This is a genomic window from Curvibacter sp. PAE-UM (assembly GCF_001432305.1).
GTDB lineage: Bacteria > Pseudomonadota > Gammaproteobacteria > Burkholderiales > Burkholderiaceae_C > Hylemonella.
The window spans coordinates 2,525,434-2,579,231 of record NZ_KQ483358.1; the positions used below are offsets into that span (position 1 = coordinate 2,525,434).

Sequence of the window (53,798 nt, forward strand, 5' to 3'; positions counted from 1 at the left end):
GCTGGAGCAGCGCCCCGAACTGGCCCGCGCCTCCAGCGGCAAGACCACCTTCAGCTTCACGCCCGACCCGGACCAGAACTTCAACCGCGAATTCACCGACTACTTCGTGCAAGGTCGCAAGGAGGACATCGGCGCCTTCGACACGCCCAAGAACCCGGGCCGCCACCTGGGCTACGTCAGCAAGGTCGGTCCCGACTTCGTCGAGCTCACCGTTTCCGAACCCGGCACCGTGCTGCACAACGGTGACGGCCTGTGCTACTACGACCTGCAGAAGGAACTGGTGGGTCTGGCCATCAACCGGGCCGAGCCGGCCGGTCCCATGAGCGTGGACCAGTGGCGCGTGTACCCCAAGGACCCGATGGCCGGCTTCAAGGACCTGCGCAAGGGGACGGAGCTGAACCGCAACCGCGACATGAACTGGGTGCGGCTGATGGAGAAGAAGTCCAGCGAGCGCCGCATCGGTGTCTGGGCCAAGCTGCAGGAAACCGCCACGGGCTTTGACCTGGAGCTGATGGACGAGGACGGCCATACGGGCCACGCCAGCGTGGCCGCCGTCCAGGAGCCGGCCAGGAACGCCGCGCAGGCCGAGGCCACGCTACGCGAACAGCTGGGGCGCTTTGGCGCCACGATCTTCGAGCCGATCGCCATCTCGCTGGACCTGGCCCAAGCCTGGTTCATCCCCGCCTCCACGCTCAACGCCCTGCGCCGCGACGCGGTGGCCGCGCTGGAGACCGCCCGCGCCGCCGCCTACGTGCGCCCGCCGCGTGCCAGGCCCGTGGAGCCGCCGGCGCCCTATCCGGAAGACACGCTCACCTACCTGGCCAATGTGTTCAACGAGAAGGCGCGCGACTTCTATGCGAAACACGGCGTGAAGGTCATCGCCGCCGCCTACGAGAGCCATGAAGAAGAAGGCGAAGTCAGCCTGATGATCACCAAGCACTGCGTGCGCTTCTCGCTCAGCCTGTGCCCCAAGCAGGCCAAGGGCGTGACCGGCGTGCAGGGCACGGTGCGCGCCGAGCCGCTGACCCTGGTCAACGGCAAGGAAAAGCTCACGCTGCGCTTCGACTGCAAGCCCTGCGAGATGCACGTGGTGGGCAGGATGAAAAAATCGGTACTGAACCAGGCCGCACGCGAGGCCGAGGTCGTGCCCCTGAAGTTCTACCGCACGCGTCCGGCGATGGCGATGGACTGAGGCCGTCCGGCCGTAGGCCTCAGAGCTCGCGCTGCGTTCCGGTGCCGTCGAGCGGCGCCATGTCGGTCTGGTATTCCCAGTCGCCGACGTGCAGCACGGGCGATTCGTTGCCCTGGCGGATGGCCTCCATCAGCGCCTGTTTTTCCTCTTCCGACACCAGTTGGTAGTACCGATGTGCCGGTCCGGCTACGGCCACAGCGGTCGACCGGGAGGGCGCCAAGGCGTCACCGGTACGCCAGTAGATGGCCTCAAGCAGCAAGCCGAAGCGTTCGTAGGCACACTTGCGGATCCAGCTTTCGGTCTCGGGATCATCCCAGGCGCGGCCTGCACGTCGGGGCTGGAAATGCCGGCCCACATCGATCATGGCAACGAAGCGGTGATGGCGCGCATCCAGCGGCATGGTGCGCAGACGGTACATCCCGCTCGCCACTTCCAGGGCCAGCAGGCTCTCCCGGATCACCCGGTCCAGCAGTTCACGCCGGAAAGCCTTGCGCTCCTCCAGATCCATGCGGTGCGGCAGCATGGAATGGTGGCTGATGGTTTCCGGGCTGGCGCCCGGGGTCTTGCGGAAGAAGGAAAACATGGTCCGCGCCATTCTGCAGCGCCATGCGCTGCGCCGGCGCCGACTTGGTGTGGATTTGTAAGCAGCGCAAATTCGTCAGACAAAAAAATCGCCGCCAGATCCTGGCGGCGACCGGGCACAGAAGCTGTAGCAGCTCAGTTGCGCACGTAGACGATCTTCTTGCTGCCTCCCTCGCAACTGCCCACCACCTTGCGGTCGCCGACCTGATCGGTGGCCACGATCTCCAGCGTGTAGTTCTTGACGCCGTTGGCGTCCATCTTGGCCGCGATTTCGGCCTTCAGTTCGTCGCAGGGCTTGAGCTGGGCCCAGGCACTCGGCAAAACAAAGGCCAGGGCGATGACGAGGGACAGACGTTTCATGGGGACTCCTTGTGTGTGATTTAAATCAGGCCGGCAGAATACCTTTTCCAATATATACCGCAAGCGCCGCACGACGCCGGGCCGGATGCGGATTGTTGCAATTGCATACAGTTCATAGCGCCTGTTCATGGTCTCGCAGGGGGCCCTGCGAGACCGTGAACAGGCTCTTAGAGCAGCGGGCGCACTTCCCGCGCCGCTTCCCAGAGCATGGGCAGCAGTTCGCGCTGCATGGTGGCCCCGGACATTCGCGCCGTCGAGGCCACCACATTGAGGGCTGCCACGGTGCGGCCCTGCAGGTTGCGCAGGGGGACCGCCAGGGCATGCACGCCCAGCTCATGCTCTTCGCTGCTCAGGCAAAAATCGTCGCGCCGCACCTGCTCGATCAGGGCACGGAACTGTCGCGCCTCGGTCACAGTGTGCAAGGTCAGGCGTTCCAGCAGGCGCCCCTTCATCCAGGCCTGGAACTCCGCGCGGGGCAAGGCCGCCAGCAGCACGCGCCCGGTCGAGGTGGCATGGGTCGGCAGGCGCGCGCCCAAGTGCAGGCCGTAGGCCATGAGCTGCGGCAAGCCATCGGCGGCGCTGCGCCGCACGTCGCTGCTGCGCGCCACGATCACCACCTCGTCGCCGTTGGACACCACGGCCGAATAGGCCTGGCCGGTCTGCGCCGCCAGGCGCTCCAGCGCGGGCTGGAACACGCGCGGCAGGCGCGAAGATGCCAGGTAGCTGCCGGAAAAGCGCAGCACCTTGCTGGACAGCCAGAAATAACTGCCGTCGGTCTCCAGATAGCCCAGGTGGGCCAGCGTCAGCAGATGACGGCGCGCCGCCGCCCGCGTGATGCCGGCACGCTGCGCGGCCAGCGTGGCGTTCAGGCGCTGGCGCTCGGTGTCGAAGCTCTCCAGCACCGCCATGCCCTTGGCCATGCCTTCGATCAGGTCGGATTTGGCAATCATGGGAATTCCATCGTTTGCGCGATGATCGCACATTTGTGGCGATCATCGCGCAATGATCCAGATCAAGGCTGGCATGTGGGCGGCTTTTGCCTAAGCTTGGGGCATCGAATCACACGCCAGGAGACTCCTCATGCGCACTCAAGTTGCCATCATCGGCGCCGGCCCCTCGGGCCTGCTGCTCGGCCAGTTGCTGCACAAGGCCGGCATCGCCGCCATCGTCCTCGAGCGCCAGACCGGCGACTACGTGCTCACGCGCATCCGCGCCGGTATCCTGGAGCAGGTCTGCATCGACCTGATGGACGAAGCCGGTGTCGGCGCGCGCATGCACAAGGAAGGCCTGGTGCACGGTGGTTTCGACATGCTGTTCAAGGGCCAGCGCCATCGCATCGACATGAACAAGCTGACCGGCGGCAAGAACGTCATGGTCTACGGCCAGACCGAATTGACCAAAGACCTGATGGACGCGCGCACCGCCGCCGGCCTGACCACCGTCTACGAAGCCAACAACGTGCAGGTGCATGACTTCGACAGCAAGAACCCGCGCGTCACCTACGAAAAGGATGGCAAGACGCACGAGATCCAGTGCGACTTCATCGCCGGCTGCGACGGCTTCCACGGCGTCTGCCGCGCCAGCGCTCCGAGCAGCGCCATCCGCGAATATGAGAAGGTCTACCCCTTCGGCTGGCTGGGCCTGTTGTCGGACACCCCGCCCGTGCACGAGGAACTGATCTATGCCAACAGCCCGCGCGGCTTCGCCCTGTGCTCCATGCGCAGCGAGACCCGCAGCCGCTACTACCTGCAGGTGCCGCTGACCGACAAGGTGGAGGACTGGTCTGATGAAGCCTTCTGGCAGGAACTGCGCCTGCGCCTGGACCCCGAGGCCCGCGCCCAGCTGGTCACCGGCCCCAGCATCGAGAAGAGCATCGCCCCGCTGCGCAGCTTCGTGACCGAGCCGCTGCGCTTCGGCCGCATGTTCCTGGCCGGCGATGCCGGCCATATCGTGCCGCCCACCGGCGCCAAGGGCCTGAACCTGGCGGCCACGGACGTGAAATACCTCTTCAACGGCCTGGTGGAGTTCTACCAGGACAAGTCCGAGGCCGGCATCGACCGCTACTCTGAACTCGCCCTCAAGCGCATCTGGCGCGCCGAGCGCTTCTCCTGGTGGTTCACCAGCCTGATGCACCGCTTCCCGAACGAAGGCGAGATCGCCCAGAAGTTCCAGGAAGCCGAACTCGACTACCTGATCCACAGCGAAGCCGGTTCGCGCAGCATTGCCGAGAACTACGTGGGCCTGCCGCTGGACTTCGGCCACTGAGTAAACTGGGGCGCATGCCGTCCCCATCCAAACCCCTGAAGGGCATACGCGTCCTCAGCCTGGCCCTGAACCTGCCGGGCCCTGCCGCTCTCATGCGCCTGCGCGCCATGGGCGCGACCTGTCTCAAGCTCGAACCGCCGGCCGGCGATCCCATGCAGGCCTACCAGCCGAACGCCTATGCCGAGCTGCATGCCGGCGTGCGCGTGCGGCAGGCCGACCTCAAGAGTGAGGCGGGCCGCAAGGTCCTGCAGAGCGAGCTCGCCCGCACCGATGTGCTGCTGACTTCCTTCCGCCCTTCGGCGCTCAAGCGCCTGGGCCTGGACTGGCCGGCCCTGCACCGGCAGTACCCGTCCCTGAGCTTGGTCGCCATCGTCGGTGGGCCGGGCACCCAGGCGGAAATCCCGGGACACGACCTGACTTACATGGCCGAGCAGGACCTGGTCAGCGGCTTGGCCCTGCCCCCCACCCTGTTTGCCGACATGGGCGGTGCCTTGCTGGCCTGCGAAGCCGTGCTGCAGGCGCTGTTACTGCGCCAGAAAAACGGGCGCGGCACGCGGCATGAAGTTCCTTTGTCAGAGGCCGCGGCCTGGCTGGCCCAGCCGCGCCGCTGGGGTCTCACCGTGCCCGCAGGCGCCGTGGGCGGTGCCCATGCCGGCTACCGCGTCTATGCCTGCAAGGATGGCCGCGTGGCCGTGGCCGCGCTGGAGCCGCATTTCGCCCAGGCCCTGTGCACAGCAGCCGGACTGAAAACGTCCAACATGCTGGCACCGGCCACCCGCAAGGCGCTGGAAGCCTGGTTTGCCTTGCAGACGCGGCGCACGCTCGATGCCCTGGCACAGCGGCTGGACCTGCCGCTGCACACCCTGCCGAAAGGCTGAAGGTTCAGCGTTCAGCGCGGCTTGCGCGCGGGTTTGGCCTTGGCGCTGCCGGTCTCGCGCGGCGGCAGGCCGGTGTGCTGGGTGAGCAAACGACCCTTCACGGGTGTTTTCGCCGCGGGTTTGGCCGCGGAAGGCGTGGAGTTCTTGCGCCGCGCACTCTGGTAGCCGCCGTCGGTCAGTGGCTGGAAGGTCGGGATCAGGTGCTGCTTGCCATTGCCGATCAGGTCGGCACGGCCCATGGCTTTCAATGCTTCCCGCAGCAGCGGCCAGTTGTTGGGGTCGTGGTAACGCAGGAAGGCCTTGTGCAGGCGGCGGCGTTTCTCGCCACGCACGATGTCCACCTTCTCACCGCGCTCGTCGCGGTGGATGCCCTTGAGCGGGTTCAGGCCGCTGTGGTACATGGTCGTGGCCGTGGCCATGGGGCTGGGGTAGAAGGTCTGCACCTGGTCGGCCCGGAAACCGTTCTTCTTGAGCCACAGCGCCAAGTTCATCATGTCCTCGTCGCTGGTGCCCGGGTGGGCGGCGATGAAGTAGGGAATCAGGTACTGCTTCTTGCCCGCCTCCGCGCTGAACTTCTCGAACATCTGCTTGAACTTGTCATAGCTGCCGATGCCGGGTTTCATCATCTTCGAGAGCGGGCCGCCTTCGGTGTGCTCGGGGGCGATCTTCAGGTACCCGCCCACGTGGTGCTGCACCAGCTCCTTCACGTACTCGGGCGATTTCACCGCCAGGTCGTAACGCAGGCCGGAACCGATCAGGATCTTCTTCACGCCCTTGAGCGCGCGGGCGCGCCGGTACATGTGGATCAGCGCGCTGTGGTCGGTATTGAGGTTCTGGCAGATACCGGGGTAGACACAGCTGGGCTTGCGGCAGGCGGCCTCGATCTCGGGCGACTTGCAGCCGATGCGGTACATGTTGGCCGTGGGGCCGCCCAGGTCGGAGATAACGCCGGTGAAACCCGTGACCTTGTCACGGATGTCCTCGATCTCCTGGATCACCGAGTCTTCCGAGCGGCTCTGGATGATGCGGCCCTCGTGCTCGGTGATGGAACAGAAGGTGCAGCCGCCAAAGCAGCCGCGCATGATGTTCACGCTGAAGCGGATCATCTCCCAGGCGGGGATCTTGGTGGCACCGTCGTGGCTGCCGTTTTCATCGGCGTAGGCCGGGTGCGGGCTGCGCGCGTACGGCAGGCCGAAGACGACATCCATCTCGGCCGTGGTCAGCGGGATGGGCGGCGGGTTGATCCAGACGTCACGCGCGGTCGTGCCTTCGCCGTGCGCCTGCACCAGGGCGCGCGCATTGCCGGGGTTGGTCTCCAGGTGCAGCACGCGGTTGGCGTGCGCGTAGAGCACCGCGTCGGACTTGACCTGCTCATAGCTGGGCAGGCGGATCACGCAGCGATCGCGCGGCAGGCGCTTGATATTGCCCTTGCCCATCAGCGCCGGGTTGGCCATGAAGGTCAGCGGCTGGATGGCCGGCAGCACCGGCGCGGCACCGCCCTCCTCCTTGCTGCAGGACTGCCCCTGGGCAGCGGCCTGCTCGGACGTGGTCTGGTAGGGGTTGATGTGCTCTTCGATGTGGCCGGGCGTGTCAACCTCGGTCGAGTCGATCTCGAACCAACCCTCGGGGCTGTGGCGCTGGACAAACGCCGTGCCACGCACGTCGGTGATGCTCTGCACCGGCTCGCGCGCCGCGATGCGGTGCGCCACCTCGACCAGGGCGCGCTCGGCATTGCCGTAGAGCAGCAGGTCGCACTTGCTGTCCACCACGATGGAACGGCGCACCTTGTCGCTCCAGTAGTCGTAGTGGGCGATGCGGCGCAGCGAGCCTTCGATGCCGCCCAGCACGATGGGCACCTCGGGGTAGGCTTCGCGGCAGCGCTGGCTGTAGACGATGGCCGCACGGTCCGGCCGTTTGCCGCCCACGTCGCCCGGGGTGTAGGCGTCGTCGCTGCGGATCTTGCGGTCCGCCGTGTAGCGGTTGATCATGGAATCCATGTTCCCGGCCGTCACACCCCAGAACAGGTTGGGCTTGCCCAGCACCTTGAAGGGATCGGCACTCTGCCAGTCGGGCTGGGCGATGATGCCCACGCGGAAACCCTGGGCCTCCAGCACCCGCCCGATCACCGCCATGCCGAAGCTCGGGTGGTCCACATAGGCATCGCCCGTGACGAGGATGATGTCGCAGCTGTCCCAGCCCAGCTGCTCCATCTCGGCGCGGCTCATGGGCAGGAAGGGGGCCGTGCCAAAGCGCGCGGCCCAGTACTTGCGGTAGCTGGTCAGCGGTTTGGCGGCGCGCGGAAAGAGGGAGACGTCGAGAGGGGCGTTCATGGGCGGGGCAGGCAACCCTGAAGTGTACGTTTTTGGCAATACCAGCGGGGCGCCCGGGTCATCAAGGGCTTGGCAGTGCCAGTCTGCAGTCGCACAATGGTCCATCGGCTTGCCGTCACGGACTCCAGGATCACCATGCCCACCTTCGACACCCTCGCCGGCTTCTGGACCACCCCGATGATCATGGCCAATGTGCTGGTCTTCTTCAACCTGCTGGGCGCGCTGCTGCTGGGCCTGCTGGTCGGCTACGAGCGCTCCTACCACGGTCGAGCGGCGGGCATGCGCACCTATGGCCTGGTCTGCATGGCCTCGGCCGCGCTCACCGTCATCGGCGGTTACTCCTCGGCCTGGTTTGGGGGAGATCACCAGGCCGCCATGACCGGCGACACCACAAGGGTGATCCAGGGCATCGTGACCGGCATCGGTTTCCTCTGTGCCGGCGTCATCATGCGCGAGGGCTTCAACATCAGCGGCCTGACCACGGCGGCCTCGCTCTGGGCGGCCTCGGTCATCGGCATCCTGGTCGGCGTCGGCTTTTATGCCGCGGCCATCGCCCTGGCCGCGCTGTCGGCCTTCTCCATGATGTGGATCTCACGGCTGGAGACCTGGCTGCCCTCGCGCCAGGCCGTGGCCATCACGCTGCGCTTTCGCCCCGGCTTCCTGCCCAGCGAACCGGCCCTGCGCCAGATGGCCGAGACCCGCGGCTACGACATCGCCTCGGGCACCATCGCCATCGAGCTCGATGACGGTGTCCTCCAGTGGTCCTTCGTGGCCGTGGCCCGCAACCGGCAGCGGATGATGCCCATCTCCGAACTCTCGCACGAAATGACGCGCTTCGACGGCGTCACCGGCTTCCAGCTCAACTACGCCCGCAACTAGGGCCGCCCTGCGCCCGCCACCTCGACCGGCATCGCATGGATGGTCCCGGTGCGCATCTCGCACGACTGCTCCGGCGTCACCATCACCTTGCCCGAGAGGATGTACAGCGTGCGCCGCTGCGCCCCACCCAGCATGCAGGCCACAGGCTGCCCGGGCATGGGTACGCGGTGCGTGACCTCCCCACCCTCGCGCACGCGCAGCACCTCGCGGCTGGCCGGCGAGGCCAGCCAGACGGCGTTCTCGGCGTCCAGGCAGATGCCGTCCGGGCTGCTGCCGGGCAGGGCCGCCCAGGTGCGACGACCGCGCAGGGAGCCGTCGTCCGTGATGTCAAAGGCGGTCAGCCGCGCCGCGTAGCTCTCGGCCACGATCAGCGTGCCCCCGTCCGGGGTGATGATGCAGCCATTGGGAAACATCAGCTCATCGGCCACCACGCTGGGGCGCCCATCGGGCGTCACCAGGATCAGCGTCGTCGCCCGCGGTTCGGCCCGCGCCAGGAAATCGAAGCCGAAGTTGCCGATATAGGCCCGCCCCTTTGCATCGACCACCATGTCATTGCAATGGAAGGGCGCCAGCGATGAGAGATCCGCCACCTCGCTCAGCGTGGCGCCGTCCAGCCGCAAGAGCCGGCGGTCCTTCATCGACACCACCAGCAGCCGACCGTCGGGCAGCCAGCCCAGGCCCGAAGGCTGGCCCGGCACGGTCGTCACCGTCTCGCAAGACCCGTCCGGCCCCAGGCGCTGCACCTGCTGCGTGTAGAAATCGGAGAACCACAGCGCGCCGTTGTGCCAGCGCGGCGATTCGGGGAAGGCCAGCTGGCCGACGATCAACTGGGGGACGGCTTTGGACATGGTGCTGATCTTGGGCAGGACTGGCCGGCCCGTCAAGCAGGCCTGGGACACAGGCCCGATAATCAACGCATGGATGACACTTCCCGCAGCGTCGAACGCACGCAACCCAAGTCCCTGACCGATCTTTTCGTCTCCTTCACCGTGCTGGCCCTGCAGGGCTTTGGTGGGGTGCTGGCCGTCGCCCAGCGCGAGCTGGTGGAGCGCAAACGCTGGTTCACGAACGAGGAGTTCGTCGAGGAATGGGCCGTGGCGCAGATCATGCCCGGCCCCAACATCGTCAACCTGGCCATCATGATCGGCGGGCGCTACTTCGGCGTGCCGGGGGTGCTGGCGGCGCTGGCCGGCATGTTCACGGCCCCCCTGATCGTGCTGCTGTCGATCGCCCTGCTCTACGCCCAGTACGCCAGCCATCCGGGTGTCATCGGCGCGCTGCGCGGCATGGGCGCGGTGGCGGCGGGCCTGGTCGTGGCCACCGGGCTGCGGCTGGCGTCCTCGCTCAAGAACAGCGCCATGGGCATGGCCCTCAACGGCGCCCTGGGCCTGCTGGGCTTCGTGGCCGTGGCCCTGCTGCGCTGGCCGCTGGTGTATGTGCTGCTGGGCCTGGGCAGCGTGGCCTGCGTGCTGGCCTACCGCAAGCTGGACAAGGGAGCCACCGCATGAACCCCGTGCTGGAACTGGGCTGGAACGACTGGCTCCATCTCTTCACGCACTTCATGACGCTCTCGCTGCTGTCGGTGGGCGGCGGCATCACCACGGCGCCCGACATGCACCGCTACCTGGTGGACCAGCAGGGCTGGCTGACCGACGCCCAGTACACCGCGTCCATCGCCATCGCCCAGTCCGCGCCCGGGCCGAACATCCTGTTCGTGGCGCTGCTGGGCTGGCATGTCGGCCTCAACGCCGGCGGCACCTGGCTGGGCCTGTTCGGCGTGCTGGTCTGCATGCTGGGCATCATCCTGCCCAGCTCGATCCTGGTCTACGTCACCGCGCGCTGGAGCCATCAGAACCGCGAGCTGCGCGCCGTGCGGGCCTTCAAGCTGGGCATGGCCCCCATCGTGATCGCCCTGCTGATCGCCACCGGCTGGATCCTGGCCAGCGTGAACGGCGACCCGGCGCGCCACTGGCCGCTGTGGCTGATCACCGTGGTCACCGCCCTGATCGTCTGGCGCACCCGCCTGCACCTGCTGTGGCTGCTGGGCATCGGCGGCCCGCTAGGCTGGTTCGGCCTCGTTTGAACCCCGGCATGTCCGCCTTGCCCAAGCTCAACCTGCTCGGCGGCGGGCGTGTCGGCAAGACACTCGGCCATCTATGGCACACGCTGGGCGTGCTGCAGGTGCAGGACGTACTGACCACCTCGCTCGCCAGCGCGCAGGCCGCGGTGGATTTCATCGGTGCCGGCCGCCCGCTCGCCGCCCTGGACGACATGCGACCCGCCGATGTCTGGCTGATCGCCGTGCCCGACCGGCAGATCGCGGCCAGCGCACAGGCCCTGGCCGCTGCGGGCCTGCCGCCGGCGACCGCCTTCCACGCCAGCGGTGCGCTGGCCGCCGCCGAACTCGCGCCCCTGCAGGCCGCGGGCTGGCAGGTCGCCAGCGCGCACTGCATCCTCAGCTTTGCCACACCGGCCACGGCCGTGTTGCAGTTTGCCGGCACACCCTGCGCGCTCGAAGGCCAGGCCGCCACCACCGCAGCACTGGAGCCGCTGTTCCAGCGCATCGGGGCGCGCTGTTTCACCCTGTCCTCGGCCGACAAGCTGCTTTACCACGCGGCCGCCGTCTTCGCCACCAACTTCCTGCCCGTGCTGCAGGCCACGGCCGAAGCGCTGTGGCTGGACAGCGGCGTGCCGCCCGAACTGCTGCCGCAACTGCGCGCCACCCTGCTGCGCAACGCCGTGGACAACCTGCTGGCCCTGGGGCCGGCCGGCGCACTGACCGGCCCGGCCGCGCGCGGCGACACGGCCCTGGTACAACGCCAGGGCGAGTCCGTCGCCCGCTGGGATGCACAGGCCGGCGCCGCCTACGCCGCGCTCAGCGAACTGGCCACCCGGCTGGCGCGCGACGGCAGGCTTTGAGTACAGACACCCAGGACTTGCTGCGTTATCCTGTAACGCACAGCCCAAGCCCTGAGATCCCGCCATGAACAAGCCCCTCAAAGTCATCTTCATCGCCCTTGCCGCCATCGTCGTGCTGCTGGTGGCCGCGGTGGCCTTCATCGTCGCCACCTTCAACCCCAACGACCACAAGCCCGAGCTCATCAAGCTGGTCAAGGAGCAGACCGGCCGTACCCTCTCCATCCCCGGCGAGATCCGGCTCACCCTCTTCCCCCGCATCGGCGCCGACCTGGGCCAGCTCTCGCTGTCCGAGCCACGCAGCGAGCAGGTCTTCGCAGCCGCCCAGCAGGTCAAGGTCTCGGTGGCGCTGCTGCCGCTGCTTTCCAGAAAGGTGGAGGTGGACCGCGTGCTGGTCGACGGCCTGAACGTGAAAGTGCAACGCGACCGCCAGGGCCGATTCAACTTCAACGACCTGCTGTCCCAGGGCGACAAGGCGACGGCCCCGCCTGACACCGGCAAGTCTGAAACCCCGGCCGCCATGCCCCTGCTCCAGGTCGGCGGCATCGCCATCACCAACGCCAGCCTGGACTACCGCGACAACGCCAGCGGCCAGCACCTGAGCATCTCCAAGCTGAACTTCAGCACCGGCCCCATCGCCGAGGGCAAGAAGAGCACGCTCGACTTCAGCGCCAACGTGCAGGGCACGAACCCGCCACTGGCCCTGCAACTGGGCGTCAAGAGCGACTTCACGCCCCAGCTCGCGCAGCAAAAGCTCCAACTCGACAACGTCAAGGCCAGCCTGGGCGGCACCGCAGCCGGCCAACGCGACCTGCAGGTCAAGCTGGGCCTGGCCAGTCTCGAAGCATCGCCCCAAGCGCTCAAGCTGACGGCGCTCACGCTCGATGTAGCGGCCCCCAATCCGGCCGGCGGCACGCTGGCGCTCAAGCTGCAAGGCCAGGCCTCGGTCGACCTCGCGCGCGAAGTCGTGCAACTGGCGCTCAATGGCCAGCTCGACAGCACCACCCTGGCCCTCAAGGCCGGGCTCAAGCGCTTTGCGCAGCCGGCCATCGACTTCGACCTCGACCTGGGCGAGCTCGACGCCGACCGCTACCTGCCCAAAAGTGAAAAACCGGCGGCAGCCGCCAGCAGCGGCCCGGCGGGCCCTGAAGCCGTCATCGACCTCGCAGCGCTGCGCACGCTGGATGCACGCGGCACGCTCAAGATCGCATCCCTCAAGATCATGAACCTGCGCGCCGCCAGCATCCGCCTGCAGCTCAAGGCCCAGGGTGGCAAGGCCGAACTCAACCCGCTGACGGCCACGCTCTACGGCGGCGGCGTAAACGGCACGCTCTCGGCCAGTGCCCAGGGCGCCCAAAGCCTGGCGGCCAAGCTGGACCTGCGCGGCATCAACATCGGCCCCCTGATGAAAGACGCGCTGGACCAGCAGCCCATCGACGGACGCGGCAACGTGGCGATGGATGTCAGCACCAGCGGCAACACCGTGAGCCTGTTCAAGAAGAACCTCAACGGCACAGCCGGCCTGCAGCTCAAGGATGGTGCCATCAATGGCCTGGACATCGCCGGCGCCTTGCGCAACTTCAAGGTCAAACTCGGCGGCGGCGCCCAGGAAGGCAAGGCCGGCGCCCAGGAGAAGACCGACTTCACCGAATTCGGCGCCAGCTTCAAGATCAGCCAGGGCGTGGCGCACAACGACGACCTGTCTGCCAAGACGCCGCTGCTGCGCCTGGGCGGTGCGGGTGACATCTTCATCGCCGAGGATCGCCTGGACTACACGGTCAAGGCCACCGTGGTCCCCACCCTGCAGGGCCAGGGCGGCCCCGAGATGGAACAGCTCAAGGGCCTGACCGTGCCGGTGCGCCTCTCCGGCCCCTACAAGGCCATCACCTGGAAGATCGACTTCGGCAATGCGGCCGGCAACCGCGCCAGGGAGATGGTCGACCAGCGCAAGGCGCAGCTGCAGCAGGAAGCGCAGCAGCGGCTGGACGAGGAAAAAGCCAAGGCCGGGCAACGCCTCAAGGAACAGGCCGAGGACCGGCTCAAGAACCTGCTGCGGCGCTGATTGCTGGTTTGCTGATTCAATCCCCGGGCTGCCCGAACTTCAGCACGCGCGTGGCCATCAGCGTCTCGGCGAAGAAACAGCACAGCGCGGCCATGAAGCAACTCACGCCGGCCAGGAAGGCATAGATCGCCAGCCGCTCGATCTGGAACACCGTGGTCTCGCCCAGGAAGAGCACCACGATGGTCAGGCCGATCATGAAGGCGCACAGGGTCAGCAGGCCGATGGTGCTGTTGGCCAGCAGGCCGCGGCGGCGCAGCATGGCGAGCTCGGCCCCCCACTGCGGCACCAGCAGCGGCTCGGCATTCAAGCGCAGCTTCTCTTCCAGCACACGGCCGCGGTCGATGATGCGAGAGAGGCGCCCGGCCACGGCGCCGATCATGCCGGAGACGGCGGTCAGCAGGAACACCGGCGCCACGGCCAGCTGGATGCCATGGGTGACAGTCCCGGAATCGACAAAAAGGGCCATGTGCGTACTCGTGTGGGGTCGGGTGGGAATGCGCGCCGATTATCACCCCATAAACAGGGGAAGACAGGCGCCGCATTTGTGCCTATAAAGGCACACATCCACAAGCAGCTGTCAGGGGGTTCCATGAGCATCCGCATCCTGTGCATCCACGGCGTCAACACCAACGAGAACGGCGACTGGCTGGCCAAATGGCAGCAGTCCATCCGCAGCGCGGCGGCCAGTGCCGGCGTGGCCGCCAACGCCTTCGAATTCCATGAACTGCGCTACAACGCGCACTTCGAGGCCGCCAAGGCCGACGGCGCGGTCTACGCCGAGGCCGTCAAGCGCCTGTGGAACAGCTACTGGGCGCACCGTCGCGCGCTGGGCCGCGCCACGGAAAAGGGCCTGGGCACGCTGATCGACAACACCATCGGCATGGTCGCCAAATGGACCGCCCTGCCCCAGCTGCGCCAGCAGCTCGCCACCGAGCTGGCGCAAAGCATCAAGAGCGTCAACCCGCACGTCATCTGCGCGCACAGCCTGGGTTCGCTCATCACCTACGACACCCTGGCCGCCCAGCAGGCCCTGGCCCAGGACCGCCTCTTCGTCACCCTGGGCTCGCAGATCGGCCATCCGGCCCTGGCCGAAAGCTTCGGCGGTTACCTCAAGCCCCTGAGCACCGTGCGCCACTGGTACCACCTCTTCAACTCCGAAGACGCGGTGCTGACCTGTGAACTGGATTTCCCCGAGGCCCCCTACACCCAGCTCGACACCTATTTCGACGAATGGGGCCCGCTGGACCACAGCGCCGAGCAGTACCTGGCGCACGAGGTCACGGCCAGCAACGTCTGGGCCGGCCTGGCCAAAGCCCTGCCGCGCAGCATTGAGCCGGCCAAGCCCAAGCCGGCACCGGCCGTGGGCGGCCCCTGGTTCAAGGCGCCCACCCTCCAGCGCCGCAGCCCGCGCAAACGCCGCGCCCTGCTGATCGGCATCAACGAGTACCCGCAGCCGGAGAACCGCCTCAGCGGCTGCGTCAACGACGTGTTCCAGATGAGCGCCATGCTGCAGGAGCGCGGCTACCAGCCCGAGGAAATCCGCGTGGTACTCGACGCGCGGGCCACCACCCGCGGTGTCGACGAGCGCCTGAAGTGGCTGCTCGAAGACGTGCGCGCCGGAGACGAACGCGTGCTTTTCTACTCGGGCCACGGCGCCCAGGTGGCCGCCCTGGACACCGACGGCGAGCCCGACCACAAGGACGAGGCCCTGGTCACCTACGACTTCGACTGGAGCGGCAACACCGGCATCACCGACGACACGCTGGCCCGGTACTACGCCAACCTGCCCTATGAAGCGCGCCTCTCCATCATCCTGGATTGCTGCCACTCGGGCGGCATCGCGCGCGCCGGTGGCGTGGCCGTGCGCGGCATCAACCCGCCCGACGATGTACGCCACCGCGGCATCGAATGGGACGCGGCCAAAGAGATGTGGTTCCCGCGCAAGAAGCTGGATCTGCGCAGCCGCATGAACAAGGCACCTGCCGAGGTCGTGCGCCGTTACCTGGGGGCGGATGGCGCCACCCAGAAGATGGGCCGTGCCGTCAGCCGCTGGAGCGACGACCCGACCGCCTTCAAGGCCGCCACCAGGCGCCTGGGCCACCACGGCCCCTACAACCCGGTGCTGCTGGCCGCCTGCCGCGAAGACCAGTACGCCTACGAGTACACGCACGGCTCCGTGCCCTACGGCGCCATGACCTTCATGCTGATCCAGCAACTGCGCGCGACGGCCGGGCGCAAGACGCTGGAAGACGTGGTGACGCAATGCAACAGCGTGCTCAAGAGCAAGCTGGGCTACGAGCAGGAGGTGCAGCTCTACCGCCCACGCGAGCACCAGCAGACGCGTTTCCCCGGCAAGGCGCCGGTGGCGAAGAAGAAAAAGGCCTAGGTCTTTTTCAGCTGGCGGCGCAGCGGCACCAGCAGGCCGGACAGGCCGTTGTGGTCGATCTCGTGCATCAGCGCCAGCAGGCGGCCCAGGTCCCCGCTGGGAAAACCCTCGCGCGCAAACCAGTTGAGGTAGTTGCCCGGCAGGTCGGCAATCAGGCAACCCTTGTGCTTGCCATAGGGCATTTCCACCGTCAGCAGGCGCTGCAATTGCTCGGCATCCGGAATCATCCGCCCGCCCTCTTGGCCGCGTAGCCCTGGGCCTGCAGCAGCGTCACCAGCTTGTCGGCATGGTCACCCTGGATCTCGATCACGCCGTCCTTCACGGTGCCGCCGGTGCCGCAAGCCGCCTTGAGCTGCTTGCCCAGCTGGGTCAGTGCCGTCGCATCGAGCGGCAGGCCGCGCACCACCGTCACGGCCTTGCCGCCGCGTCCGCTGGTTTCGCGCGAGACCCGCACCTTGCCGTCACCCAGGGGCAAGGCGGCCTGCTGCGACTTGCAGACGCACTGCGCCAAGGGATGACGGCAGACCGGGCACATGCGCCCGCCCTCGGTGGAATAGACCAGGCCCCCGCTGTTCTTCACGGCTCGAATTTCGCGTTGAAGGTGGCCATGTCGGCCTCGTTCTCGAAGCTCACCAGCTGGCCCTGTTTGCGATCGGCCTCCCGGCTGGCCGCAAACAGGCTGTAACGGCCCTTGAGGCCCATAGCCGGCAGGTCGATCAGCGCATAGGGATAGGGCACGAAGACCTGGTGCTCGAACAGGATGCGGTGCGCGTTGCGCGGCGAGGGGTAGAGCTGGTAGTCACCGCTCGTGAAGGACTTGCTGATTGACATGGGGGGCGTAACGTGGAACGCCCGATTATCCCCGGCGCTCAGCTTTCGAAGTTGGCGCGCGGCGCGCGGCGGCGCTCCATCTGGGCCTGCCAGCGCTCCTCGGTCTCGATGGCATCCATCTGCAGCCGGGCCCGGTGCAGGATTTCATTGAGCTCACGCGCCTTGTCGTAGGATCGGCCATGCGACTCGTTGGCGAGCTTGCGTGCCACATCCTGCATCACCGACAACAGTTTGGACAACTGGTCGATGCGGTCCTGTCGTTCCTCGAATTCCAAATGCATGTTCCACCCCCTGTGTACCTTGAACGTCGCGAGCCTTCTGGCCGTCTGCCCTCTGCTGTGGCAGTTTTCGCAAGCATACCCAATTCGTAACTCTTTGTCACACATTTATATCGCATTGTGAAATAAAACATGCCCACCCACACCCACCAGCCCACCCCCAGCAAGGACGAGATCAACCTGCTCGATCCCTTCGAACGCCTGGATCTGGACCGCATCCGGCTCGTCAGCAGCGCCAAAGAAGCTGAAAAAGCCTGCGCCGAGCTGGCCGCCGTGCCCTGGCTGGGCTTCGACACCGAGTCCAAACCCACCTTCCGCGTGGGCGAGCTGTCCGACGGGCCGCACATCGTGCAGCTGGCCACGCCCGAGCAGGCCTGGGTCTTCCAGCTGCATGAGCCCGCCAGCCGCGCGCCGGTGGCCGAGTTGCTGGCCCTGCACGGCGTCACCAAGGCCGGTTTCGGCCTGGGCGACGACCGCAAGCGCATCACGGCCAAGCTGGGCGTGGAGCCGGCCGGCGTGCTGGAACTCAACGCCGTGTTCCGCGAGCGCGGCTACCGCAAGGACATGGGGGTGAAGGCCGCCGTGGCCATCCTCTTCAACCGTCGTTACCTCAAGTCCAAGAAGGCTGCCACCTCCAACTGGGCCAATCCGCGGCTGACGGAAGCGCAACTGGTCTATGCGGCCAACGACGCCTGGGCCGCCATCCGCGTGTTCCATGCACTCGGTTTGGGTGTTACGCCGGCTTGAGTTCGTACATGCCGTCGCCCATATTGCGCAGCGGGCCAAAGACGGCGGTGATGGCTGCCGTCTCGGCCGCCTGCCATTGTTCGACGATCTCGCGCTCGGCGTCGGTCAGGGCCGCGGTGTCGGGCTGTTCGCCATACACACCGGCGATGCGCTGGTAGGCCAGGTACACCGGCAGCACCAGGCTGGCGTCGCCCAGGGTGTCTTCCAGCGCGCGGCGAAAACGCAGAACGGCCTCGCGGTGCTGGGCCTCGGACACGCCTTCGGCGTCGTACAGTTTGACGGTGTAATGCATCGACAGGGGCTGTTCGCACTGATTTCTCAAGTGCGAACGTGATTAAAACCGCGCCAATCTAGGCGCGCGACGACGCCCAGGCTAACCGCCTGGGCTAGGAGTGCAACAACGAGTGGCGCGGTTTTAACCACGTTCCCTTCGGGTTGCGGCCAAAAAAGCCATGCCGGGTGTTGCGTAGCCTTGCCGGAGATCACTCCGGCTGCGACTACGCGCCTACCGCATGACTTTTTTGATCCGCAACGCATCTTGAGAAATCAGTGCGAACAGCCCCAAGCTTAACTTGGTACAGTGCGGTCTCAGGACGAAGACAGACATATGGCAAAACAAAGTGAATGGCCGGGCAAGGTGCTCACGCTGATCAAGGGTGGCAACGCGGCAGCGGCCATTGCCCAGATCAAGGTGGCGCCCACCGTGAAAGACCTGCAGCAGCTGCAGGCCGCCATGGACAAGGCCCAGCTCAAGGGCCGCTGGCGCAACGTGGACCTCGCCATCGAGGAAAACCTGGCCCTGCTGGCCGCGCCGCGCCTGCACCGCTCACCCTGAACACCGCTTATAGGAGAACACCATGAGCAACATTCCCGGCACGCCCGAAAAACGCAGCCTCTGGGTGCGTTTGCTGCTCATGATCCTGATGGCCATGGCCTTCTATCTGGCCGCCACGCTGCTGGGGGCGCTGGCCCTCGTCCAGTTCGTGCTGGCCATCGTCGCCGGCGGCCCCAACGAGCGTCTGCAGCAGCTGGGCCGCGGCCTCGGTCGTTATTTCCGCCAGCTCACCGACTTCCTGAGCTTCGCCAGCGAAGAAGCGCCCTTCCCCTTCAGCGACTGGCCTTCGGGCGACTGAAGAACCGGCGCAGGGTTCAGCGGGCTGTCTGCATGCGCAGCAGCCGCGCGGCTTCCTCGGCCCGCGCGTCGTCGATCACGCGGGTCAGGTCTGCAACATCCACCGCACCCACGGGCTTCTCGAAGCGCCCGCTCAGCGGCGTCTCGGTGTTCAGCACCCCGCGCTGGTACAGCGCCCAGATCTCCGGGCCGTAATCGGTCAACAGCAGCTCGGGCGCGAACTGCCCGAAAAAATCGCGCAGGTTGGCCACGTCACGCAGCAGCATGCGCGCGGCGTGGTTGTTGCCCGCCGCGTCCACCGCCTGCGGCAGGTCGATGATCACCGGGCCGTCCGCCGCCAGCAGGATGTTGAATTCCGACAGGTCGCCGTGCACGATGCCCGCGCACAGCATGCGCACCACCTCGGTCAGCAGCGTGGCGTGGTGCTGGCGTGCTTCTTCCGGCGTGAAGACCACGTCGTTCAGGCGCGGTGCCGCGTCGCCGTGCTCGTCCGTCACCAGTTCCATCAGCAACACACCCTCGTGGAAGTTCCAGGGCTTGGGCACGCGCACGCCGGCCGCGGCCAGGCGGTACAGCGCATCGACCTCGGCACTCTGCCAGGCCGCCTCGATGGCCTGGCGGCCATAACGCGAGCCCTTGGCCATGGCGCGGGCCTGGCGTGTGTTCTTCACCTTGCGGTTCTCGGTGTAGTCCACTGCCTGGCGGAAGCTGCGCTGCGTGGCGTCCTTGTAGATCTTGGCGCAGCGCGTCTCCTCGCCGCTGCGCACCACGAAGACCTGCGCCTCCTTGCCGCTCATGAGCTGGCGCACCACCGTGTCGATCAGGCCTTCTTCGACCAGGGACTGGAGTCTTTCGGGTACTTTCATGCCCCCATTTTGCGCCCAGCGCTTTTGACAAGCACGCCGCCGGGTCTCTGGCACGCCGGGCGCAGCACTTGCCTGCCGGCCCGTCTTGCTGCCAGAATGGTCTGCTCCGCCCACGCGAGAGCGAGATCCAACGCGAGGAGACCTGGACATGACGCAGCATTCGTTCGCGCAACCCAAGCCATCGCCCAGCCCGCACGGGCTCCAGCGCCGCACCGCCCTGCTGGCCTTGCCCGGCCTGGCACTCGGCGTGACCGGCACGGCAGCCGCGCAATCCCTGGGCAGCCGCCTGCAATCCTGGCCGCTGAACACACCGCGTGCCACCGGCATCCACGACCTGGCCCCCGCACCCGATGGCGGCGTGTGGTTCTCCGCGCAGCGCAGCGGCCACCTGGGCTGGTTCGACCCGCGCACGGGCAAGACGGAACTCATCGCCCTGGGCAGCGGCTCCTCGCCGCATGGTGTCATTGCCGGCCCCGACGGCGCCGCCTGGCTCACCGACAGCGGGCTCAACGCCATCGTGCGTGTGAGCTGGCCCGCACGCGAGGTGCGCGCCTATCCGCTGCCGGCGGGCACCCCTTATGCCAACCTCAACACCTGCGCCTTCGACGGCCAGGGCGACCTCTGGTTCACCGGGCAAAGCGGCTACGTGGGCAAGGTGGCCCTGCGCAGCGGCGCGGTCAGCGTGCAGGCCTCGCCGCGCGGGCGTGGGCCCTACGGCATCTGCGCCACGCCCAGGGGCGACATCTGGTGGTGTTCGCTGGCCGGCTCCTACATCGCGCAGATCGACCTGAAGACCGGCACCTCGCGCATCGTGGAGCCGCCCACGCCCGACCAAGGCGCACGCCGCGTCTGGTCCGACAGCCGCGGCCGCATCTGGGTGGCCGAGTGGCGCAGCGGCAATCTCTCCATGCACGACCCCGCCGCAAACAGCTGGCGCACCTGGAAGGCGCCCGGCGACAGCCCGCGCGTGTATGCGGTCTACGTGGACGACAAGGACATCGTCTGGGCCGCCGAGTGGAACCACAACGCCATGCTGCGATTCGACCCGCGCACGGAAAGGTTCGACGTGCTGGCCATGCCGCGCGCCGGCGCCTCCATCCGCCAGATCCTGGGCCGGCCCGGCGAAGTCTGGTTGCCCGAGAGCGGCAACGAGTTCATCTCGGTGATCCGTACCGGCTGAACCAGCCTACAGGCGTGCCGCCAGCCGCGCGGCCTGGTCGATGGCGCGCTTGGCGTCCAGCTCGCCGGCTTCCAGCGCCCCGCCGATCAGGTGGGCTTTTTTGCCCAGCGCCTGCAATTCATCGGCCAGCGTGCGCAGCGGCAACTGGCCCGCGCACAGCACCACCGTGTCGCACGGTATCCAGGTGGGGTTCTCGCGCTGCTCGCCATAAGAGACCAGCAAGCCCCAACCTTGAATTGTCCCTTCGGTGAACGCGCCGATGCGCTCGTAGTTCACGCCGCCAATCATCTTCACCTGCTTCATCTTGAGCGCCGCGCGGTGGATCCAGCCCGTGGTCTTGCCCAGGCCGTCACCCAGCTTGCCGGCCTTGCGCTGCAGCAGCGTCACCTGCCGTTCGGGCGGGCCCACCTGCGGCCCTTCAGCGCTCAGGCCGCCGCGCTGCTGCGCCGGGTCCGTCACGCCCCACTCGGCCAGCCAGGCCGGCAGGTCCACCGTGGTGGAGTGGCCCTCGCTCACCAGGAACTCCGCCACGTCGAAACCGATGCCGCCCGCGCCCACGATGGCCACGCGCTGGCCCACGGGCTTCTTGTGGCGCAGCACGTCGATGTAACTCAGCACCTTGGCGTGGTCCTGCCCTTCGATCTTCGGGTCGCGCGGCGTCACACCGGTGGCCACGATCACCTCGTCGAAGCCCTGCAGGTCGACCGCCAGCACGGCGCGGTTCAGATGCAGCTGTACACCCGTGGTCTGCACACGCCGCGCCAGGTAGCGCAGCATCTCGTGGAACTCTTCCTTGCCCGGCACCACCTTGGCCATGTTCAGCTGGCCGCCGATCTCGCTCGCCGCGTCGTACAGGTGCACCTCGTGCCCGCGCTCGGCGGCGAGGGTGGCTGCCGTCAGGCCGGCCGGGCCGGCCCCCACCACGGCGATGCGCTTGGCGTCAGCCGTGGGGCGGTAGACCAGCTCGGTCTCGTGGCAGGCGCGCGGGTTCACCAGGCAGCTGGTCAGCTTGTTCTTGAAGATGTGGTCCAGGCAGGCCTGGTTGCAGGCGATGCAGGTGTTGATGTCTGCGGCCCGGCCCTGCGCTGCCTTCTTCACGAAGTCCGCGTCGGCCAGCAGCGGGCGCGCCATGGACACCATGTCGGCATTCCCATCGGCCAGCAATTGCTCGGCGACCTCGGGGGTGTTGATGCGGTTGGAGGTCACCAGCGGTGTCGTGAGGCCCGCGGCCGCGAATTCGGCCTTCATCTTCTTGGTCACCCAGGCAAAGGCCGCGCGCGGCACGCTGGTGGCAATGGTGGGCACCCGGGCCTCGTGCCAGCCGATGCCGGTGTTGATGATGCTCGCGCCGCCCTGCGCCACCGCCTTGCCCAGCGTGACCACCTCGTCCCAGGAGCTGCCGCCGGGCACCAGGTCGATCATCGAGAGGCGGTAGATGATGATGAAGTCGCGGCCCACCGCCTCGCGCGTGCGCGCCACGATCTCCAGCGGCAGGCGCATGCGCTGGCTGTAGTCGCCGCCCCAGGCGTCGTCGCGGTGGTTGGTGTGTTTGGCCAGGAACTGGTTGATGAAATAACCCTCGCTGCCCATGATCTCCACGCCGTCGTAGCCGGCCTCGCGCGCCTTCACGGCACAGTTCACGAAGGCGCGGATCTGCCGCTCCACGCCGCGCGCCGAGAGTTCGAAGGGTTTGAACGGGGAAATCGGCGACTTGATGGCCGACGGGGCCACCGCCAGCGGGTGGTAGGCGTAACGCCCCGTGTGCAGGATCTGCAGCGCGATCTTGCCGCCGGCCTCGTGCACCGCGCGGGTCACCACCTGGTGCCGCCGCGCCGCGCCCGAGGTGGAGAGCGTGCCGGCAAAAGGCTTGGCCCAGCCCACGATATTCGGCGCAAAACCGCCGGTCACCATCAGTCCCACATCGCCCTCGGCGCGCTCGCGGAAATAGGCCGCCAGCTTGCTGAGGTCGCGCCCGTCTTCCAGGCCGGTGTGCATGGAGCCCATGAGCACGCGGTTCTTGAGCTGGGTGTGCCCCAGGTCCAGCGGGGCCAGCAGATGGGGATAAAGCGTCTGGCCGGGAAGCGTGGCGCTGGCAGGTGTGGGCATGGCGGCGTTTCGTGAGGGTGACGGTGTGGGTTTGATCATAGGCTGCCGGAGCCGGCAGGCCAGATGGGCTAACATTACGGTTTTATCGTTTGTCAGAAGGAGCCCCAGATGGGCAACAAGATCGTTACCGAAGCAGACCGCAAGGCCACCCCCCGTCCGCAGCCGCTCAACGGCTATACCCTGCCCACCGGCGGCCGCGGCCAGAAGGTCAGCCTGGAGCGTGGCGTGTCCACCCGCAGCAAGAAGAACCCGGGCAAGCGTCCCTCCAAGGGCGGCTGATCCCGCGCTGGTTCACACCAGCGTCAGCCCCGAACAAAGGCCCTCATCGAGGGCCTTTTGTTTTGCCGGGGTGACAATGCACCGGTGTCCCACCCCACCCGCCGCATGATCTTTCTGCAAGCCATCACCGCCGGCCTGCTCGGGCTGGCCATGGCCCTGCCCGCCGGTGGCGAAACCCTCACGGTCGGCTCCAAGCGTTTCACCGAGGCCTACATCCTGGCCGAGATCGTCAAACAGACGGCCCAGACGACCGGCGAGGCCGAGGTGACACACCGGCAGGGCCTGGGCAACACGGCCATCCTGCTCAGTGCCCTGCAGGCCGGCAGCATCGACGTGTATCCCGAGTACACCGGCACCATCGCGCGCGAAATCCTGCGGCTGGACCACGTGCCGCCCCTGCCCGAACTCAATGCGCGGCTCGCCCCGCTCGGCCTGCGCGCCTCGGTGCCGCTGGGTTTCAACAACAGCTACGCCCTGGCCATGCGCGCCTCACAGGCCAGCGCGCTCAGGATCAGCCGCCTGTCCGACCTGAAAAACCATGCCGGGCTGCGCCTGGGCCTGTCGCAGGAATTCATCGGCCGGGCTGACGGCTGGCCGGGCCTGCAGTCGGCCTATGCTCTGCCGCAGGCCAGCCCGCGCGGCCTGGACCACGGCCTGGCCTATGAAGCCCTCGCGCAGCAGCAGGTCGACGCCATCGACATCTACACCACCGACGCCAAGATCGGCCCCTACCAGTTGCAGGTGCTGGTGGACGATGCGGGCTACTTCCCCCGCTACGACGCCGTGCTGCTGCACCGGGCCGGCCTGCCCGCGCGCCTGCCGCGGAGCTGGGCGGCCCTGGCCCGTCTGGAAGGCCGTATCGACGAGACGGCCATGCGCCAGATGAACGCCGGCGCGGAACTGCAGGGCCAAAGCTTCGAACGCGTGGCCCAGGCCTTTCTGGCGGGCGAGCTGGCCGCGCCGGCCAGGACGGCCGATGCACGCCCCGCGGCCCCGGGCTGGCTGGCCAAGCTTTTCGCCCCCGACCTGCTGCGCCTCACGCTGGAACACCTGGCCCTGGTCTTCCTCTCGCTGGGCGCGAGCATCGTGGTGGGCATCCCGCTGGGCATGCTGGCGGCGCGTCACGCGCTGGCCCGGGCCCTCATCATCAACACCACCAACGTGCTGCAGACCATCCCCTCGCTGGCCCTGCTCGCCATCCTGATCCCGCTCACCGGCAGCATCGGCCTGCTGCCGGCTTTCATCGCCCTCACCGTGTATGCCCTGCTGCCCATCGTGCGCAATACGCACGCCGGGCTCAGCCAGGTTCCCGTCGGTTTGAAACAGGCGGCCATGGCCCTGGGCCTGAGCCCCGGCGCGACCTTGCGCCTGATCGAACTGCCGCTGGCACGCACCACCATCCTGGCGGGCATCAAGACCTCGGCCGTCATCAATGTCGGCACCGCCACCATCGCGGCCTTCATCGGCGCCGGCGGTTTCGGCGAACGCATCGTCACCGGCCTGGCCCTGAACGACAACGCCACCCTGCTGGCCGGCGCCATCCCCGTGGCGCTGCTGGCCCTGTTGATCGAAGCCGCTTTCACGCTGGCCGAGCGTGGCTTCTTTCCCGAAACCTGGCGCAGGAACCGCTAAGCCAGAGTCGACCCAAAAACAAAAGGCCCTCGATGAGGGCCTTTGTTCTCAGAGTACGGAAGTGCCTCATGGCTGGGCAGACCGCTCCTGGATCAGTTCAATCTGTACCCTGACCTGATGCAGGAGTTCAATTACGTCATGCGCCAGATCGTAGAGCTCGCCATGCGATTTGTTGGCCAGTCGTCGCCCCGTCTCCTGGGCGAGATGGACCAGTTCAGCCAGCTCGATCACAGCCTCTTGCCGGTCCTGTTCGTCCGCGTCGTTCGATCCCATAAGCAGGCCCTCCTCTGATCCGGTCCTCGCGCCGCGCCAGAGATGTCACACCTGGGGCGCAAGTACAGTCTGCATCCTAGGCGCTTTATCGTGTGTCTGCCAGCGCACATTGGATGGGGCGGCTCAACAAAAAGGGACACCTCCCGGGCGCCCCTTTTTTTCAGCGTCACGGACGCCAGCCGCAAGGCCCAGGCCTTGCAGTCTCTCGCCCAACTCGTCGGCGTTCAGGCAGCAGCGGCCTGCATCTGCCGCCATCGCAGCACCAACATGCCGAACAGCGAGGCCGTGAGGTACATGCTGACCGAATAGATCGCCGCCGGCAGCGCGAGCTGGAAGTTCTGCAGCACCGACAGCGCCACGAAGATGGCCAGCGTGGAGTTGTGGATACCGATCTCGAAACTCACGGCCGTGGCCATGGGCTTGTCCAGCCCGGCCCAGCGCGAGAGGTAATAGCCCGAGAGCAGGCTCAGCAGGTTGAAGGCCAGTACCACCGGCCCCAGGCTGCTGAAGGACTGCGTCAGCGCCGTCCACTCCTTGGCAATCGCGATGACGGCAAAGGCCGCCAGCACCAGGGCACTGAAAGCCTTCATGGGCTTTTCCATGCGCGCGGCAAAGGCCGGGCGCCGGTTGCTCACCACCATGCCGATCAGCACCGGCACCAGGATCACCCCCACCACCTCGAACACCTTGCCGAACTGCAGCGGCACCACCTGGCCCGTCTGCGCAAACGTGGCGATGGCCCAGTTGGTGATGAGCGGCAGGCTCACGATGGACAGCACCGTGTTGATGGCCGTGAGCGAGATGTTCATCGCCACATTGCCGCCGAACAGGTGGCTGAAAAGGTTGGCCGACACCCCGCCCGGCGAAGCTGCCAGCAGCATCAGCCCCACGGCATACACAGGAGCCACGCCCAGGCCCACGATGAGCCCCCAGGCCACCGCGGGCAGCAGCAGCATCTGGATGCCCAGGGCCAGCAGCACGGCCCTGGGGTGCTGGCGCAGGCGCACGAAATCACCCACGCTGAGCGACAGGCCCAGGCCGAACATCACCAGGGCCAGGGCCCCCAGCAGCAGGGCGGGCAAAGCGGCAGTAAACGTCATGCCGCGGCCACCCGGCGGGCGCCGTGCGCGCCCTCACCCAGGCGGCGCTCCATCTCGGCCTGCACATCGGTGCGCAGGCGCAGGGCAAAGGCCACCTCGGCCGTCAGGAACAGCGGGCCGACCAGCAGGCCCACCAGGTCATCCACGAAGGCCGGCTTGCGGCCCTCCCAGTAATGCCCCAGGAACTGGATGGCCCAGCCCACGACAAACAGGCCGATGCCCCAGCCCAGCCACTCTGCAGTGGGCTGCGCGGCAAACCACTGGCTGGCCCACAGGCACAAGGCCAGCTGCAGCGCCATGGCCAGGCCGAAGCGCAGGTCCAGCCGCAGGTAGAACAGCGAGGACAGGACGGACACCAGCAGCGCCGGCGTGAGCGGCAGGCCGCCCACGTCCCAGGCCGGGCGCGAGAGCAGGATGGTCACGGCCAGCACGATCATGGGGATGCCCACGAAATGCGTGGCCACGTTGCGCGCGTCCTGGTGGTAGGCCGCGTACTGGGTGAGATGGTCGGTGAGTGTTTTCATGGACGACGTCTCTTTCTAATAATTGACAGACGTCAATGATCGACCTACCCTCGGCACCAGTCTGTCAGGTACCCGACACAAGCCTTCGCCCCCGTACAAACCCCATGAACGACGCGCAACACTACCTGCCCGTGCTCCAGGCCGGCCGCTGGTACGCCCAGCTACCGCCCGAGTTCGCCCAGGCCCTGCTCAAGATGGCCAAGGTGCGCCAATTGCAGACGGGCGAGGTGCTGTTCCTGCGCGACAGCCCACCCTGCGGCCTCTACGCCGTGGTGTCGGGTTCCATCCGCATCTCGGGCCAGAGCGGCCGCGGCGACGACGCACGCGAGGCCCTGCTGGTGGTGCTGCCGCCACCCCAGTGGTTCGGCGAGATCACCGTCTTCGACGGCGCCACCCGCACCCACCACGCGCATGCGGCCGAACCCAGCACCCTGCTACAGGTGCCGCAGGCCGAGCTGCTGGCCTGGCTGCACGAGCACCCGCAGCACTGGCGCGATCTGGCTGTGCTCATGGCCGACAAGCTGCGTCTGGCCTTCCTGACCATGGAGGAACAGACCGTGCTCAGCGCCCCGCTGCGCCTGGCGCGGCGCCTGGTGGGCATGGCGGAGGGTTACGGGGTACAGACGGGCCGCGGCGGCACACGGCGCGTGCTGGCCGTGACCCAGCAGGAACTGGCGCTGATGATCGGCGTGTCACGCCAGACGACCAACCAGATCCTCAAGGAGCTGGAGGCGCAGGGGATTTTGCGGGTGCAGAGAGGTGGAATCGAGATATTAGAGCTGAAGGATCTTCGATCGCTAGGTCAATAAAGTATCGCCAATACTTTCATGATGACCGACCTGCTCGCTTCGTGCTATTGAATTTGAGGCTTCTGACCAAGCGCTCTAATCTGCCTTAAGCCTTCATCACATTTTTTCACCAACAAATCTAATTCGGCTTGTTTGGCTTTCATAGCAGAAGCAAGCCTCTCAAAAGCGTACGGGGTACCTTCTGATTTTGTAGATTGCTCAAGATAAATAATGCTTTCGGTTGGCAAATCTTTAGTAGATAGGAGGTTCCCAATGTTAGAAAGTATCCACTGCACATTGCCACCAAGTGCTACCCCTTGTCGATAGGCGAAGAGTGCTCGATCGTATAGCCTCAATGCATAACATGCATTTCCGAAATAACCCCAATAGTCAGAGTTCTTCGGAAAATCACGAGTTAGCTTCTCTAGCAGAAAGCTAGATATCTCATTTTTTTCCATAGCTAGGGCCAAACGAGAGAATCGATAGCGAATACTCTCATTTACCGAATCTTCTATATATGCTTTGTGAATTGCCACAAATGCGGCATCCTTTTTCCCTTGTTCCTCCAGAATTTCAGAAAGTTTCACGGCCACATCTGAACTTTCATAGTTTTCAGATTGGTCTAAAGCTCTCTCTGCTAATGAAGGCTCGCCCACTTTCATATAACAATCAGCTAACGCGATTCGAATTTCTGGTTTCTTTTGAACAATTTCATCCGCCTCGTATATGAGCTGAATTGCAGTATCAGCATGCCCCTCTGCGAGGAGGAGAATGGCGGACATTTCAATTAGGTCAACGTTACTTTTTTGATCGCGACAAAATGCACTTATCGCAGCAAGTGCATCTGACTTACCCATCTTCAAGTTATTGAAATGAAGCCAGAGTTCTGTCTTTAGACGATCAACCCCAGATTGCTTCTGCAGCTTCAGCTCAAGCAGTTGCTGAGCCTCTGCATGATTTCCTGACAGGAATGCTTCAAACCATTTCCCATCTGCATCGGGCTTAGAAACATCCTCAGCAACACTCGGCGTAGCTAATCGACCAGGAGTCACTCCGATTTTTTTGATCTGGTTACGAATTTGATTGCAAACAGGACCAGTCGCGGCTTGGAGATTCGTATCGCTTCGAGACCCTTCATACTTTCCAGGTGTTATCCCAAGCAAGTCGGTCGGCAGATGCAAGTCTGTAATGTTATCGGGGATCAGAAAAAAAGCTCTATCCCGCCCAAGCTTTCCAAGAAAGAGACCCAGCTCAAAAAGAACGTTGTCTCGCACAACTGGAGTTGATGCTTTCCGAATGGTTGCGATGTCGTCAGGCGTAAAAATGAAAATCCCAAAATCACTTGTATTCAAAATATCGATAAGCGAGTCTACGGCTCCTGCCGTAAGCTGAAAAACTCCTTGACTCCAAACCGTGATTTCAGCGTCATACAACAGGTTTTGCTGTACCGCATACGCAATATTTAAGCCCTCTACGGAGGATCCAATAAATGCTCGAGGCTTCATATAGTTCCCCTAATTAATTCAACGCAAAAGCAACTCTTTTATGTCGCGCAAGGTTGCTAATAAACTCAAGGGCTACGCCTAAAAACTCTCAACTATCTTTTGCGTCTTGCTCTACTAGTGCAAAGTTTAGCCCCAGCGAGGATATGTCAGAGTTGCAGAAAAAAAGGCGCACCCCGCATTAGAGCTACGCCTTTTCTTCAGCATGTCTTGCCAACAACCGGTGTGGATGTTGCGATACCAGTCACTGTTGAGGCGCTCGGTCTTGAGGGGCACCACCATATTGCGTGTAGCCTCTACCACCGAGTCCAGGCGCGAGATGCTGACCACGATGGTGATGAGTGCCAGCAGCAGCAGCACCAACGAAAACCCAGGGCCCAGCCGCTTGGCGACCGAGAGGTTCGAAATAAAGGTTGGCATGGACGGTTCTGTAAAAGCAAGTGGGCCTGCAGGATAAAGATGGGACTAGACAGCTGAGCCGAGGCGCCCCACGCCTTCGACGATCTTGTCCTCCCCTACCGTCGCAAAACTCAGGCGCAGGGTCGAGGCATCGGGGTTGGTCGCATAAAACGGCGCGCCCGGCACAAAGGCCACACCCTTCTCGATCGCACGTTTGGCCAGTTCACCCGCATCCTTGAGCTTGCCGTTCGCACCCGTGAGCCGGGCCCAGAAGAACAGGCCGCCGCCGGGCTGGGTGAACTCGATGGCGTCGCCCAGTTCCTTCTTCAAACATTCGCCCATGGTCCTGGCGCGGCCGGCGTAGACCTCACGCACATGGGCCAGGGTGGCGGGCATACGGCCGGCCTTGAGGTATTGGGCGGCGGTGGCCTGGGCAAAGGTGCTGGTGTGGGCGTCGCTGAACTGCTTGCACATCGTCGCTTTCGCCAGCAGCTCGGGCGGGGCGATCATCCAGCCCACGCGCAGGCCGGGGGACAGCACTTTGCTGAGTGAACCGCAGTGCACCAGCCAGTCGCGACTGCCGGGCACCTGGGCCGTGAGGGCCATGAGGCTCGCAGGCGGGGCCTTGCCGAAATAGAGGTCGCCATAGGGATCGTCCTCGATCACCACGGTTTTCGTCTTCACGGCCAGCTCCAGGATGCGCTTGCGGCGCTCCAGGCTCAGGGTGGCGCCGCTGGGGTTGCCGAAGGTGGGGATGAGGTAGACGAAGCGCGGCTGGTGCTCGGCGATCAGCTGTTCCAGCTTATCGACCTGCACGCCGTCGGCATCGATGGGCGCGCCGATGACCTGGGCGCCGTAGAGGCGGAAGCACTGGATGGTGGCGAGGAAGGTGGGCGCCTCGACGATGACCTTGGCGCCGGGGTCCACCAGGGTCTTGCCGATCAGGTCCAACGCCTGCTGGCTGCCGGTGGTGACGATCAGCCCGTCTGCGGCGACCTGCACGCCCTTGGCTTGCATGAAGGCGGCCAGCTGTTCGCGCAGGGGGTTGTAGCCTTCAGTGGCGCCGTACTGCAGGGCGGCGCCGGGTTCTTCGCTCAGCGCTTTCTGCGAGGCATCACGGATGCCGTCCACGTCGAACATGGCGCTGTCGGGGAAACCACCGGCAAAGGAGATGATGCCGGGCTTGCCCAGCAGCTTGAAGAGTTCGCGGATGGCGGAGGTTTCGACGTTGTTGAGGCGGTCGGCGAATTGCATGGGGTTCTCGGGGGTAAGAAACGACTCCCCCGATTCTCCGTCAAACCGCCCCGCCCTCGCCGGCTATCCGTTCGCCCTGAGCTCAGTCGAAGGGCTGCAGGGCTTCGACAGGCTCAGCCCGAACGGAATTTGGGCTCAACGCGAGCGGAAATCCCCTACTTCGTCGGCAGCGGCAGCGGCTTGCCTTCGGAGGTGGCGGGCGGCGCCACGCCCAGCCAGTTGGCCGCGGTGGGGGCGATGTCCACCACCTCCACGCGCTCGTCCACGCGGCCGGGTTTCACCCAGCGCGGACCCCAGGCCAGGATGGGCACGTTGGTGTCGTACGGGTACGGCGAGCCATGCGTGGCGATGCTGGTGCTGGACTGGAACATCCAGTAGGGCTTGAGGACGTACTGCACGTCGCCCGACACGTCGACGTGCCAGGCCCGCTGCATGGCGCCGAAGAAGGGGCCGTCGATGCGGCTGCCCGCGGCCAGTTCGCGCCGGGTGTAGGCGGCGGCGATGCCGGGCTCTTCCATCAGCAGGGCGCGCGCTTCCTCGGCCACTTCGTCCGGGTCCACGCGCTGCTGGGTGATGAGCTGCTTGTTGAGCAGCAGGGCCGAGCCCGAAAAGCTCACCCACTTGCCGGCGCCGAACTCTTCTTCCAGCCCGCTGTTGACACGCGTGAGCAGCTGGTTGCCGACGATGCGGCCTGAGCGCAGGCCCTGCTGGGCGGTGAACTCGGGCGCGGGCATGAAACCGTGGTCGGCGGTGAGCGTGGCGATGTAGTTGTCGCGGCCCACGGTGGCGTCCAGGTGCTTGAAGAAATCCTGCAGCATGCGGTCGAGCTGCAGCAGGTGGTCGTGCGAGAAACGCGACTCGGCACTGAAGCGGTGGTTGATGTAGTCGTGCGCCGAGAGGCTGATGGCCAGGATGTCGGGCACGTTGTCCTTGCCCAGGCCCTCGCCGGCGATGGCGGCGCGCGCGAAGTCCAGGGTGAGCTGGTCGGCATAGGGGCTGCGCAGCAGCTGGCTGTAATAGGCCGGGCCCGGGGCTTCGTCGCTCGGTGCGCCCATCAGCATGGGCAGCGCGGCGGCCTTCTGGCCGTACCAGGGCTGGCGGTCGGGCAGCGAACGGGCGTAGGCCTCGTCGGGCAGCAGGGCTTTCCACTCCTTCTTGAACCAGCGGTCGGCCGGCTTGGCGGCGTTGAAGGAGGTGACCCAGGCCGGGTGCTGCGGCATGTAGAAGGTGCTGCTGGCGAACTGGCCGGTCTGCGTCATGTACATGTAGGCGGTGCCGGTCTTGCCCGCGGGCAGGATGGCGCCGCGGTCCTTGCCCGAGATGCCGATGACCTTGGCGCGCGGGTCGGTGCGCCTGAGCACGTCGCCCACCGTTTCCACCTTGAGGTTCTTGGGGCTGGTGCCGTCCAGCGGCTGGGTCTTGTGGCCGATGTAGGTGGCGCCGGTGTCGCCGGTGCAGTACTCGGGCGCGCCGGTGATGGCGTCGCGCCATTCGTTGGCGATGATGCCGTGGCGGTGCGGGTAGGTGCCGCTGAGCACGGTGGCGTGGCCGGCGCCGGTGACGGTGAAGGCGTGGCCATAGTGCGCGTCGGCGTACCAGGCGCCGCGCTCCAGGAAACGGGCCAGCCCATCCGGGGCCAGCTGGTCGCGGTAGGCCAGCATCTGGCGTTGCGGCAGGCCGTCCACCACCAGGAAGACCAGCAGGCGCGGGCGGTTCGTGGCCGTGGCCGGCGGCGCCACCGGCAGGGCCGCCGGCGCGGCCACGGCGGGCACGGGCGCGGACGCCGCAGGTGCAGCAGCAAGGGGCGGATCGGAGGGGGCAACGCTCTGGCAAGCGGCCAGCACGGCCGCCAGCCCGCCGGCGAGGCACAGGCGCAAGGCGCGCGAGAGGACACGTGGCTTCATGGTCGGGCGTGAGGGTGGACAGCAGGGAGAAGGATCATCCCATGAAATTTGCGGACCGTGCCGGGTGGGCGCATGGACCTGATGGACAATGCTGTAACGGGAGATTTCCGCCCTTGCCGCGCGCCTGCGCTACCGCCACACTGGCGGGACTGTCACACGAGGATGTTTCATGTCCGACCTTTCTGCCTTTTTCCAGTCCGTCAAGCTGCCGGTGATGCCGGAAGTGGCGCACGCCCTCATCCGCACCCTGCACGACGAAGACGTGTCCATCACCCAGGTGCGCGACCTGGTCGCCAAGGACCCGGTGCTCACCGCCAAGCTGCTGCGCACGGCCAACAGCGCGGCCATGGGCATGCGCCGCGAGGTGGGCACGCTGGACGCGGCCATCTCCATGGTGGGCCTGTCGCAGGTGCGCACGCTGGCGCTGACGGCCTGCATGAACGTGGCCTTTCCCGTGGTGCCCGGCCTGGACCGCACCGAGTTCTGGCGCAACAGCATGGCCTGCGCCGGCTACGCGCAGTGGCTGGCCGGCGGCATCGGCCTGGACGCCCAGCAGGCCTGGCTGAGCGGCATGATGCTGCGCCTGGGCGAGCTGCTGATCGTGCAGGCCAAACCCGACAGCCTGGCCGTGCTGGAGCGCCAGCCGCAGATCCCCGGCGACCGCTGGGCACGCGAACAGCAGCTGCTGGGTTTCACCGAGGCCCAGGTCACGGCCGAGCTGGCGCACCGCTGGCACTTCCCGGCCGACATCGTGCGCGGGCTCAACACCGCCTCGGCCCCGCTGGCCTCGCAGCCCTTCTCTCAACTGGGTGGCGTGGTGCACCTGGCCAGCCGCCTGGCCGACATGGCCTTCAGTGACCCGGAGATCGTGGACGCGCTGCCGCAGGAGGTGGTGTCTGCCCTGGACCTGAACCTGGACTGGATGCGCAGCAAGCTGCCGTCACGCGACAGCTTCTTCGACATCTCCACGCTCTGAACGCCCCCTCCCGCTGAGACATGACGCCAGCCGCCATTCGCTCGTTTTTCGCCACCCTCCAGGCCGCCAACCCCCAACCCGTCACCGAGCTCGAATACACCTCGGTCTTCGAACTGCTGGCCGCCGTGCTGCTCTCGGCCCAGGCCACCGACGTGGGCGTGAACAAGGCCACGCGCAAGCTCTTCCCCGTCGCCCACACGCCGCAGCAGATCCTGGACCTGGGGCTCGAAGGGCTGGAGGGCTACATCAAGACCATCGGCCTGTACCGCAGCAAGGCGAAACACCTGATGGAGACCTGCCGCATCCTGGTGGAACGCCACGGCGGCCAGGTGCCGCGCAGCCGCGATGCGCTGGAGGCCCTGCCAGGCGTGGGCCGCAAGACGGCCAACGTGGTGCTGAATTCCGCCTTCGGCGAGCCGACCATGGCGGTCGACACGCACATCTTCCGCGTGGGCAACCGCACCGGCCTGGCGCCGGGCAAGAACCCGTACGAGGTGGAGATGCAGCTCTTGAAGCGCGTACCGCCCGAGTATCTGGTGGACGCGCACCACTGGCTGATCCTGCACGGGCGTTATGTGTGCCAGGCGCGCAAGCCGCAGTGCTGGGTGTGCAGCGTGTCGGCGTATTGCGACTTCAAGCCCAAGACGCCTGCGCCTTGAGTGACTACGCCGGCCTGGACCGCTAGGCTGAGCGAAAGAACTGCAAGAACTCTTGCAGCACCTCGTCCGGGGCTTCTTCCGGCAGGTAGTGGCCGCATGACAAGGCGCGTCCCTGCACAAGACCGTTCATGGACTTTTCCCGCCACGTCTCCAGGACGTCGTAGGTGTTCCCTACAACGCCCTGTTTTCCCCAGAGAACGAGCAAGGGAGACTGAATCCTGCGCTCGCTGTCGGCGGCATCGTGCGCCAGGTCGATGGTTGCAGCAGCCCGGTAGTCTTCGCAGACCGCATGCAAGGTTTCTTCCGTGTAGCAACGACGGTACTCTGCATAGGCCTGCGCCGTGATGGCACCGGGTGTCTTGTTCTGCTTGTCGATGTGGTGACGCAGGTAGAACTCAAGATTGGCGCCTATCAATTTTTCCGGCAGCGGGGCCGCCTGGGCCAGGAAAAACCACCAGACGTAACGCATCGCAAATTCCATATTGGCAGATGCGTACATGGTCGCCGTCGGCGCAATGTCCAGGACGGCGGCCCGCTCCACAGCATCCGGATGATCCAGCAGCATGCGGTGGACGACGCGTCCACCCCGGTCATGCCCTGCAACCTGAAAGCGGGGAAAGCCCAGGTGGCGCATGACCTCCACCTGGTCTTGCGCCATCAGGCGCTTGGAGTAGCCGATGTGGTTTTCACCACCGTCCGGCTTGCCGGAGTCGCCGTAGCCCCGCAAGTCCGTCAACACGACCGTGAAATGTTGCGCCAGGGCCGGCGCAACCTTGTGCCAGCAAGCCCTGGTCTGGGGATGGCCATGCAGCAGCAGCAGGGCCGGACCTTGACCGCCCACCAGGGTGTCGATGGTGGTGCCAGCGGTAGCAATCGCTGAGTGTCGAAATCCGGGGAACAGCATGGCGGTCTATGCCGATCAGTTGGCCGGCCCGTCGCCCACCGGGATTTGACGTTTCATGCGAGCGGCGACGTCCTGGGTCCAGGGCTGCTGCTTCCAATGGGCCTGGGCAAACGCCATGATCTCGTTCATGTAGCTCAGGGACATGCCGACGACGTCCACGCCCTTGAGGAACATCTCCTGGTGACGCCTGGAGATTTCGAATTTCATGGCGGGCAGGCCTGCACAACGCACCTCCAGGTTTTCCACGTCGATGGAGATCTCCGGCGCATCGGCGCGTTCGCAGAGTGCCATGAGCTGCTCGACCTGCTCGACGGGCAGCGCAACCAGCAGCAGTTGATTGCCCATGGCGTTGGAATAGAAGATCTCGGCGAAGCTGGGGGCGATGATGGCCTTGAAGCCGTAGTCCAGCAGGCCCCAGACCGCGTGCTCGCGGCTGGAGCCGCAGCCGAAGTTGGAACCGCCCAGCAGCAACTTCGATTTTGCGTATTGGGGGCGATTGAGCACGAAATCCGGCTTGATCGCGCCCTGGGTGTCAAAGCGCAGGTCGTAAAGCAGTCCTTCGGCCAGGCCGGACTTGTCGATCCTGCGCAGGAACTGCTTGGGCATGATCTGGTCCGTGTCGAGGTTGTCGATGCGGATGGCAGCCGCTTTGCCCTGGATGGCCTTGATGGTGCTGGACATGTCAGTTCCCCAGTTTGCGGACGTCGGTGATCTTGCCGGTGACGGCGGCGGCGGCGGCCATGGCCGGACTCATGAGATGGGTGATCGCACCGCGCCCCTGACGACCTTCAAAGTTCCGGTTGGTGGTCGAGGCGCAGCGGGTGCCCTCGCTCAGTACGTCGTCGTTCATGGCCAGACACATGGAGCAGCCGGGCTTGCGCCACTCGAAGCCGGCCGTGATGAAGACCTGGTCCAGCCCTTCCCGCTCGGCCTGCTGCTTCACCGCGCCTGAGCCGGGCACCACCATGGCGCGCACCCCGGTCGCGACCTTGCGGCCCGCGACGACTTTGGCGGCGTTGCGCAGATCCTCGATCCGGGCGTTGGTGCAGGAGCCGATGAAAACGTGCTGGATGGGTGTGCCTGCTATCGGCTGCCCCCCCTGGAGCCTGGTGTAGGCCAGCGCCTGTTCGGTGCTGCGTTTTTGCTCAGCCAGGACCTGCGTGGCGCTGGGAACCTTGCCCGAGATGGAGACGACCTGGTCCGGGCTGGTGCCCCAGGTGACATAAGGCTCGACGTGGGTGGCATCGAAGCGGTGCTCGGCTTCGAACCGCGCGCCCTCGTCGCTCCTGAGCAGCTTCCATTGTTCGAGGGCGTCCGTGCGGTAGGGGCCTCTGATGTCGGGGCACTTTTCCAGCACGTAATCGATGGCGGTCTGGTCCGGCGCGATCAGGGCGCCGCGCGCGCCCGCCTCGACCGCCATATTGCACAAGGTGAAGCGCGCTTCGACCGACAGCGCCTCCACGGCACTGCCGCAGAACTCGACGACATAACCGCGCGCACCCTGGGCACCGATGGTCCCGATGATCATCAGGATCAGGTCCTTGCTGGTGGTGCCTGCTGGCAGTTGGCCGTCGATGCGGATGCGCATGTTTTTAGCGAGGCGATAGACCAGGGTCTGCGTCGCCAGCACATGCTCCACTTCTGAGGTGCCGATGCCGAAGCCCAGCGCGCCCAGGGCGCCATAGGTGGTGGTGTGGCTGTCGCCGCAGATCACGACCATGCCCGGGCGGATCATTCCATGCTCGGGGGCGACGACGTGTTCGATCCCCTGCATGGCGTCGTTGGTATCGAACAGGGGAATGCCGTGTTTTGCGCAGTTCCGTGCCAGGTTGCTGGCCTGCAAGGCCGAGGCCTGGTCATCGATCACACGGATTTTCACGGGATGCGTGGGAATGATGTGGCTGACCACGGACACGTTCTGTCCAGGCATCAGCGTCTTGACGTTTCGTGCGTCCAGCCCGGCGAAGGCCTGCGGGCTGGTGTACTCGTTCATCAGGTGCAGATCGCAGAACAGCAGGACGTTCTGCTCATCGAGCACCCGCACCGTGTGGGATTCCACCAGCTTCTGGTAGAGCGTTCTGGCGGCACCCTGCTTCGATGGCGTGTTCATTCTGCGGTGATTCCATGTTCTTGGGTCAACCCGGCCCACAGCTGCAATCCATTTTTCATGAGCGTCTCTTGGTGAAAGTGCCTCATGCTAACCATGAACAACAAAGAAACAATTCAAATAAAATTCATTCTTTAGTGTTCTAAAAACAATAATGGACACCTACTCAGACATCAGACTGTTCGCGCTGATCGTCAAGCTCGGGAACATGGCGGCAACGGCTCAGGAACTGGGCGTCACCCCGCCGGTCATCAGCCGCCGCCTGGCGCTGCTGGAGAAACGGCTCGGTGTGCGGCTGCTGAATCGCACCACCCGCAAGATCAGCCTGACCCCGGAAGGCGAAACCTACCTGATGGAGGGCGTACGCATTCAGGAAGAGATGGATGCGCTGGAGGGGCGCATCGCAGGCGGGAGCCTGCAGCCCCAAGGAACCGTCAGGATCGCGGCGACCTTCGGCTTCGGCCGAACGCATGTGACGCCAGCGCTCTCCAGCTTTGTGCGCGAGTTCCCGCAGATCGACATTCAACTTCATCTGAGCGACAAGTCCGTCCATCTCGTGGAGCAGGGCTTCGACCTGATGATCCGGTTTGGCGAACTTGCCGACAGCCGGCTGACGGCAAGACTGCTGGCCAGGAACCGCCGCATCCTGTGCGCGGCACCGGCTTACCTTGCCGCCATGGGCGTGCCGACGCATCCGAGGGACCTGGGGCGCCACAACTGCATCTTCATCCGCGAGGCCGATGAAACCTTCGGGACCTGGCATTTCAGCAATGGCGCCGAGTCGGAGACGATCAAGGTCCGCTCCAACCTCAGCACGAACGACGGCAACTCGGCCTTGACGTGGGCTCTGGATGGGCAAGGCATCCTGATCCGGTCGCAGTGGGACGTGGCCAGGCATCTGCAAACCGGGGAGCTGGTCCCCCTGCTGCCGGATTGGGCCCCGCCCCCGGCGGACATCTACCTGGTCTTCCAGACCAGCAAGCAGATGCCGGCCAAGGTGCGTGTCCTGGTGGACTGGCTGCTCAAGCACTTCGAGTCCAGGCGGGCGGCCAGCAAGGGAACTTCCAGCAATTGGTAGCGCGCGCTGCATGGCCAGCGGGCTACGATGCCGCATTTGTGATTTGTGAAAAGAAAGACCACACCATGACGACTGAGGGCAAGCTGGCGCAGGAACTCACACCGACGGGAAAACTGAGGGTCGGTGTGGCCTACGCCCCCAAGACCACGCCGGTCTTTGTCGCGCGGAACGCCGATGGCAGTTACCGGGGCGTTCCCCTCGACCTGGGCCGCGCGCTGGCACAGGAGTTGGGGGTTCCAATGGAAGTCTTTGCAGCGGCAACGACCGCGGAATTGACACAAGCCTGTCTTTCCGGTGCCATCGACCTGGGTTTCATGCCCGCGGATGAAGCCCGCCGCCAGCAACTCGATTTCAGCCCGCCCTACTTCGTCATCGAAAGCACCTTCCTCGCGGCCGGACACACCGGCATCGCCAGCTTTGCCGATGTCGACCGGGCCGGCATCACGGTCGTGGGGATCGCCGGTTCGACCACGATCCGCGCTGCAGAACGCAGCCTCGGGGCCGCGACGGTCGTGGCGGCGAAATCGATCGATGAAGCCATGACCATGATGAAGTCAGGCCAGGCCCATGCCTTCGCCCTGACGCATGACGCCTTGCCACCCCTGCAACAGGAGTTGCCGGGCTCCCGCATCCTGGACGGCGCCTTCCAGGTGACCGGGGTGGCGATGGCGGTGCGCAAGCATCAGCCCGAGGCACTCGCCTGCATCACGCAGTTCATCCAGGCTGCCAAGGCCAGCGGCATGCTCAGGCGCGCGTTTGACGATGCCGGCTTGGGCGGACAGAAGATGGCCCCCTGAGCCCTCGCGGCCAGCCTGGCCGCGTTCAAGGCGCAATGAGCGCATCCAGCACACCGGGCTCGAAGTGCCGCTCGATGTAATCGGCCAGGCCTTCGAACACCGACTCCAGCGTGGGCACACGCGCCGCGCCCTGACGCCCGAACAGCGCCTGCAGCACGGCTGTTTCCTCGAACAGGCCGTGCAGGTACAGGCCCAGCACGTTGCCGGCCGCGTTCTGCCAGCCCAGGCCGGGCAAGACCTCACGCGCCACGTCGCCCTTGGCCGCCATGGCCGGATGCTGCGCGGTCTGGCCGTGGTGGATTTCGTAGCCACTCACGCGCACCCCTGAAAGTGCGGCCCACGGGCCCTGCAGCGTGGCGAAGCCGGCGTGCGTGTGCTGCACCGTCTTGGCCGGCTCGAAGCTGGTGACCAGGGGCAGCAGGCCCAGGCCGGGGGCATTGCCGTCGATGCCGTGCGCATCGATCAGCGCCTCGCCCAGCATCTGCAGGCCACCACAGACGCCCAGCACCACCCTGCCCTGCGCAGCGTGCTCGGCGATGGCGCGGTCCAGGCCCTGGGCGCGCAGCCAGGCCAGGTCGCCACTCGTGTGCTTGGAGCCGGGCAAGATGATCCAGTCCACGCCCTGCAGTTCGGCCGGGCTGCGTGCCCAGCGCAGGTGCACACCCGGCACGTTCTTCAGCGGCTGGAATTCGTCGAGGTTGCTGATGCGCGGATAAGCCACGACGGCGATGCGCGTGGTGATCTTGCCGCTGTTCGAATGTCTGTCATCAAACACCCCATCCTCTTCGGGTAAGCCGTGCTGCCGCCACATGGGCAGCGTGGCCACGGTGGGCACGCCGGTGAGGTCCTGCAGCATCTGCGGGCCTGGGGCCAGCAAGGCGGCGTCGCCACGGAAGCGGTTGAGCACGAAACCGCGGATCAGCGCGCGGTCGGCTTCAGGTATCAAAGCCCAGGTGCCGTAGAGATGGGCGAAGGCGCCGCCACGGTCGATGTCGGTGACCAGCAGGCAGGCGGCCCGGGCGTGGCGTGCGATGCGCAGGTTGACGATGTCGCTGGCCGCCAGGTTGATCTCGGCCGGCGAGCCGGCGCCTTCGATCACCACCACGTCGTTCTCGGCCATGAGTTCGTCGAGCGCTTGCGCCACCACGGGCCAGACCTTCTCGCTGCGGCCGCGCCAGTCCATGCGCGTGAGTTCATCGTTCACCTGGCCCAGCAGCACGACCTGGCTGTGCGTGTCGCGCTCGGGCTTGAGCAGCAGCGGGTTCATGCGGACCTCGGGCGCGGCTTTCGCGGCCAGGGCCTGGAAATACTGCGCGCTGCCGATCTCGCCCCCAGCAACAACCCGGGCGTTGTTGCTCATGTTCTGCGCCTTGTAGGGCGCGACCTTCAGCCCCTGGCGCGCGTAATACCGGCACAGGGCCGTGGCCAGCCAGCTCTTGCCGGCGCCACTGGTGGTGCCCAGCACCATGACGGCACGGGCGCTCATCGGTGGATTCCTTGGGCGTGTTCCATCGTCAGTCCTCGATGCCGCGCTGGGCCGGGATGCCGGCGCGGAAGGCGTGTTTGACCAGGGCCATCTCGGTCACGGTGTCGGCCAGCGCGATCAGCTCAGGCGGGCAGCGCCGGCCGGTCAGCACCACGTGCACGTCTTTCGGACGATCCCGCAGCGTGGCCAGCACCTCGTCCAGGGGCAGCCAGCCGTAGATCAGCGGGTAGGTGATCTCGTCGAGGGTGACCATGAAAAATTGGCCGCCCAGGATGTCGGCCCGTGCGCGCAACCAGCCGGCGCGCGCCAGTTCTGCGGAATGGTCGAGGTCCTTGCTCTTCCAGCTGAAGCCGTCACCGAGGCCAACGACCGGAATGCCGAGCTGCTCGAAGACGCGGTGTTCGCCGAAGCGCGCGCCGTCGGGCTTGATGAACTGGTAGACCTTGACCGGCTTGCCGCGGCCATGCGCACGCAGGGCCAGGCCGAAGGCCGCGGTGCTCTTGCCCTTGCCGTCGCCGGTGTTGACGATGAGCAGGCCGCGGCGTTCACCCTCGCGCGGCGCGTAGGGCTTTTCGGTGGGCGGAGTTTCGATCTGCATGCTCTGTCCTTACAAACGCGGCAGCGAGACCCACAACCCGTCGACCGCGGCGATGCGGATGCGCTGCTCGAACACCTGCTCCAGCGCGCGGTGCGTGGCCGCGTCCGCACAGGCGCCCTGGTGGCGCACCTGGCCGGCGGCCATGATGACCATCTCGTCGGCCTGCAGAGCCAGCGAGAGTTCGTGCAGCACGCTGACCACCGTCTTGCCACTGGCCACCACGTCGCGCATCAGCAGCATCCAGTCCACCTGGTGCGGCGGGTCGAGGTTGGCCAGCGGTTCGTCCAGCAGCAGCACATCGGCCTGCACGGCCAGCGCGCGCGCCAGCAGCACGCGCTGGCGCTCGCCGCCCGAGAGCTGGCCCAGGGAGCGGCCACGCCAGTCCCAGGCCTGCGTGGCGCGCAAGGCCTGCTCCACGGCGGCCAGGTCGGCCGCACCGGGTGGCGCCAGCCAGGCCTGGTGCGGCAGGCGGCCCAGCAGGGCCACGTCGAAGACGGTCAGGTCGTCACCCGCACTGCCGTTCTGGCCCAACCAGGCCAGCTGCCGTGCGCAGGCGCGACGGTCCAGGGTGTCCAGCGGCTGGCCCAGCAGGCTCACGCTGCCCTGCGCGGGCAGCAGTTGCGCCAGAACTTTCAGCAGGGTGGACTTGCCCGCGCCATTGGGGCCGACGATGCTGGTCCAGCGGCCGGCCGGCAGATCGAGATCGATGCCGTGCAGCACCTCGGCCTCGCCCAGGCGGGCACGCAGGGCACGGGCGCTGAGTGCGGGTGCCGTCATGCGCCCCGCCCCTGCACACCCTGGTGATGCATGAGCCACAGCAGGTAGCTGCCGCCGAGCACGGCGGTGAGCACACCCACGGGCAGTTCCTGCGGCGCCAGCAGGCCGCGCGCCAGGGTGTCGGCTGCCATCAGCAGCACGCCGCCCATCAGACTGGACAGCAGAATGAGACGGCCATGCGTGGTCTTGGTGACGGAGCGCACCAGGTGCGGCGCGGCCAGGCCGACGAAACCGATCAGCCCGGTCTGCGCCACTGCCGTGCCCGTGGCCAGGGCCAGCACCACGACCAGCACCGCACGCAGCGTGGCCACCGGCAGGCCCAGGCTGGTGGCGGTGGCCTCGCCCAGCGTGAGGCCGTCGAGCACATGGCTGCCGGCCCAGGCCAGCAGCAGGCCCGGCAGCAGCACCGCGGCCATCAGGGCGCAGGCAGCCCAGTCGACAAAAGCGGTCGAGCCCAGGATGAAGGCCTGCAGGGTCTGCATGACCTCGGGCACCAGCAGCATGGTGAGCGAGCTCATGGCGCCCAGCACCACGCCCACCACCACGCCGGCCAGCAGCAGGCGCAGGGTGTGCTGCACGCCGCTGGCCAGCGCCAGCGTGAGCAGCACGGCGGCCATGGCCCCGATGAAGGCAGCGCCAGTCAGGCCCAGCTGGCGCAGCCAGGGCGCGGCCACGCCGCCGCCCAGCAGGACCAGCGCCAGCGCCATGCCCAGCGAGGCGCCCGAGGCACTGCCCAGCAGGTAGGGATCGGCCAGCGGGTTGCGGAACAGGCCCTGGGCAATGGCGCCGGCCAGGCCCAGCAGCGCACCGGCCAGCCAGGCGCCCAGGGTGCGCGGCACGCGGATGTCCCAGACAATCTGCCAGGCCAGTGCATCGCGGTGCATGCTGCGCAGGCTCTCCAGCCCGGTGCTGCCCACGCTGGCGCCCAGCAACAGCCCGGCCACGGTGAGCAGCAGCAGGACGGCCCCCAGCACCAGGGCGCGGCGCTGCTGGCGGGATATTTCCCTCATGGTGGGACCCCCTGGCCGCTCAGGCATGCGGCCATGAGGCGAGCGCCTTCGGCCATGCGCGGGCCGGCGCGCACCAGCACGTCGGACTGCTGCGGCGTGTAGGCGCAGACGCGTTGCGCGCGGATGGCGCGCAGGCCGGCCCAGCCCGGGCGGCGGACCATGGCCGCGGCATTGCTGTCGCCCACCATGATGAGATCGGGATCGGCGCGCACCACGAACTCGGGGTTGAGCTTGGGAAAAGGCCCCAGCTCGCCCGACACGATGTTGCGCGCACCCAGGCGCGCCAGGGTCTCGCCGATGAAGGAGGTTTCGCTGGCGGCATAGGGTCCGCTGTTGACTTCGAAGTAGACGCGCGCGCCGTGGGCGGCCGCGGGCAGCGACTGCGCGGCGGCCTGCATTTCGGCTTCGATCTCGCGCCAGACGCGCTGCGCCCCGTTGCCGGGCGGCACGCCCAGCAGCTCGCCGACCTGCTCCAGCACGCGCTTCACGCCCGCGTGGCTGCGCGGCTCGAAGGCCGCGACCGTCAGCCCCAGGGACTGCAGGCGCTGCGCGGCGCGCGAGGACGTGGCCAGCAGCACCAGGTCGGGCTGGAGGGCCACGATGGCCTCGACGCTGGGGTCGAGGCCGCCGCCCACCTGGGGCAAGGCACGCACGCTGGCCGGGTGATTCGAATAACGATCCCGGCCCACCAGGCGCTGGCACTGGCCCAGAGCGCAGACGGTCTCGGTCAGCGAGGGCAGCAGGCTGACGATGCGCTGCGGCGGCCGGGCCAGCGTGACGCGTTCGCCGCGGTCGTCGATGAGCTCGATGGTGGCATGCGCGAACTGCCCCACCGACAGCAAAAGCAAACCCAGGAAGAGGCGCCAGCCTTCAAGCATGGCGCGCGCCCCAGGCCATGACGAGGCGGTGCAGTTGCTCCACACCGTCGGTCAGCGCGGCCGGGCCGGGCTGCAGGATGTCGGCGGACTTGATCTCGAAGAGCTGCTGGTCTTGCACGGCCGGCACGTCCGACCAGCCGGGGCGCGCGGCCACTTTTTCGGGACGGAATTTCTTGCCGCACCAGGAGCCGACGATGAGCTCGGGAGCACGGCGCACGATCTCCAGCGGGTCGGCCACGATGCGATCCTTGCCCAGGGCCTGCACGGCCAGCTCGGGGAAGATGTCGTCGCCACCGGCGATGCCGATCAGCTCGGACACCCAGCGGATGGCGCTGATGGCCGGCTCGTCCCATTCCTCGAAATAGACACGCGGACGGCGCGGCAGCGCGGCGGCGGCGACCCGGATGGCATCGAGCCGCGCCTGCATGGCGGTGATGCGCAACAGGCCCGGCTCGGCCTGCCCCACCATGGCCGCAACCTGGTAGAGCATGGCAAAGATGTCGGCCACGCTGCGCTGATTGAAGATGGTGACCTGCACACCGTGGCGGATCAGCGCCGAGGCGATGTCGGCCTGCAGGTCGGAAAAGCCGAACACGCAGTCCGGCTGCAGCGCGAGGATCTTGTCGATCTTCGCGTTGAGGAAGGCGCTGACGCGCGGTTTCTCCTGGCGCGCGCGTGGCGGGCGCACCGTGTAGCCCGAGATGCCCACGATGCGCCGCTCCTGGCCCAGCAGGTACAGCCACTCCGTCGTCTCCTCGGTGAGGCAGACGATGCGTTGGGGGCCGTAGTCCTGCGGGGTCATGGATCAGGTCAGCGTTGCTGCCAGGCCAGGGTCAGCGACACGCTCAGGGGTGGCGTGTTGTAGCCGTAGGCCAGCTGGTAGGGGCGGTCCAGCGCATTTTCCACCTTGAAGCGCAGCGTCCATTCCGGGGCGACCGGGCGCGAGGCATACAGGGCCAGCGTGGTGTAACCCGGCAGCAGCTTGTCGGGTGAGCCACTGTCGTAACGATTGTCCGAGGCGTTGAGCTTGAAGCCGGCCGAGGTCTGCCCGAGCTGGCGCCAGATGTCCAGCGCACCATAGAGGCGGGCCCGCCGCGCCAGGCGCGTGTTGTCCGACTCGTTCCACGGGTCCTGGGAAACCAGGGTGTAGCGGACGTTGTTGTCGGCCAGCTGCGTCTTGCCGGTGAGCTCGACGCCCTGGTTGCGGACCTTGCCGATGTTGACCGGGGTGAACGGCGAGACCGATTGCCAGTAGATGGCATCGCTGGTGCGGGTATCGAAGGCCACGACGCGGAACAGCTCGGCGCCCTCGGCATACGTCAGCCCCACTTCCTGGCTCAGGTGGGTCTCGGGCTTGAGGTTGATGTTGTTCGACAGCTCTCCGGCGCTGGGCGCGCGGAAACCGGTGGCGACGCTGCCCGTCAGGCGCCACTGCGGGTTGAGCCGGTAACCCAGGCCCAGCAGGCCCGAGGTGTTGTCCCAGCTGCCCTTGTAGCTCGTATCCACCTTGTTCACGTTCACCGTGTCATGGCGCAGATTGGCCTGCACCGACAGATCGCCGAAGGCCTGGTTGAGGCCGGCGAAATAACCGCGCAGCACGCGACCGGCCTGGTAACCGCTGGAGGTGGCGTCGGCGCTGAAGGTCTCGTTGCCGGCATCCAGGCCGAAGTTGAGCACCCGGCTCTTGCCGGCGGCATAGGTGTTGAACCAGCGCAGCGAGTTCTGCTGGCCCATCAGCAGGCCCGAATCGAAACTGGTCCGGTAGGCCTGGTCGTTCCGGTAGTCGCGCATGTCGAGGTTGGTGCGGCTGAGGTCCAGGCGGCTGTTCCAGTCGGCGTTGAGCTGGCCTTGCGCAAAGACGTTGAGCAGGCCGTTCTCGCGCCGCAGCAGGTTCTTGTCCGTCGCGGTGGCGGTGCCGGAGCCGTTGTCGTAGGCCACGTCCGAGCGGGTCAGGCTGGCATAGGCGCCGAGGGTCAGGTCCCGGGAGATGCGTTTGGCCACCTTGCCCGACAGGTGCGTGCGGTCGACGCTGTCGTTATCTGGGTTGACCTTGGCGTTCTGCTGCGGGCTCATGGCGGAGAAGCCGTCGGTGTGGTCGCGGCCCAGGTCGAAACGCCAGGACACGTCGTCCTGCTGGCCGGCATAACCGGCCGTCACCGCCTGGGTGTTGCGGTTGCCCAGCGTCACCGAGCCGTAGCCGCCCGGCTTGCCACCGAGCTGGCGCGTGAAGATGTTCAGCACGCCGCCCACGGCGGCCTCGCCGTAGAGGCCGCTGGCGTTGCCGCGCAGCAGTTCGATGCGCTCGACCTGCTGTAGCGGCAGGTCGATGGCGCTCAGGTTGCCCCAGCCGTCGGCCATGGCGCGCACGCCGTCGATCATGATGACCAGGTTCTTGCTGTCGGCGCCGCGCAGGAAGAAGGAGGTGGTGGTGCCCGGGCCGCCGTTGCGGCCGAACTCGAAGCCGGCTTCACCCTGCAGCAGATCGGCCAGCGAGACGGCCTGGGAACGATCGATGTCTTCCCGCGTGATCAGCGTGACCGAAGGCAGCACGTCGGCCAGCGGCTGCTCGACCCGGGCGGCAGTCACCACGGTTTCCGGAAGTTGGGAGGATTGCGCCAGGATGGGCAATGGCAATGCGGCAAGGCAGGACAGGACCGCCAGGCGCGTCTTTTGCGAACGGATTTTCATTGGAACTTACGATGGACAATGCCCTCACCGTCTTCCCCGACAGTGCATGGGCGGCACGGCATCACGCAGGCGCGACACCACTTCATTGGCCGGTATCCGGGCTGATGGAAACAACCTTCATCGCCTTCCCGGACGCTTGTTCAGGGCATCCAGTGGCTGGGTGATGAAAGCGGAGCCTTGCGGCTCGTCCACTTACCGTTGCGGGGGCAGCGCAGGTTGGGCTCGCCATGACGGCTCACCTTCCTGCTTCCCGTTGAACTGCGGCATGTGAACCACACCGCGAGCACCAACGTTGTAGATTTTACGTTCGAAATCTTGCGTAAACCCTACAATGGCTTGATCTATGTCGAACCCGTCCCAAATCGAGCAACTGGTCGAACGCGTCGAGCGTCTGCTCGTGCGCCATGAGGAACTGCAGCGCACCAACGAGCTGCTGACCGACCAGATCGATGAGTTGACGGCCGAACGCGACCAGCTCAAGTCCCGCCTGGGCGCCGCGCGCTCCCGTGTGGATGCGCTGCTGGAGCGCCTGTCCGAACCGGCCGAGACCGACGGCCACAAGGACGCCACATGAAACAGCTCGAAGTGCAGATCATGGGGCAGAGCTACCTGCTGGGCTGCCCCGAAGGCGGCGAGACCAGCCTGCTGGATGCCGTGGAACGCGTGGATACCGCCATGTGCAAGATCCGCGACGCCGGCAAGGTCAAGGCGCGCGACCGCATTGCCGTGCTGGCCGCACTGAACCTGGCCTTCGAGCTGAGCGACCGCGGCACGGCCGCGTTGGCACCGGCCCCGCGTGCCGCCAGCGCCATCGTGCCTCGCGCCGACGACAACGCCGTGCTGGGCGCGCTGATCGGGCGGCTCGATGCGGCGCTGGGCCAGGACGGCCAGCTGATTTAAGCCCCACTGTGGCCGGCCTGCTGCGTGCAGGGCAAAAGTCGCCGCCATCTTTTCGGCATCCCACTACAATGGCTCGGTCTGCAATGCCATCGGGCTTTAAATTCCTTGAACCAATGCTCATTGAGCCCGGGCTTGGAAATTGCCTGGCTAGCGTGATCGTCTCGCGTCAGATGAACCCAAAGCCAACGCTGACCTCGCCCACCTGAACCCCGGTTCAGGATGCGGCCTGGTGGCACTTGCAGACACCTACATTCCGCGCGCCCTTCTCAGAAATTCCCCGATGTTCCTTGAACCCCAGTTGATCGTCGAACTGGCCCTGATGGGCGTGTGTGCCGGATTCCTGGCCGGCCTGCTGGGCATCGGCGGGGGCATGATCATGGTGCCCTTCATGACCATCATCCTGGAGTCCAAGGACTTCCCGGCCGAGTACGTGGTCAAGATGGCGGTGGCCACCTCGCTGGCCACGATCTGCTTCACCTCGCTCTCCTCGGTGCGCGCGCACCACAAGCACGGCGCCGTGCTCTGGCCGGTGGCGCGCCTGCTGGCGCCGGGCATCGTGCTCGGCGGCCTGATCGGCGCGCAGATCGCCGCGGCCCTGCCCACCCGTGTGCTGGGCCTGGTGTTCTCGCTGTTCATCGCCTACTCGGCCACGCAGATGTTCATCGACCGCAAGCCCAAGCCCTCGCGCACCCTGCCCGGCGGCCTGGGCATGTTCGGCATGGGCAATGTGATCGGCCTGCTGTCCTCGGTGGTGGGCGCCGGCGGCGCTTTCGTCTCGGTGCCCTTCATGACCTGGTGCAACGTGAAGATCCATCAGGCCGTGGCCACGTCGGCGGCGCTGGGCTTCCCGATCGCGCTGGCCGGCACGCTGGGCTACATCTGGGCCGGGCGCGACCTGCCGGACATGCCGCCGGGTGCCTTCGGTTACCTCTACCTGCCCGGCCTGCTGGTGATCGCCACGGCCAGCATCCTGACGGCCCCGCTGGGCGCACGCACCGCGCACCGCATGGACATCCGCCCGCTCAAGCGCGCCTTCGCCGTGGTGCTCTACCTGCTGGCGGCCTACTTCCTGATGCGTTGATGACGCCAGGCTGATAGGTCCGCCCTGTAAGCCACGGATAATCCGGCTTCTATAAGCTCGCACTGAATTCCGAGGAGACAAGATAACCATGCGTATTGCCATCATCGGCCAACAGGATTTCGGCAAGGCCGTGCTCGAAGCCTTCCTGGCGCGCGGCGACACCGTTGCCGGCGTGTTCTGCAAACCCGAGAAGCCGGGCGAGAAGCCCGATGCCCTGCGCGCCGCCGCTGAAGCGGCCGGCCTCAAGGTCTTCCAGCTGCCCAGCCTCAAGAGCCCCGAGGCTGAAGCAGCCCTGCGCGACCTGAACGTCGACCTCGGCATCATGGCCTACGTGCTGCAGTTCGCGCCGCAGTCCTTCGTGGGCATCCCCAAGCACGGCACCATCCAGTACCACCCCTCGCTGCTGCCGAAATACCGCGGCCCTTCGTCCATCAACTGGCCGATCGCCCGCGGCGACAGCGAGACCGGCCTCACCATCTTCCGCCCCACCGACGGCCTGGACGAGGGCCCGGTGATCCTGCAGAAGCGCTGCCCCATCGGCCCCGACGACACGCTGGGCGATGTCTACTTCAAGCACCTCTTCCCGCAGGGCGTGGCCGCCATGCTGGAGGCCGCCGATCTGGTGGTGGCCGGCAAACACACCGAAGTGGTGCAGGAGGAAAGCCAGGCCAGCTATGAAGGCTGGTTCAAGGCTGAGGAGTCGAAGATCAACTGGGCCAACCACGTGGACCAGGTCTACAACCTGATCCGCGCCTGCAACCCGGCGCCCGGCGCCTGGTGCGAGCTGGGCGGCGTGAAGGTCTCGATCTACGACTGTCGCAAGCATCCCGTGCGCACCTTCGGCGCGGTGCGCGGCAAGCCCGGCGAGATCGTTCAGGTCACCGAGCAGTCCCTCTTCATCTATGCCCAGGGCGGCACGATCGAGGTGCTGCGCCTCAAGCCCGAAGGCGGCAAGAAGATGGAGGCCGGCGAGTTCGCGCGCAGCCAGGGCCTGCAGCCGGCCAGCGAGAAAAAGAGCGCCGGCTGAAGGCGGCCTCGCGCCCCCTTTTGCATCACACGGGCAGCCAGCGGCTGCCCGTTTTGTTTCGGCGAGCGTCAACGACAAACATAAGAGGCCGTTGATGCGTATCAGAGTGAAAGTTTATGTTCAGGGCCCCGCTACGGGAGTAGCATGCAAGGCTGCGTGCCCGCAAGGAATGCATCAGAAAAAACATGCTGGAGCAGGCCCTCAACAGCGCTGCGAGCGTACGCAATATCCCCACTCGTAGAAACCCTAGGGGCTGCGAAAAAATCTGAAAAGTTGACCGCAATCAAGAGCAAATTCGCGAGAAAATTTCACAGTAGCAGCACATCGACTGCTGCAAGGCAATCGAGAGGCTAACGCAGAGTGGTCTTTCAATCGACAAACGTTCCATCAACAGGAGACAAAGAGATGAAGAGCTTTCAAGCCAAACTGAAAACCAGGGTCGTGGCAGCCGCCACGGCCGTCATCGCTGCGGCCGGGCTGAGCGCCTCGCTGCCGGCCATGGCCTGGGAGCCGACCAAGCCGGTCGAGTTCGTGGTGCCCGCCGGCACCGGTGGCGGTGCCGACCAGATGGCCCGCCTGATGCAGGGCATCATCGTCAAGCACAAGCTGATGAACCAGTCCCTGATCGTCGTGAACAAGTCGGGCGGCGCTGGCGCCGAGGGCTTCCTCTCGGTCAAGGAAGCCAAGGGCGATCCGCACAAGATCATCATCACCCTGTCCAACCTGTTCACCACGCCCCTGGCCACCGGTGTTCCCTTCAACTGGAAGGAAATGACGCCCGTCTCCATGATGGCGCTCGACCAGTTCGTGCTGTGGACCAACGCCGAGAAGCCCTACAAGAACGCCAAGGAGTACATCGACGCCGTGAAGGCCGCCGGCCCGAGCAAGTTCAAGATGGGCGGCACCGGCTCCAAGCAGGAAGACCAGATCCTGACCGTGGGTCTCGAGAAGGCCACCGGCACCAAGTTCATCTACATCCCCTTCAAGGGGGGCGGTGAAGTGGCTGTGCAGCTCGTCGGCGGCCACGTCGATTCGAGCGTGAACAACCCGGCCGAGGCCGTGGCCCAGTGGCGTGCCGGCAAGCTGCGCGCCCTGTGCGTGTTCGACGACACCCGCCTGCCCTACAAGACCAAGGTGACCGACACCCAGTCCTGGAACGACATCCCGACCTGCAAGGAAGCGGGCGTGCCGGCCGACTACGTCATGCTGCGCGGCATCTTCGCTGCCCCCGGCATCTCGGCTGACCAGCTCAAGTACTACGTCGACCTGATGAACAAGATCCGTGCTACTCCCGACTGGAAGGAGTACATGGAAAAGGGTGCCTTCAACCAGACCTTCATGACCGGTGCTGACTTCAACAAGTGGCTGACCGCCGCTGAAAACAACCACCGCGACCTCATGAAGGAAGCCGGTTTCCTGGCCAAGTAAGCCCAAAACCATCTGCGGGTCCGGCCCTCCTGCCGGGACTGGACCCGCCCTCTCCCACCCCCACGCAAAGCACAGCGGGACGGTGGCCAGTCTGGACTGGCGCTGACCCTAGTTTTCTGCCGCCCGAAATTACCTCATCAGCACCTCTTTCGTCATGGAATCGAATATGGAATCACACGAAGGCGAACGCACCGGCGTAGCCACCAACATCATCGATGCGATCGTCGCGATCCTGGTAATCATCATGGGTGGCACCATCATTTATGGCAGCCGCAAGCTGGGTTCCGAGTGGACCAGTGACGGCCCCGGTGCCGGCTATTTCCCCTTCTACATCGGCCTGATCCTCTGCATCTCCGGCGTCGGCGTGCTGTACCAGGCCCTGGCCGGCAAAGTCAAGAACACCGAGGTGTTCGTTGACCGCGAATCCTTCAAGCGCGTGCTCTCGGTGCTGCTGCCCGCCGCCGTCTACGTGGGCGCGATCCAGGTGATCGGCATCTACGTCGCCTCGGCCCTCTACATCGCCCTTTTCATGATCATCCTGGGCAAGTACAGCTGGCTCAAGAGCGTCATCATCGCCCTGGCAGTCAACACCGTGTTCTTCATGATGTTTGAAGTCTGGTTCAAGGTGCCGCTGCACAAGGGCGCCTACGACATGCTCAGCTTCCTGGGTTATTGAGAAAACGCCAGGAAATTACGGAGACTTAAGAAAATGGAAGAACTCAACGCACTGTTCCAGGGCTTCGCCGTCGTGATGACGCCCATGAACTTTCTGCTCATGGTGGTGGGCATCGTCCTCGGCGTGCTGATCGGCGTGCTGCCAGGTCTGGGCGGCGCCAACGGCGTGGCCATCCTGCTGCCGCTGACCTTCAGCATGAACCCGACCTCGGCCATCATCATGCTGTCCTGCATCTACTGGGGGGCCCTCTTCGGCGGCGCCATCACCTCGGTGCTGTTCAACATCCCGGGTGAACCCTGGTCGGTCGCCACGACCTTCGACGGTTACCCCATGGCCCAGAAGGGTCACGCCGGCGAAGCGCTGACCGGCGCCTTCACCTCGTCCTTCGTGGGTGCCTTCGTTGCCGTGGTGATGATCACCTTCCTGGCACCGATGGTGGCCAAGTTCGCCCTGAAGTTCGGCCCGCCCGAATTCTTCTCGGTCTACCTGCTGACCTTCTGCAGCTTCGTGGGCATGGGCAAGGGCTCGCCGTTCAAGATCCTGGCTTCGATGACCATCGGCTTCGGCCTGGCCGCCGTGGGCATGGACACCGTGACCGGCCAGCTGCGCCTGACCTTCGGCTTCACCGAACTGATGCGCGGCTTCGACTTCCTGATCGCGGTGATCGGCCTGTTCGGCATCGGCGAGATCCTGCTCTCCATGGAAGAAGGCCTGGCCTTCTCCGGCAAGAGCGCCAAGATCGACCCCAAGGTCGTCTGGCAGACCTGGAAGAAGCTGCCCCAGTACTGGGCCACTTCGATCCGCGCTTCGCTGATCGGCATCTGGATGGGCATCACCCCTGGCGGCGCCACCCCGGCTTCCTTCATGAGCTACGGTATCGCCAAGAAGATGTCCAAGAACGGCGCCAAGTTCGGCACCGGTGAACTCGAAGGCGTCGTGGCGCCGGAAACCGCAGCGCACGCAGCCGGCACCGCCGCCCTGCTGCCCATGCTGGCTCTTGGCATCCCGGGTTCGCCCACCGCGGCCGTGCTGCTGGGTGGCCTGCTGATCTGGGGTCTGCAACCCGGCCCGCTGCTCTTCGTCGAGCAGAAGGACTTCGTCTGGGGCCTGATCGCCTCCATGTACCTGGGCAACCTGGTCGGCCTGATCGTGGTGCTGACCACCGTGCCGCTGTTCGCCTCGATCCTGCGCATCCCCTTCTCGATCATCGCCCCGGTGATCATCGTGATCTGCGCGATCGGTGCCTACACCGTGCACAACGCCATGCTCGACATCTGGTTCATGCTGCTGTTCGGCGTGGTGGGCTACGTGTTCAAGAAGCTCGACTACCCGCTCGCGCCGCTGGTGCTGGCCCTGGTGCTGGGTGACAAGGCCGAAGACTCCTTCCGCCAGGCCATGCTGGTCTCGCAGGGCGAACTCTCGGTCATGTATTCCAACGGGCTGGTCGGCTCCATCACCACGCTGGCCCTGGTCCTGCTGTTCTGGCCGGTCATCTCCAAGCTGATCGCCCTGATCAAGCCGCCCAAGAAGGACGAGTTCGCCGACCAGCGCGGCGTGGACTGATACAAGGAGAAACACGATATGCCCGTCATCGCACTAACCCAAGGAATGGGCTCGCTGGCCCAGGATGTCGCCGAGAAACTCGCAGCTGACCTCGGCCTGCAGAACATGGAGCACGAGGTGGCGGCCCGGGTGGCCGACAAGATGCACGTCTCCAAGAGCCTGATCAACCGGCTGCGCAGCGGCAAGGCCGGCCTGATCGAAGGCCTGCGCGCCGACAAGGACGCCATGGCGATCTATACCGCCGAGGAAGTGCTCGACGCTGCCGCACGCGGCAATGTCGTGATCCGCGGCTGGGGCGCGACGCAGCTGCTGCGCGCGGTGCCCCACATCCCGTGCATCCGCATCATGCGCCCGCTCGAACAGCGGGTCGAATGGCTTATGGAGAAGCTGGGAACGGATGACCGCGACCTGGCCAGGGCCGAGATCCAGCGCAGCGACCAGGCCAATGCCGCACGCATGCACGATCAGTTCGGCGTGAACTGGGGCGATCCGGTGCTGTTCGACATGGTGCTCAACACCG

58 protein-coding genes and 1 riboswitch (2 of these 59 only partly in view) are annotated in these 53,798 nt (G+C 66.0%); of the genes, 28 read left to right on the forward strand and 30 right to left on the reverse strand.

Going from position 1 to position 53,798, the window contains the following annotated elements; genetic code table 11:
- Positions 1-1,192: the 3' portion of a peptidase U32 family protein gene (locus AO057_RS12215; protein ID WP_057676211.1), read on the forward strand. 803 nt of this gene lie to the left of the window's left edge; 1,192 of the gene's 1,995 nt are visible here — the last part of the coding sequence; its start codon lies off the left edge, out of view; the stop codon is at positions 1,190-1,192.
- Between the two features lie 19 nt (positions 1,193-1,211).
- Here the strand turns inward: AO057_RS12215 and AO057_RS12220 are convergent, their stop codons facing one another.
- The 3 genes from AO057_RS12220 to AO057_RS12230 form a co-directional block, all read right to left on the reverse strand.
- Positions 1,212-1,775 (reverse strand): hypothetical protein, encoded by a 564-nt coding sequence (locus tag AO057_RS12220; protein WP_057676212.1) that lies wholly within the window; start codon positions 1,773-1,775, stop codon positions 1,212-1,214.
- A gap of 134 nt (positions 1,776-1,909) precedes the next feature.
- A complete protein-coding gene (locus tag AO057_RS12225) occupies positions 1,910-2,134 on the reverse strand; it encodes a DUF1161 domain-containing protein (protein WP_057676213.1) in 225 nt (74 codons plus the stop codon).
- 167 nt (positions 2,135-2,301) lie between these two features.
- Positions 2,302-3,084 carry an IclR family transcriptional regulator domain-containing protein gene (locus AO057_RS12230; protein WP_057676214.1) on the reverse strand — a complete coding sequence of 261 codons (783 nt, stop codon included), beginning with the start codon at positions 3,082-3,084 and terminating at the stop codon, positions 2,302-2,304.
- Positions 3,085-3,214: 130 nt separating this feature from the next.
- Here AO057_RS12230 and pobA point away from each other — a divergent pair, with 130 nt between their 5' ends.
- The gene (gene pobA / locus AO057_RS12235) at positions 3,215-4,399 is read left to right on the forward strand and encodes a 4-hydroxybenzoate 3-monooxygenase (protein WP_057676215.1); all 1,185 of its coding nucleotides are present in this window, start codon (positions 3,215-3,217) and stop codon (positions 4,397-4,399) included.
- 14 nt (positions 4,400-4,413) lie between these two features.
- Positions 4,414-5,277 (forward strand): CoA transferase, encoded by an 864-nt coding sequence (locus AO057_RS12240; protein ID WP_057676216.1) that lies wholly within the window; start codon positions 4,414-4,416, stop codon positions 5,275-5,277.
- 11 nt (positions 5,278-5,288) lie between these two features.
- On the opposite strand, the gene AO057_RS12245 is transcribed toward AO057_RS12240, so the two are convergent.
- Positions 5,289-7,607, reverse strand: coding sequence for a YgiQ family radical SAM protein (locus AO057_RS12245; RefSeq protein ID WP_057676217.1), 2,319 nt, complete (start codon positions 7,605-7,607; stop codon positions 5,289-5,291).
- 135 nt (positions 7,608-7,742) lie between these two features.
- On the opposite strand from AO057_RS12245, the gene AO057_RS12250 reads away from it, so the two are divergent.
- Entirely contained in the window at positions 7,743-8,486 is a 744-nt protein-coding gene (locus AO057_RS12250; RefSeq protein WP_057677281.1) for an MgtC/SapB family protein, read from the forward strand.
- Here AO057_RS12250 and AO057_RS12255 read toward each other — a convergent pair.
- Entirely contained in the window at positions 8,483-9,334 is an 852-nt protein-coding gene (locus AO057_RS12255) for an SMP-30/gluconolactonase/LRE family protein (RefSeq protein ID WP_057677282.1), read from the reverse strand. The genes AO057_RS12250 and AO057_RS12255 overlap by 4 nt on opposite strands.
- A gap of 69 nt (positions 9,335-9,403) precedes the next feature.
- On the opposite strand from AO057_RS12255, the gene AO057_RS12260 reads away from it, so the two are divergent.
- The 4 genes from AO057_RS12260 to AO057_RS12275 all read left to right on the forward strand — a co-directional run bounded on the left by AO057_RS12260 (position 9,404) and on the right by AO057_RS12275 (position 13,464).
- Positions 9,404-9,994 carry a chromate transporter gene (locus tag AO057_RS12260; protein ID WP_057676218.1) on the forward strand — a complete coding sequence of 197 codons (591 nt, stop codon included), beginning with the start codon at positions 9,404-9,406 and terminating at the stop codon, positions 9,992-9,994.
- Positions 9,991-10,569 (forward strand): chromate transporter, encoded by a 579-nt coding sequence (locus tag AO057_RS12265; protein ID WP_057676219.1) that lies wholly within the window; start codon positions 9,991-9,993, stop codon positions 10,567-10,569. The genes AO057_RS12260 and AO057_RS12265 overlap by 4 nt, the downstream gene beginning before the upstream one ends.
- 8 nt (positions 10,570-10,577) lie before the next feature.
- Positions 10,578-11,405 (forward strand): Rossmann-like and DUF2520 domain-containing protein, encoded by an 828-nt coding sequence (locus tag AO057_RS12270; RefSeq protein ID WP_057676220.1) that lies wholly within the window; start codon positions 10,578-10,580, stop codon positions 11,403-11,405.
- Positions 11,406-11,469: 64 nt separating this feature from the next.
- Positions 11,470-13,464 carry an AsmA family protein gene (locus AO057_RS12275; protein WP_057676221.1) on the forward strand — a complete coding sequence of 665 codons (1,995 nt, stop codon included), beginning with the start codon at positions 11,470-11,472 and terminating at the stop codon, positions 13,462-13,464.
- A 16-nt stretch (positions 13,465-13,480) separates the two neighbouring features.
- Here the strand turns inward: AO057_RS12275 and AO057_RS12280 are convergent, their stop codons facing one another.
- A complete protein-coding gene (locus tag AO057_RS12280) occupies positions 13,481-13,930 on the reverse strand; it encodes a DUF2721 domain-containing protein (protein ID WP_057676222.1) in 450 nt (149 codons plus the stop codon).
- 123 nt (positions 13,931-14,053) lie between these two features.
- Between AO057_RS12280 and AO057_RS12285 the strand changes: the two genes are divergently transcribed.
- Positions 14,054-15,850, forward strand: coding sequence for a caspase family protein (locus AO057_RS12285; RefSeq protein ID WP_057676223.1), 1,797 nt, complete (start codon positions 14,054-14,056; stop codon positions 15,848-15,850).
- Here the strand turns inward: AO057_RS12285 and AO057_RS12290 are convergent.
- From AO057_RS12290 to AO057_RS12305, 4 genes are read right to left on the reverse strand one after another with little or no spacing between them, the layout of a single operon-like run.
- Entirely contained in the window at positions 15,847-16,077 is a 231-nt protein-coding gene (locus AO057_RS12290) for a DUF3820 family protein (RefSeq protein WP_057676224.1), read from the reverse strand. The genes AO057_RS12285 and AO057_RS12290 overlap by 4 nt on opposite strands.
- On the reverse strand, positions 16,074-16,385 hold the full coding sequence (gene yciH / locus AO057_RS12295) for a stress response translation initiation inhibitor YciH (protein ID WP_240480830.1): 312 nt from the start codon (positions 16,383-16,385) through the stop codon (positions 16,074-16,076). The genes AO057_RS12290 and yciH overlap by 4 nt, the downstream gene beginning before the upstream one ends.
- Positions 16,386-16,426: 41 nt before the next feature.
- Entirely contained in the window at positions 16,427-16,681 is a 255-nt protein-coding gene (locus tag AO057_RS12300) for a hypothetical protein (RefSeq protein WP_057676226.1), read from the reverse strand.
- Between the two features lie 38 nt (positions 16,682-16,719).
- Positions 16,720-16,962, reverse strand: coding sequence for a hypothetical protein (locus AO057_RS12305; protein WP_156404549.1), 243 nt, complete (start codon positions 16,960-16,962; stop codon positions 16,720-16,722).
- A 129-nt stretch (positions 16,963-17,091) separates the two neighbouring features.
- Between AO057_RS12305 and AO057_RS12310 the strand changes: the two genes are divergently transcribed.
- A complete protein-coding gene (locus tag AO057_RS12310; RefSeq protein WP_057676228.1) occupies positions 17,092-17,706 on the forward strand; it encodes a 3'-5' exonuclease in 615 nt (204 codons plus the stop codon).
- Here the strand turns inward: AO057_RS12310 and AO057_RS12315 are convergent.
- Positions 17,693-17,998: a hypothetical protein gene (locus AO057_RS12315; protein ID WP_057676229.1), complete on the reverse strand. Its 306-nt coding sequence runs from the start codon at positions 17,996-17,998 to the stop codon at positions 17,693-17,695. The genes AO057_RS12310 and AO057_RS12315 overlap by 14 nt on opposite strands.
- Positions 17,999-18,313: 315 nt before the next feature.
- Here AO057_RS12315 and AO057_RS12320 point away from each other — a divergent pair, with 315 nt between their 5' ends.
- A complete protein-coding gene (locus AO057_RS12320; RefSeq protein WP_057676230.1) occupies positions 18,314-18,541 on the forward strand; it encodes a hypothetical protein in 228 nt (75 codons plus the stop codon).
- Positions 18,542-18,563: 22 nt separating this feature from the next.
- Entirely contained in the window at positions 18,564-18,839 is a 276-nt protein-coding gene (locus AO057_RS12325; protein ID WP_057676231.1) for a DUF4389 domain-containing protein, read from the forward strand.
- A 16-nt stretch (positions 18,840-18,855) separates the two neighbouring features.
- On the opposite strand, the gene AO057_RS12330 is transcribed toward AO057_RS12325, so the two are convergent.
- A complete protein-coding gene (locus tag AO057_RS12330; RefSeq protein WP_057676232.1) occupies positions 18,856-19,704 on the reverse strand; it encodes a PA4780 family RIO1-like protein kinase in 849 nt (282 codons plus the stop codon).
- A gap of 148 nt (positions 19,705-19,852) precedes the next feature.
- Here AO057_RS12330 and AO057_RS12335 point away from each other — a divergent pair, with 148 nt between their 5' ends.
- On the forward strand, positions 19,853-20,884 hold the full coding sequence (locus AO057_RS12335) for a Vgb family protein (protein ID WP_057676233.1): 1,032 nt from the start codon (positions 19,853-19,855) through the stop codon (positions 20,882-20,884).
- A gap of 6 nt (positions 20,885-20,890) precedes the next feature.
- On the opposite strand, the gene AO057_RS12340 is transcribed toward AO057_RS12335, so the two are convergent.
- The gene (locus AO057_RS12340; protein WP_057676234.1) at positions 20,891-22,990 is read right to left on the reverse strand and encodes an NADPH-dependent 2,4-dienoyl-CoA reductase; all 2,100 of its coding nucleotides are present in this window, start codon (positions 22,988-22,990) and stop codon (positions 20,891-20,893) included.
- 108 nt (positions 22,991-23,098) lie between these two features.
- On the opposite strand from AO057_RS12340, the gene AO057_RS18045 reads away from it, so the two are divergent.
- Together AO057_RS18045 and AO057_RS12345 are read left to right on the forward strand one after the other, a co-directional pair.
- Complete coding sequence (locus tag AO057_RS18045) at positions 23,099-23,269, forward strand: hypothetical protein (protein WP_168163370.1); 171 nt, start codon at positions 23,099-23,101, stop codon at positions 23,267-23,269.
- A gap of 105 nt (positions 23,270-23,374) precedes the next feature.
- Positions 23,375-24,901 (forward strand): ABC transporter permease/substrate-binding protein, encoded by a 1,527-nt coding sequence (locus AO057_RS12345; RefSeq protein ID WP_057676235.1) that lies wholly within the window; start codon positions 23,375-23,377, stop codon positions 24,899-24,901.
- 66 nt (positions 24,902-24,967) lie between these two features.
- On the opposite strand, the gene AO057_RS17840 is transcribed toward AO057_RS12345, so the two are convergent.
- From AO057_RS17840 to AO057_RS12360, 3 genes are all read right to left on the reverse strand, one after another.
- Positions 24,968-25,174: a hypothetical protein gene (locus AO057_RS17840; RefSeq protein ID WP_156404550.1), complete on the reverse strand. Its 207-nt coding sequence runs from the start codon at positions 25,172-25,174 to the stop codon at positions 24,968-24,970.
- Positions 25,175-25,398: 224 nt separating this feature from the next.
- A complete protein-coding gene (locus AO057_RS12355; RefSeq protein ID WP_057676237.1) occupies positions 25,399-26,274 on the reverse strand; it encodes a bile acid:sodium symporter family protein in 876 nt (291 codons plus the stop codon).
- Complete coding sequence (locus AO057_RS12360) at positions 26,271-26,798, reverse strand: Mpo1 family 2-hydroxy fatty acid dioxygenase (RefSeq protein ID WP_057676238.1); 528 nt, start codon at positions 26,796-26,798, stop codon at positions 26,271-26,273. The genes AO057_RS12355 and AO057_RS12360 overlap by 4 nt, the downstream gene beginning before the upstream one ends.
- A gap of 104 nt (positions 26,799-26,902) precedes the next feature.
- On the opposite strand from AO057_RS12360, the gene AO057_RS12365 reads away from it, so the two are divergent.
- Entirely contained in the window at positions 26,903-27,607 is a 705-nt protein-coding gene (locus AO057_RS12365; protein ID WP_057676239.1) for a Crp/Fnr family transcriptional regulator, read from the forward strand.
- Positions 27,608-27,651: 44 nt separating this feature from the next.
- Here AO057_RS12365 and AO057_RS17540 read toward each other — a convergent pair whose 3' ends face one another.
- From AO057_RS17540 to AO057_RS12380, 4 genes are all read right to left on the reverse strand, one after another.
- Positions 27,652-29,091: a TIR domain-containing protein gene (locus AO057_RS17540; RefSeq protein ID WP_082605542.1), complete on the reverse strand. Its 1,440-nt coding sequence runs from the start codon at positions 29,089-29,091 to the stop codon at positions 27,652-27,654.
- A 126-nt stretch (positions 29,092-29,217) separates the two neighbouring features.
- Positions 29,218-29,508, reverse strand: coding sequence for a hypothetical protein (locus AO057_RS12370; RefSeq protein ID WP_057676240.1), 291 nt, complete (start codon positions 29,506-29,508; stop codon positions 29,218-29,220).
- A 45-nt stretch (positions 29,509-29,553) separates the two neighbouring features.
- On the reverse strand, positions 29,554-30,741 hold the full coding sequence (locus tag AO057_RS12375) for an aminotransferase-like domain-containing protein (RefSeq protein WP_057676241.1): 1,188 nt from the start codon (positions 30,739-30,741) through the stop codon (positions 29,554-29,556).
- 155 nt (positions 30,742-30,896) lie between these two features.
- A complete protein-coding gene (locus AO057_RS12380) occupies positions 30,897-32,645 on the reverse strand; it encodes an alkaline phosphatase family protein (RefSeq protein WP_057676242.1) in 1,749 nt (582 codons plus the stop codon).
- A gap of 169 nt (positions 32,646-32,814) precedes the next feature.
- On the opposite strand from AO057_RS12380, the gene AO057_RS12385 reads away from it, so the two are divergent.
- Together AO057_RS12385 and nth are read left to right on the forward strand one after the other, a co-directional pair.
- Complete coding sequence (locus tag AO057_RS12385; RefSeq protein ID WP_057676243.1) at positions 32,815-33,621, forward strand: HDOD domain-containing protein; 807 nt, start codon at positions 32,815-32,817, stop codon at positions 33,619-33,621.
- Positions 33,622-33,641: 20 nt separating this feature from the next.
- Positions 33,642-34,280 carry an endonuclease III gene (gene nth, locus AO057_RS12390; RefSeq protein ID WP_057676244.1) on the forward strand — a complete coding sequence of 213 codons (639 nt, stop codon included), beginning with the start codon at positions 33,642-33,644 and terminating at the stop codon, positions 34,278-34,280.
- Between the two features lie 22 nt (positions 34,281-34,302).
- Here the strand turns inward: nth and AO057_RS12395 are convergent, their stop codons facing one another.
- From AO057_RS12395 to leuC, 3 genes are read right to left on the reverse strand one after another with little or no spacing between them, the layout of a single operon-like run.
- Positions 34,303-35,184, reverse strand: coding sequence for an alpha/beta fold hydrolase (locus AO057_RS12395; RefSeq protein ID WP_057676245.1), 882 nt, complete (start codon positions 35,182-35,184; stop codon positions 34,303-34,305).
- 15 nt (positions 35,185-35,199) lie between these two features.
- Positions 35,200-35,865 (reverse strand): 3-isopropylmalate dehydratase small subunit, encoded by a 666-nt coding sequence (leuD, locus tag AO057_RS12400; protein WP_057676246.1) that lies wholly within the window; start codon positions 35,863-35,865, stop codon positions 35,200-35,202.
- Between the two features lies 1 nt (position 35,866).
- A complete protein-coding gene (gene leuC / locus AO057_RS12405; protein WP_057676247.1) occupies positions 35,867-37,294 on the reverse strand; it encodes a 3-isopropylmalate dehydratase large subunit in 1,428 nt (475 codons plus the stop codon).
- Between the two features lie 151 nt (positions 37,295-37,445).
- Here leuC and AO057_RS12410 point away from each other — a divergent pair, with 151 nt between their 5' ends.
- A complete protein-coding gene (locus AO057_RS12410; RefSeq protein ID WP_057676248.1) occupies positions 37,446-38,369 on the forward strand; it encodes a LysR family transcriptional regulator in 924 nt (307 codons plus the stop codon).
- Between the two features lie 65 nt (positions 38,370-38,434).
- Positions 38,435-39,166 carry a transporter substrate-binding domain-containing protein gene (locus AO057_RS12415; protein ID WP_156404551.1) on the forward strand — a complete coding sequence of 244 codons (732 nt, stop codon included), beginning with the start codon at positions 38,435-38,437 and terminating at the stop codon, positions 39,164-39,166.
- Between the two features lie 25 nt (positions 39,167-39,191).
- Here the strand turns inward: AO057_RS12415 and AO057_RS12420 are convergent, their stop codons facing one another.
- The 7 genes from AO057_RS12420 to AO057_RS12450 are packed head-to-tail and all read right to left on the reverse strand — an operon-like array spanning position 39,192 to position 46,501.
- Positions 39,192-40,652 carry a cobyric acid synthase gene (locus AO057_RS12420; RefSeq protein ID WP_057676249.1) on the reverse strand — a complete coding sequence of 487 codons (1,461 nt, stop codon included), beginning with the start codon at positions 40,650-40,652 and terminating at the stop codon, positions 39,192-39,194.
- A gap of 28 nt (positions 40,653-40,680) precedes the next feature.
- Positions 40,681-41,250, reverse strand: a complete 570-nt coding sequence (cobO, locus tag AO057_RS12425) for a cob(I)yrinic acid a,c-diamide adenosyltransferase (RefSeq protein WP_057676250.1) — start codon at positions 41,248-41,250, stop codon at positions 40,681-40,683.
- A 9-nt stretch (positions 41,251-41,259) separates the two neighbouring features.
- A complete protein-coding gene (locus AO057_RS12430; protein WP_057676251.1) occupies positions 41,260-42,027 on the reverse strand; it encodes an ABC transporter ATP-binding protein in 768 nt (255 codons plus the stop codon).
- Positions 42,024-43,037: a FecCD family ABC transporter permease gene (locus AO057_RS12435; RefSeq protein WP_057676252.1), complete on the reverse strand. Its 1,014-nt coding sequence runs from the start codon at positions 43,035-43,037 to the stop codon at positions 42,024-42,026. The genes AO057_RS12430 and AO057_RS12435 overlap by 4 nt, the downstream gene beginning before the upstream one ends.
- Positions 43,034-43,915: an ABC transporter substrate-binding protein gene (locus AO057_RS12440; protein WP_057676253.1), complete on the reverse strand. Its 882-nt coding sequence runs from the start codon at positions 43,913-43,915 to the stop codon at positions 43,034-43,036. The genes AO057_RS12435 and AO057_RS12440 overlap by 4 nt, the downstream gene beginning before the upstream one ends.
- Positions 43,908-44,717: an ABC transporter substrate-binding protein gene (locus AO057_RS12445; protein WP_057676254.1), complete on the reverse strand. Its 810-nt coding sequence runs from the start codon at positions 44,715-44,717 to the stop codon at positions 43,908-43,910. Before AO057_RS12445 ends, AO057_RS12440 begins: the two co-directional genes overlap by 8 nt.
- An 8-nt stretch (positions 44,718-44,725) precedes the next feature.
- On the reverse strand, positions 44,726-46,501 hold the full coding sequence (locus AO057_RS12450; protein WP_168163371.1) for a TonB-dependent receptor domain-containing protein: 1,776 nt from the start codon (positions 46,499-46,501) through the stop codon (positions 44,726-44,728).
- Between the two features lie 171 nt (positions 46,502-46,672).
- Positions 46,673-46,909: riboswitch (cobalamin riboswitch) on the reverse strand.
- Between the two features lie 37 nt (positions 46,910-46,946).
- On the opposite strand from AO057_RS12450, the gene zapB reads away from it, so the two are divergent.
- From zapB to AO057_RS12490, 8 genes are all read left to right on the forward strand, one after another.
- The gene (zapB, locus tag AO057_RS12455; protein ID WP_057676256.1) at positions 46,947-47,177 is read left to right on the forward strand and encodes a cell division protein ZapB; all 231 of its coding nucleotides are present in this window, start codon (positions 46,947-46,949) and stop codon (positions 47,175-47,177) included.
- Positions 47,174-47,503: a cell division protein ZapA gene (locus AO057_RS12460; protein WP_057676257.1), complete on the forward strand. Its 330-nt coding sequence runs from the start codon at positions 47,174-47,176 to the stop codon at positions 47,501-47,503. Before zapB ends, AO057_RS12460 begins: the two co-directional genes overlap by 4 nt.
- Positions 47,504-47,783: 280 nt before the next feature.
- A complete protein-coding gene (locus tag AO057_RS12465; protein ID WP_057676258.1) occupies positions 47,784-48,584 on the forward strand; it encodes a sulfite exporter TauE/SafE family protein in 801 nt (266 codons plus the stop codon).
- 88 nt (positions 48,585-48,672) lie between these two features.
- Positions 48,673-49,611, forward strand: coding sequence for a methionyl-tRNA formyltransferase (locus AO057_RS12470; protein WP_057676259.1), 939 nt, complete (start codon positions 48,673-48,675; stop codon positions 49,609-49,611).
- A gap of 405 nt (positions 49,612-50,016) precedes the next feature.
- The gene (locus AO057_RS12475) at positions 50,017-51,039 is read left to right on the forward strand and encodes a Bug family tripartite tricarboxylate transporter substrate binding protein (protein WP_082605545.1); all 1,023 of its coding nucleotides are present in this window, start codon (positions 50,017-50,019) and stop codon (positions 51,037-51,039) included.
- A 154-nt stretch (positions 51,040-51,193) separates the two neighbouring features.
- Positions 51,194-51,715 carry a tripartite tricarboxylate transporter TctB family protein gene (locus AO057_RS12480; protein ID WP_057676260.1) on the forward strand — a complete coding sequence of 174 codons (522 nt, stop codon included), beginning with the start codon at positions 51,194-51,196 and terminating at the stop codon, positions 51,713-51,715.
- A gap of 33 nt (positions 51,716-51,748) precedes the next feature.
- A complete protein-coding gene (locus AO057_RS12485) occupies positions 51,749-53,278 on the forward strand; it encodes a tripartite tricarboxylate transporter permease (RefSeq protein WP_057676261.1) in 1,530 nt (509 codons plus the stop codon).
- 18 nt (positions 53,279-53,296) lie between these two features.
- On the forward strand, positions 53,297-53,798 hold the 5' portion of the coding sequence (locus tag AO057_RS12490; RefSeq protein WP_057676262.1) for a cytidylate kinase family protein. The gene runs 332 nt beyond the window's last position; the window shows 502 of its 834 coding nt (coding positions 1-502); the start codon lies at positions 53,297-53,299; its stop codon lies beyond the right edge, outside the window.

Coding starts and splice junctions, on each gene's coding strand:
- AO057_RS12220 (WP_057676212.1), bottom strand. CDS start 1,775: ATGTTTTCCTTCTTCCGCAAGACCCCGGGCGCCAGCCCGGAAACCATC.
- AO057_RS12225 (WP_057676213.1), bottom strand. CDS start 2,134: ATGAAACGTCTGTCCCTCGTCATCGCCCTGGCCTTTGTTTTGCCGAGT.
- AO057_RS12230 (WP_057676214.1), bottom strand. CDS start 3,084: ATGATTGCCAAATCCGACCTGATCGAAGGCATGGCCAAGGGCATGGCG.
- pobA (WP_057676215.1), top strand. CDS start 3,215: ATGCGCACTCAAGTTGCCATCATCGGCGCCGGCCCCTCGGGCCTGCTG.
- AO057_RS12240 (WP_057676216.1), top strand. CDS start 4,414: ATGCCGTCCCCATCCAAACCCCTGAAGGGCATACGCGTCCTCAGCCTG.
- AO057_RS12245 (WP_057676217.1), bottom strand. CDS start 7,607: ATGAACGCCCCTCTCGACGTCTCCCTCTTTCCGCGCGCCGCCAAACCG.
- AO057_RS12250 (WP_057677281.1), top strand. CDS start 7,743: ATGCCCACCTTCGACACCCTCGCCGGCTTCTGGACCACCCCGATGATC.
- AO057_RS12255 (WP_057677282.1), bottom strand. CDS start 9,334: ATGTCCAAAGCCGTCCCCCAGTTGATCGTCGGCCAGCTGGCCTTCCCC.
- AO057_RS12260 (WP_057676218.1), top strand. CDS start 9,404: ATGGATGACACTTCCCGCAGCGTCGAACGCACGCAACCCAAGTCCCTG.
- AO057_RS12265 (WP_057676219.1), top strand. CDS start 9,991: ATGAACCCCGTGCTGGAACTGGGCTGGAACGACTGGCTCCATCTCTTC.
- AO057_RS12270 (WP_057676220.1), top strand. CDS start 10,578: ATGTCCGCCTTGCCCAAGCTCAACCTGCTCGGCGGCGGGCGTGTCGGC.
- AO057_RS12275 (WP_057676221.1), top strand. CDS start 11,470: ATGAACAAGCCCCTCAAAGTCATCTTCATCGCCCTTGCCGCCATCGTC.
- AO057_RS12280 (WP_057676222.1), bottom strand. CDS start 13,930: ATGGCCCTTTTTGTCGATTCCGGGACTGTCACCCATGGCATCCAGCTG.
- AO057_RS12285 (WP_057676223.1), top strand. CDS start 14,054: ATGAGCATCCGCATCCTGTGCATCCACGGCGTCAACACCAACGAGAAC.
- AO057_RS12290 (WP_057676224.1), bottom strand. CDS start 16,077: ATGATTCCGGATGCCGAGCAATTGCAGCGCCTGCTGACGGTGGAAATG.
- yciH (WP_240480830.1), bottom strand. CDS start 16,385: ATGTGCCCGGTCTGCCGTCATCCCTTGGCGCAGTGCGTCTGCAAGTCG.
- AO057_RS12300 (WP_057676226.1), bottom strand. CDS start 16,681: ATGTCAATCAGCAAGTCCTTCACGAGCGGTGACTACCAGCTCTACCCC.
- AO057_RS12305 (WP_156404549.1), bottom strand. CDS start 16,962: ATGCATTTGGAATTCGAGGAACGACAGGACCGCATCGACCAGTTGTCC.
- AO057_RS12310 (WP_057676228.1), top strand. CDS start 17,092: ATGCCCACCCACACCCACCAGCCCACCCCCAGCAAGGACGAGATCAAC.
- AO057_RS12315 (WP_057676229.1), bottom strand. CDS start 17,998: ATGCATTACACCGTCAAACTGTACGACGCCGAAGGCGTGTCCGAGGCC.
- AO057_RS12320 (WP_057676230.1), top strand. CDS start 18,314: ATGGCAAAACAAAGTGAATGGCCGGGCAAGGTGCTCACGCTGATCAAG.
- AO057_RS12325 (WP_057676231.1), top strand. CDS start 18,564: ATGAGCAACATTCCCGGCACGCCCGAAAAACGCAGCCTCTGGGTGCGT.
- AO057_RS12330 (WP_057676232.1), bottom strand. CDS start 19,704: ATGAAAGTACCCGAAAGACTCCAGTCCCTGGTCGAAGAAGGCCTGATC.
- AO057_RS12335 (WP_057676233.1), top strand. CDS start 19,853: ATGACGCAGCATTCGTTCGCGCAACCCAAGCCATCGCCCAGCCCGCAC.
- AO057_RS12340 (WP_057676234.1), bottom strand. CDS start 22,990: ATGCCCACACCTGCCAGCGCCACGCTTCCCGGCCAGACGCTTTATCCC.
- AO057_RS18045 (WP_168163370.1), top strand. CDS start 23,099: ATGGGCAACAAGATCGTTACCGAAGCAGACCGCAAGGCCACCCCCCGT.
- AO057_RS12345 (WP_057676235.1), top strand. CDS start 23,375: ATGATCTTTCTGCAAGCCATCACCGCCGGCCTGCTCGGGCTGGCCATG.
- AO057_RS17840 (WP_156404550.1), bottom strand. CDS start 25,174: ATGGGATCGAACGACGCGGACGAACAGGACCGGCAAGAGGCTGTGATC.
- AO057_RS12355 (WP_057676237.1), bottom strand. CDS start 26,274: ATGACGTTTACTGCCGCTTTGCCCGCCCTGCTGCTGGGGGCCCTGGCC.
- AO057_RS12360 (WP_057676238.1), bottom strand. CDS start 26,798: ATGAAAACACTCACCGACCATCTCACCCAGTACGCGGCCTACCACCAG.
- AO057_RS12365 (WP_057676239.1), top strand. CDS start 26,903: ATGAACGACGCGCAACACTACCTGCCCGTGCTCCAGGCCGGCCGCTGG.
- AO057_RS17540 (WP_082605542.1), bottom strand. CDS start 29,091: ATGAAGCCTCGAGCATTTATTGGATCCTCCGTAGAGGGCTTAAATATT.
- AO057_RS12370 (WP_057676240.1), bottom strand. CDS start 29,508: ATGCCAACCTTTATTTCGAACCTCTCGGTCGCCAAGCGGCTGGGCCCT.
- AO057_RS12375 (WP_057676241.1), bottom strand. CDS start 30,741: ATGCAATTCGCCGACCGCCTCAACAACGTCGAAACCTCCGCCATCCGC.
- AO057_RS12380 (WP_057676242.1), bottom strand. CDS start 32,645: ATGAAGCCACGTGTCCTCTCGCGCGCCTTGCGCCTGTGCCTCGCCGGC.
- AO057_RS12385 (WP_057676243.1), top strand. CDS start 32,815: ATGTCCGACCTTTCTGCCTTTTTCCAGTCCGTCAAGCTGCCGGTGATG.
- nth (WP_057676244.1), top strand. CDS start 33,642: ATGACGCCAGCCGCCATTCGCTCGTTTTTCGCCACCCTCCAGGCCGCC.
- AO057_RS12395 (WP_057676245.1), bottom strand. CDS start 35,184: ATGCTGTTCCCCGGATTTCGACACTCAGCGATTGCTACCGCTGGCACC.
- leuD (WP_057676246.1), bottom strand. CDS start 35,865: ATGTCCAGCACCATCAAGGCCATCCAGGGCAAAGCGGCTGCCATCCGC.
- leuC (WP_057676247.1), bottom strand. CDS start 37,294: ATGAACACGCCATCGAAGCAGGGTGCCGCCAGAACGCTCTACCAGAAG.
- AO057_RS12410 (WP_057676248.1), top strand. CDS start 37,446: ATGGACACCTACTCAGACATCAGACTGTTCGCGCTGATCGTCAAGCTC.
- AO057_RS12415 (WP_156404551.1), top strand. CDS start 38,435: ATGACGACTGAGGGCAAGCTGGCGCAGGAACTCACACCGACGGGAAAA.
- AO057_RS12420 (WP_057676249.1), bottom strand. CDS start 40,652: ATGAGCGCCCGTGCCGTCATGGTGCTGGGCACCACCAGTGGCGCCGGC.
- cobO (WP_057676250.1), bottom strand. CDS start 41,250: ATGCAGATCGAAACTCCGCCCACCGAAAAGCCCTACGCGCCGCGCGAG.
- AO057_RS12430 (WP_057676251.1), bottom strand. CDS start 42,027: ATGACGGCACCCGCACTCAGCGCCCGTGCCCTGCGTGCCCGCCTGGGC.
- AO057_RS12435 (WP_057676252.1), bottom strand. CDS start 43,037: ATGAGGGAAATATCCCGCCAGCAGCGCCGCGCCCTGGTGCTGGGGGCC.
- AO057_RS12440 (WP_057676253.1), bottom strand. CDS start 43,915: ATGCTTGAAGGCTGGCGCCTCTTCCTGGGTTTGCTTTTGCTGTCGGTG.
- AO057_RS12445 (WP_057676254.1), bottom strand. CDS start 44,717: ATGACCCCGCAGGACTACGGCCCCCAACGCATCGTCTGCCTCACCGAG.
- zapB (WP_057676256.1), top strand. CDS start 46,947: ATGTCGAACCCGTCCCAAATCGAGCAACTGGTCGAACGCGTCGAGCGT.
- AO057_RS12460 (WP_057676257.1), top strand. CDS start 47,174: ATGAAACAGCTCGAAGTGCAGATCATGGGGCAGAGCTACCTGCTGGGC.
- AO057_RS12465 (WP_057676258.1), top strand. CDS start 47,784: ATGTTCCTTGAACCCCAGTTGATCGTCGAACTGGCCCTGATGGGCGTG.
- AO057_RS12470 (WP_057676259.1), top strand. CDS start 48,673: ATGCGTATTGCCATCATCGGCCAACAGGATTTCGGCAAGGCCGTGCTC.
- AO057_RS12475 (WP_082605545.1), top strand. CDS start 50,017: ATGAAGAGCTTTCAAGCCAAACTGAAAACCAGGGTCGTGGCAGCCGCC.
- AO057_RS12480 (WP_057676260.1), top strand. CDS start 51,194: ATGGAATCGAATATGGAATCACACGAAGGCGAACGCACCGGCGTAGCC.
- AO057_RS12485 (WP_057676261.1), top strand. CDS start 51,749: ATGGAAGAACTCAACGCACTGTTCCAGGGCTTCGCCGTCGTGATGACG.